This window comes from Acidisoma silvae, from assembly GCF_020618775.1.
Classification (GTDB): Bacteria; Pseudomonadota; Alphaproteobacteria; order Acetobacterales; family Acetobacteraceae; genus Acidisoma; species Acidisoma silvae.
Genome location: NZ_JAESVB010000008.1, coordinates 114,965 through 172,322 on the forward strand (window position 1 = coordinate 114,965; position 57,358 = coordinate 172,322).

Annotated in this window: 51 protein-coding genes and 1 pseudogene (2 of these 52 cut by a window edge); 27 read left to right on the forward strand and 25 right to left on the reverse strand. The window is 61.0% G+C overall.

Annotated features, from left to right (window positions below):
* Nucleotides 1–377 carry the beginning of an HpcH/HpaI aldolase family protein gene (locus tag ASILVAE211_RS16875; protein ID WP_227322519.1) on the reverse strand. It extends 421 nt beyond the left edge of the window, so the window shows 377 of its 798 coding nt (coding positions 1–377); its start codon is at nt 375–377; its stop codon lies beyond the left edge, outside the window.
* A gap of 186 nt (nt 378–563) precedes the next feature.
* Here ASILVAE211_RS16875 and ASILVAE211_RS16880 point away from each other — a divergent pair, with 186 nt between their 5' ends.
* From ASILVAE211_RS16880 to ASILVAE211_RS16895, 4 genes are read left to right on the forward strand one after another with little or no spacing between them, the layout of a single operon-like run.
* The gene (locus ASILVAE211_RS16880) at nt 564–1,571 is read left to right on the forward strand and encodes an ABC transporter substrate-binding protein (protein WP_227322520.1); all 1,008 of its coding nucleotides are present in this window, start codon (nt 564–566) and stop codon (nt 1,569–1,571) included.
* A 2-nt stretch (nt 1,572–1,573) separates the two neighbouring features.
* On the forward strand, nt 1,574–3,064 hold the full coding sequence (locus ASILVAE211_RS16885; protein WP_227322569.1) for a sugar ABC transporter ATP-binding protein: 1,491 nt from the start codon (nt 1,574–1,576) through the stop codon (nt 3,062–3,064).
* Complete coding sequence (locus ASILVAE211_RS16890; RefSeq protein ID WP_227322521.1) at nt 3,061–4,035, forward strand: ABC transporter permease; 975 nt, start codon at nt 3,061–3,063, stop codon at nt 4,033–4,035. Before ASILVAE211_RS16885 ends, ASILVAE211_RS16890 begins: the two co-directional genes overlap by 4 nt.
* Nucleotides 4,035–4,985, forward strand: coding sequence for an ABC transporter permease (locus ASILVAE211_RS16895; protein ID WP_227322522.1), 951 nt, complete (start codon nt 4,035–4,037; stop codon nt 4,983–4,985). Before ASILVAE211_RS16890 ends, ASILVAE211_RS16895 begins: the two co-directional genes overlap by 1 nt.
* Before the next feature lie 24 nt (nt 4,986–5,009).
* On the opposite strand, the pseudogene ASILVAE211_RS16900 reads toward ASILVAE211_RS16895, so the two are convergent.
* A pseudogene (locus ASILVAE211_RS16900) lies at nt 5,010–6,014 on the reverse strand (LacI family DNA-binding transcriptional regulator); the annotation flags it as partial.
* Nucleotides 6,015–6,252: 238 nt separating this feature from the next.
* Here ASILVAE211_RS16900 and ASILVAE211_RS16905 point away from each other — a divergent pair.
* The 3 genes from ASILVAE211_RS16905 to ASILVAE211_RS16915 all read left to right on the forward strand — a co-directional run bounded on the left by ASILVAE211_RS16905 (nt 6,253) and on the right by ASILVAE211_RS16915 (nt 8,739).
* Entirely contained in the window at nt 6,253–7,134 is an 882-nt protein-coding gene (locus ASILVAE211_RS16905) for a LysR family transcriptional regulator (protein ID WP_227322523.1), read from the forward strand.
* A 386-nt stretch (nt 7,135–7,520) separates the two neighbouring features.
* Complete coding sequence (locus tag ASILVAE211_RS16910) at nt 7,521–8,060, forward strand: chalcone isomerase family protein (RefSeq protein ID WP_227322524.1); 540 nt, start codon at nt 7,521–7,523, stop codon at nt 8,058–8,060.
* 13 nt (nt 8,061–8,073) lie between these two features.
* Nucleotides 8,074–8,739, forward strand: a complete 666-nt coding sequence (locus tag ASILVAE211_RS16915) for an endonuclease/exonuclease/phosphatase family protein (protein ID WP_227322525.1) — start codon at nt 8,074–8,076, stop codon at nt 8,737–8,739.
* On the opposite strand, the gene ASILVAE211_RS16920 is transcribed toward ASILVAE211_RS16915, so the two are convergent.
* The 6 genes from ASILVAE211_RS16920 to ASILVAE211_RS16940 all read right to left on the reverse strand — a co-directional run bounded on the left by ASILVAE211_RS16920 (nt 8,729) and on the right by ASILVAE211_RS16940 (nt 14,444).
* A complete protein-coding gene (locus ASILVAE211_RS16920; protein ID WP_227322526.1) occupies nt 8,729–9,691 on the reverse strand; it encodes a Csu type fimbrial protein in 963 nt (320 codons plus the stop codon). The two genes, ASILVAE211_RS16915 and ASILVAE211_RS16920, sit on opposite strands and share 11 nt — an antisense overlap.
* An 11-nt stretch (nt 9,692–9,702) precedes the next feature.
* On the reverse strand, nt 9,703–12,108 hold the full coding sequence (locus ASILVAE211_RS16925) for a fimbria/pilus outer membrane usher protein (protein WP_227322527.1): 2,406 nt from the start codon (nt 12,106–12,108) through the stop codon (nt 9,703–9,705).
* Nucleotides 12,059–12,790, reverse strand: a complete 732-nt coding sequence (locus ASILVAE211_RS16930) for a fimbrial biogenesis chaperone (protein WP_227322528.1) — start codon at nt 12,788–12,790, stop codon at nt 12,059–12,061. Before ASILVAE211_RS16930 ends, ASILVAE211_RS16925 begins: the two co-directional genes overlap by 50 nt.
* A gap of 7 nt (nt 12,791–12,797) precedes the next feature.
* The gene (locus ASILVAE211_RS16935; RefSeq protein WP_227322529.1) at nt 12,798–13,328 is read right to left on the reverse strand and encodes a Csu type fimbrial protein; all 531 of its coding nucleotides are present in this window, start codon (nt 13,326–13,328) and stop codon (nt 12,798–12,800) included.
* Nucleotides 13,329–13,894: 566 nt separating this feature from the next.
* Nucleotides 13,895–14,080: an EAL domain-containing protein gene (locus ASILVAE211_RS26485; protein ID WP_406566076.1), complete on the reverse strand. Its 186-nt coding sequence runs from the start codon at nt 14,078–14,080 to the stop codon at nt 13,895–13,897.
* A complete protein-coding gene (locus tag ASILVAE211_RS16940) occupies nt 14,055–14,444 on the reverse strand; it encodes an EAL domain-containing protein (RefSeq protein ID WP_264478929.1) in 390 nt (129 codons plus the stop codon). Before ASILVAE211_RS16940 ends, ASILVAE211_RS26485 begins: the two co-directional genes overlap by 26 nt.
* Before the next feature lie 106 nt (nt 14,445–14,550).
* Between ASILVAE211_RS16940 and ASILVAE211_RS16945 the strand changes: the two genes are divergently transcribed.
* Complete coding sequence (locus ASILVAE211_RS16945; RefSeq protein WP_227322530.1) at nt 14,551–15,231, forward strand: GntR family transcriptional regulator; 681 nt, start codon at nt 14,551–14,553, stop codon at nt 15,229–15,231.
* 39 nt (nt 15,232–15,270) lie between these two features.
* Nucleotides 15,271–16,614: an LLM class flavin-dependent oxidoreductase gene (locus ASILVAE211_RS16950; protein ID WP_227322531.1), complete on the forward strand. Its 1,344-nt coding sequence runs from the start codon at nt 15,271–15,273 to the stop codon at nt 16,612–16,614.
* Between the two features lie 22 nt (nt 16,615–16,636).
* Here ASILVAE211_RS16950 and ASILVAE211_RS16955 read toward each other — a convergent pair whose 3' ends face one another.
* The 5 genes from ASILVAE211_RS16955 to ASILVAE211_RS16975 are packed head-to-tail and all read right to left on the reverse strand — an operon-like array spanning nt 16,637 to nt 21,561.
* Nucleotides 16,637–17,365 carry an SDR family oxidoreductase gene (locus ASILVAE211_RS16955; RefSeq protein WP_227322532.1) on the reverse strand — a complete coding sequence of 243 codons (729 nt, stop codon included), beginning with the start codon at nt 17,363–17,365 and terminating at the stop codon, nt 16,637–16,639.
* Between the two features lie 32 nt (nt 17,366–17,397).
* Nucleotides 17,398–18,633: a sugar ABC transporter permease gene (locus ASILVAE211_RS16960; protein WP_227322533.1), complete on the reverse strand. Its 1,236-nt coding sequence runs from the start codon at nt 18,631–18,633 to the stop codon at nt 17,398–17,400.
* Complete coding sequence (locus ASILVAE211_RS16965; RefSeq protein WP_227322534.1) at nt 18,633–19,430, reverse strand: ATP-binding cassette domain-containing protein; 798 nt, start codon at nt 19,428–19,430, stop codon at nt 18,633–18,635. The genes ASILVAE211_RS16960 and ASILVAE211_RS16965 overlap by 1 nt, the downstream gene beginning before the upstream one ends.
* A gap of 58 nt (nt 19,431–19,488) precedes the next feature.
* Nucleotides 19,489–20,580 (reverse strand): ABC transporter substrate-binding protein, encoded by a 1,092-nt coding sequence (locus tag ASILVAE211_RS16970; RefSeq protein ID WP_227322535.1) that lies wholly within the window; start codon nt 20,578–20,580, stop codon nt 19,489–19,491.
* A 48-nt stretch (nt 20,581–20,628) separates the two neighbouring features.
* Nucleotides 20,629–21,561, reverse strand: a complete 933-nt coding sequence (locus ASILVAE211_RS16975; RefSeq protein WP_227322536.1) for an AraC family transcriptional regulator — start codon at nt 21,559–21,561, stop codon at nt 20,629–20,631.
* Between the two features lie 415 nt (nt 21,562–21,976).
* Here ASILVAE211_RS16975 and ASILVAE211_RS16980 point away from each other — a divergent pair, with 415 nt between their 5' ends.
* Nucleotides 21,977–22,369: a VOC family protein gene (locus ASILVAE211_RS16980; RefSeq protein ID WP_227322537.1), complete on the forward strand. Its 393-nt coding sequence runs from the start codon at nt 21,977–21,979 to the stop codon at nt 22,367–22,369.
* Here the strand turns inward: ASILVAE211_RS16980 and ASILVAE211_RS16985 are convergent.
* From ASILVAE211_RS16985 to ASILVAE211_RS17030, 10 genes are all read right to left on the reverse strand, one after another.
* A complete protein-coding gene (locus ASILVAE211_RS16985) occupies nt 22,363–24,318 on the reverse strand; it encodes a sigma-54-dependent Fis family transcriptional regulator (RefSeq protein ID WP_227322538.1) in 1,956 nt (651 codons plus the stop codon). The genes ASILVAE211_RS16980 and ASILVAE211_RS16985 overlap by 7 nt on opposite strands.
* A gap of 112 nt (nt 24,319–24,430) precedes the next feature.
* Nucleotides 24,431–26,068, reverse strand: coding sequence for a molecular chaperone GroEL (gene groEL / locus ASILVAE211_RS16990; protein WP_227322539.1), 1,638 nt, complete (start codon nt 26,066–26,068; stop codon nt 24,431–24,433).
* Nucleotides 26,056–26,835: a metal-sulfur cluster assembly factor gene (locus ASILVAE211_RS16995; protein ID WP_227322540.1), complete on the reverse strand. Its 780-nt coding sequence runs from the start codon at nt 26,833–26,835 to the stop codon at nt 26,056–26,058. The genes groEL and ASILVAE211_RS16995 overlap by 13 nt, the downstream gene beginning before the upstream one ends.
* Nucleotides 26,832–27,851, reverse strand: a complete 1,020-nt coding sequence (locus ASILVAE211_RS17000; protein ID WP_227322541.1) for an amidohydrolase family protein — start codon at nt 27,849–27,851, stop codon at nt 26,832–26,834. The genes ASILVAE211_RS16995 and ASILVAE211_RS17000 overlap by 4 nt, the downstream gene beginning before the upstream one ends.
* 42 nt (nt 27,852–27,893) lie before the next feature.
* A complete protein-coding gene (locus tag ASILVAE211_RS17005; protein WP_227322542.1) occupies nt 27,894–28,244 on the reverse strand; it encodes an MmoB/DmpM family protein in 351 nt (116 codons plus the stop codon).
* Between the two features lie 30 nt (nt 28,245–28,274).
* On the reverse strand, nt 28,275–29,363 hold the full coding sequence (locus ASILVAE211_RS17010; RefSeq protein ID WP_227322543.1) for an aromatic/alkene monooxygenase hydroxylase subunit beta: 1,089 nt from the start codon (nt 29,361–29,363) through the stop codon (nt 28,275–28,277).
* Nucleotides 29,364–29,404: 41 nt separating this feature from the next.
* Nucleotides 29,405–30,484: an NADH:ubiquinone reductase (Na(+)-transporting) subunit F gene (locus ASILVAE211_RS17015; RefSeq protein WP_227322544.1), complete on the reverse strand. Its 1,080-nt coding sequence runs from the start codon at nt 30,482–30,484 to the stop codon at nt 29,405–29,407.
* Between the two features lie 67 nt (nt 30,485–30,551).
* Nucleotides 30,552–32,222, reverse strand: coding sequence for an aromatic/alkene/methane monooxygenase hydroxylase/oxygenase subunit alpha (locus tag ASILVAE211_RS17020; protein ID WP_227322545.1), 1,671 nt, complete (start codon nt 32,220–32,222; stop codon nt 30,552–30,554).
* A 252-nt stretch (nt 32,223–32,474) separates the two neighbouring features.
* Nucleotides 32,475–32,651 (reverse strand): hypothetical protein, encoded by a 177-nt coding sequence (locus ASILVAE211_RS17025; protein ID WP_227322546.1) that lies wholly within the window; start codon nt 32,649–32,651, stop codon nt 32,475–32,477.
* Between the two features lie 20 nt (nt 32,652–32,671).
* The gene (locus ASILVAE211_RS17030) at nt 32,672–33,715 is read right to left on the reverse strand and encodes an NAD(P)-dependent alcohol dehydrogenase (RefSeq protein WP_227322547.1); all 1,044 of its coding nucleotides are present in this window, start codon (nt 33,713–33,715) and stop codon (nt 32,672–32,674) included.
* 240 nt (nt 33,716–33,955) lie between these two features.
* Here ASILVAE211_RS17030 and ASILVAE211_RS17035 point away from each other — a divergent pair, with 240 nt between their 5' ends.
* Together ASILVAE211_RS17035 and katG are read left to right on the forward strand one after the other, a co-directional pair.
* Nucleotides 33,956–35,797 carry a sigma-54-dependent Fis family transcriptional regulator gene (locus tag ASILVAE211_RS17035; RefSeq protein ID WP_227322548.1) on the forward strand — a complete coding sequence of 614 codons (1,842 nt, stop codon included), beginning with the start codon at nt 33,956–33,958 and terminating at the stop codon, nt 35,795–35,797.
* Nucleotides 35,798–35,960: 163 nt separating this feature from the next.
* Nucleotides 35,961–38,156, forward strand: a complete 2,196-nt coding sequence (katG, locus tag ASILVAE211_RS17040) for a catalase/peroxidase HPI (protein ID WP_406566077.1) — start codon at nt 35,961–35,963, stop codon at nt 38,154–38,156.
* Nucleotides 38,157–38,207: 51 nt separating this feature from the next.
* On the opposite strand, the gene otnC is transcribed toward katG, so the two are convergent.
* Nucleotides 38,208–38,891 carry a 3-oxo-tetronate 4-phosphate decarboxylase gene (gene otnC, locus ASILVAE211_RS17045; protein WP_227322550.1) on the reverse strand — a complete coding sequence of 228 codons (684 nt, stop codon included), beginning with the start codon at nt 38,889–38,891 and terminating at the stop codon, nt 38,208–38,210.
* A 28-nt stretch (nt 38,892–38,919) separates the two neighbouring features.
* Nucleotides 38,920–39,945: a LacI family DNA-binding transcriptional regulator gene (locus ASILVAE211_RS17050; protein ID WP_227322551.1), complete on the reverse strand. Its 1,026-nt coding sequence runs from the start codon at nt 39,943–39,945 to the stop codon at nt 38,920–38,922.
* A 155-nt stretch (nt 39,946–40,100) separates the two neighbouring features.
* Between ASILVAE211_RS17050 and ASILVAE211_RS17055 the strand changes: the two genes are divergently transcribed.
* From ASILVAE211_RS17055 to ASILVAE211_RS17125, 15 genes are all read left to right on the forward strand, one after another.
* Entirely contained in the window at nt 40,101–41,204 is a 1,104-nt protein-coding gene (locus ASILVAE211_RS17055; RefSeq protein WP_227322552.1) for a substrate-binding domain-containing protein, read from the forward strand.
* Between the two features lie 5 nt (nt 41,205–41,209).
* The gene (locus tag ASILVAE211_RS17060) at nt 41,210–42,733 is read left to right on the forward strand and encodes a sugar ABC transporter ATP-binding protein (protein WP_227322553.1); all 1,524 of its coding nucleotides are present in this window, start codon (nt 41,210–41,212) and stop codon (nt 42,731–42,733) included.
* Entirely contained in the window at nt 42,730–43,713 is a 984-nt protein-coding gene (locus tag ASILVAE211_RS17065) for an ABC transporter permease (RefSeq protein WP_227322554.1), read from the forward strand. The genes ASILVAE211_RS17060 and ASILVAE211_RS17065 overlap by 4 nt, the downstream gene beginning before the upstream one ends.
* Complete coding sequence (locus ASILVAE211_RS17070; protein ID WP_227322555.1) at nt 43,710–44,684, forward strand: ABC transporter permease; 975 nt, start codon at nt 43,710–43,712, stop codon at nt 44,682–44,684. Before ASILVAE211_RS17065 ends, ASILVAE211_RS17070 begins: the two co-directional genes overlap by 4 nt.
* Nucleotides 44,685–44,726: 42 nt before the next feature.
* On the forward strand, nt 44,727–45,638 hold the full coding sequence (gene ltnD, locus ASILVAE211_RS17075; RefSeq protein ID WP_227322556.1) for an L-threonate dehydrogenase: 912 nt from the start codon (nt 44,727–44,729) through the stop codon (nt 45,636–45,638).
* Between the two features lie 15 nt (nt 45,639–45,653).
* On the forward strand, nt 45,654–46,436 hold the full coding sequence (otnI, locus tag ASILVAE211_RS17080; RefSeq protein ID WP_227322557.1) for a 2-oxo-tetronate isomerase: 783 nt from the start codon (nt 45,654–45,656) through the stop codon (nt 46,434–46,436).
* Nucleotides 46,433–47,713, forward strand: a complete 1,281-nt coding sequence (gene otnK / locus ASILVAE211_RS17085) for a 3-oxo-tetronate kinase (RefSeq protein WP_227322558.1) — start codon at nt 46,433–46,435, stop codon at nt 47,711–47,713. The genes otnI and otnK overlap by 4 nt, the downstream gene beginning before the upstream one ends.
* Nucleotides 47,714–47,837: 124 nt before the next feature.
* On the forward strand, nt 47,838–49,091 hold the full coding sequence (locus ASILVAE211_RS17090) for a four-carbon acid sugar kinase family protein (RefSeq protein ID WP_227322559.1): 1,254 nt from the start codon (nt 47,838–47,840) through the stop codon (nt 49,089–49,091).
* Nucleotides 49,088–50,098: a 4-hydroxythreonine-4-phosphate dehydrogenase PdxA gene (pdxA, locus tag ASILVAE211_RS17095; RefSeq protein WP_227322560.1), complete on the forward strand. Its 1,011-nt coding sequence runs from the start codon at nt 49,088–49,090 to the stop codon at nt 50,096–50,098. The genes ASILVAE211_RS17090 and pdxA overlap by 4 nt, the downstream gene beginning before the upstream one ends.
* 6 nt (nt 50,099–50,104) lie before the next feature.
* Nucleotides 50,105–50,872 (forward strand): DeoR/GlpR family DNA-binding transcription regulator, encoded by a 768-nt coding sequence (locus ASILVAE211_RS17100; protein WP_227322561.1) that lies wholly within the window; start codon nt 50,105–50,107, stop codon nt 50,870–50,872.
* 150 nt (nt 50,873–51,022) lie between these two features.
* On the forward strand, nt 51,023–52,312 hold the full coding sequence (locus ASILVAE211_RS17105; RefSeq protein ID WP_227322562.1) for a replication-associated recombination protein A: 1,290 nt from the start codon (nt 51,023–51,025) through the stop codon (nt 52,310–52,312).
* 60 nt (nt 52,313–52,372) lie between these two features.
* The gene (locus tag ASILVAE211_RS17110; protein ID WP_227322563.1) at nt 52,373–53,146 is read left to right on the forward strand and encodes a cyclase family protein; all 774 of its coding nucleotides are present in this window, start codon (nt 52,373–52,375) and stop codon (nt 53,144–53,146) included.
* Between the two features lie 186 nt (nt 53,147–53,332).
* Nucleotides 53,333–53,728, forward strand: a complete 396-nt coding sequence (locus tag ASILVAE211_RS17115) for a (R)-mandelonitrile lyase (RefSeq protein WP_227322564.1) — start codon at nt 53,333–53,335, stop codon at nt 53,726–53,728.
* Between the two features lie 124 nt (nt 53,729–53,852).
* A complete protein-coding gene (locus tag ASILVAE211_RS17120; protein ID WP_227322565.1) occupies nt 53,853–54,680 on the forward strand; it encodes a sulfotransferase family protein in 828 nt (275 codons plus the stop codon).
* A gap of 453 nt (nt 54,681–55,133) precedes the next feature.
* The coding region annotated (locus tag ASILVAE211_RS17125; RefSeq protein ID WP_227322566.1) for a beta strand repeat-containing protein crosses the window boundary (this coding region is incomplete at its 3' end): on the forward strand, nt 55,134–57,358 show 2,225 of its 9,725 nt. The annotated region continues 7,500 nt past the right edge of the window.

A 57,358-nucleotide genomic window follows, 5' to 3' on the forward strand; every position in this document is an offset into this window, starting at 1 on the left:
CGGACGATGCCGGCGGCGTAGCCGCGCCGGCCGGCGGGCGGGTAGCGGCAGGCGGCGACGACCATTTCGGCCTCCTCCACGCTTTCGACCGAGGGAACCATGATGGAATTGAACCCGGAATCCAGAATGCGCTTGAGGAAGACGGGATCGGTTGACGGCACGCGGACGATGCAGGGCGTCTGCATCAACTGTGCCGCGCGCAATACTGCGATCGCGTCCTGCAAATCGCCTTGGCCGTGTTCCAGATCGAGGATCATGAAGTCAAACCCAAGATGGCCGATGATTTCCGCCACTACGGCGCTGCCGGTTTCCAGCCAGACGCCAAATAAAGGCCTGTCTTCGGCCAGCTTCCGTTTCAGACTATTGGTGGAGAACATGCGACTAATCCCTCGTCCTCTATCTGCCGCTTTATTCTCTGCCCGCGCTTATATTGCGGTGCAGCGGCATCGTTATTCGTTTTCTCGGATCACCCTTTTATCCCCTTGTGATGGGCAATGAAAGCGCTTACTTTCGTGTTTCTAATCCGGCGATGAGACCGGTTGACCATAAGCACTGGAGGAACCATGCGTACAGCACTTTTGGCGAGCCTGTTCGTCGCCTCTCTGGCGTCGACCGCCCTCGCGGATTCATCGGGCAAGAAGATCGCCCTCTCGAATAACTATGCCGGTAATTCCTGGCGCCAGGCCATGCTGGGCAGCTGGAAGAAGGTCGGGCAGCAGGCGGTTGCCGACAAGATCGTCGCTGCGGCTGATGCTTTCACGACAGCCGACAAGGACGCGCCAAGCCAGGCAGCCCAGGTACAGAACCTGATCCTGCAAGGCTATGACGCCATCGTGATTGATGCAGCATCGCCGGATGCGTTGAACGGGTCGATTAAACAGGCTTGCGACGCCGGCATTGTCGTCGTTGCCTTCGACGGTCTGGTGACGGAACCTTGCGCCTATAAGGTGACGATCGACCTTGCGAATGTCTATGGCGCTGAGGAAATCCGCCAGATCGCCAAGCGCCTGCCGAATGGCGGCAATCTTCTCTATGTACGCGGCCTCGCCGGTACCAGCATCGATGCCGATATCACCAAGGGCGTCGAAGCCGAGATCGCGAAACACCCGAATCTGAAAATCGTCGCTTCCGTCAACGGCGATTGGGATGAGACGACGGCGCAGAAGGCGGTCGCGACCGTGCTGCCCTCTCTTCCCACGATCGCCGGCGTGGTCGATCAGGGCGGCGACGGTTATGGCACGGCGCAGGCCTTCAAGGCTGCCGGCAAGCCGATGCCGCTGATCATGCTCGGCAATCGCCAGGATGAACTGGCCTGGTGGAAGAGCATGATTCCGAGCGGCTATAATACATGGTCGGGCTCGGAAGCGCCGGGCATGTCGACCTTTGCCTTCTGGGTGGCGCAGCAGATTCTGGACGGCAAGAAGGTGCCCAAGGAAGTGCCGATGAATATCCTGACCATCGAGCAGCCGGACCTCGACAAATACCTGGCCTCGACACCGGTCGGTGGCGTTGCCAATGCCGAATACACGCAGGACGAGGTGGTGAAAGCCATCGCGGCTGCGAGCAAGTGACGATGCTGCCTGAAGCGCAGCCGATGGCCATGCCATTGGACGAGACTATTATTCGGCTTGTTCAGGTTGGCAAAAGCTTCGGCAGCGTGCGGGCCTTGGCCGGTGTCGACCTTGTGGTCGGCGCCGGCGAAGTGCTTGGGCTGGTCGGGCATAATGGCGCCGGCAAATCGACCCTTATGCGTATCCTGTCAGGCACGATATCGGCCAACCAGGGCAGCGTGACCGTGCGTGGCGCGGCGCAGGCGGACTATTCCATCACGATCGCGCAAAGGCTCGGCATTCGCTGCGTGTTTCAGGAATTGTCGCTCTGCCCCAATCTGACGGTCGCCGAAAACACGCGCATCGCCCATGGTAGCCTGACGGGTTTTGGCTGGCGGCGGCGGGCCGCGCGGCTGATCTCTTCCAAGCTGGACGAGATCTTTCCGGGCCATGGCATTTCAGCGCAGGATCTGGTCGGGGATCTGGCAATCGGCCAGCGGCAGATGGTTGAAATCGCGCGCGCCTATTGCGTCACGCGCGATCCGCTGCATCTCATCATTCTCGATGAGCCCACATCCTCGCTCGATTCCCAGACATCGGGGCAGCTGCTCTCTCATATGCGCCGGACGGCGGCGAGGGGGCTCAGCACCATCCTGATTTCCCATATGCTGGGCGAAATTCTGGACAATGCTGATCGCATCGTCGTCATGCGGGACGGTACGGTCGTCCTGTCGGATAACGCCGCCGCTTTCAACCGTGAAACGCTCGTGCTCGCGATGGGCAATACCCATCGCGATAGCCGGGAGGCAGGGGCCGCACGGCAAAGCCTGCGCGACCGCATGACCGTCATTGAAGCGCGCCCGCCTAAGGCGAGCCAGGTATCACTGGTGGCGAAGAAGGGTGAAATCATCGGCCTCGCCGGCCTTGCCGGGCATGGCCAGACACGCATGCTGCTGCGCATCTTCCGCGCCGGGGCCGCGCGGCAGCCGGGTGTGCGCGTCCAGGGGCGCATGGCGCTGGTGGCGGGAGACCGGCAGACCGATGGCATTTTTCCGCTGTGGTCGATTACCGATAATATCGTTATACGCTCCATGCGCCGAATGACGCGCTACAGTCTTATCGTGTCGCAAAAAGAAGATAGGCTGGCGACCGAATGGCGGCGGCGCATCGGCATCCGCACGCCCGATATGCGCGACAATATCCTGACACTCTCTGGCGGCAATCAGCAGAAGGCGCTTTTCGCGCGTGCGCTCGCCTCCGACGCCGAGATCGTGCTGATGGATGATCCGATGCGCGGCGTCGATATCGGCACCAAGCTCGACGTCTATGACATCATTCGTAAGGAGGCCGAGGCTGGCCGCACTTTCATCTGGTATACGACGGAATTCGAAGAACTGGACAATTGCGATCGTGTCTATGTTTTTCGCAATGATGTCATAACGGCGGAACTCGACCATGACGCCGTGACCGAGGAACGCGTGATATCCTCCTCCTTCGCGGAAGGCATGGCATGAGCCAGACCGTGATGCCGAACCGGGTTCTCGTCACCCGCTATCTCGCGCCACGGCGGCTGTTGCGCACGCTGCTGCCCAGCCTGTCGCTCGTCCTGGTGTTGATTGCCATCGGCTGGCTGAACCCGCGTGCCATCAGCTATTTCGGCTTCAACCTGATGCTGAATCTGGCAATCCCCATCGCGCTCGCGACGATTGCCCAGATGTTCGTCATCACGGTCAACGATCTTGACCTGTCCATCGGTTTCTTCGTCAGCTTCATCGGCTGCGTGGGGGCAACCTGGCTGCCGAAGCACCCGTTGATCGGCATCGCCATGATCCTGGGCGGCATTCTGGTCTATGCGCTGGTCGGCGCGCTGATCCGTCTGCGCAACCTGCCGTCCATCGTGGTCACCCTCGGCATGAGCTTCGTCTGGCAGGGAGCGGCAATCATCCTGCTGCCGCAGCCCGGTGGCGCCGTGCCGAACTGGCTGCATGGGCTGATGAGCTATCACACGCCCTATCTGCCTTTTCCGATCGTCGCGGCCATCGTCATCGGTCTGGTGACGCATTTCGGCCTCATGCGCACCTCCTTCGGCACCGTGCTGCGCGGCGCCGGGGGCAATCCCCAAGCCATCGAAAGTGCAGGCTGGTCCATCCTTGCCATCAAGATGATTGCTTTCGCGCTGGCGGGTGTCTTTGGTGTGCTGTCGGGATTGTCCTTGATCGGCATCGCGACGGCGGCGGACCCTAATGTCGGCAGCGGCTATACGCTGCTGTCCATCGCCGGCGTCATCCTGGGCGGCGGTGAATTCGTGGGTGGCCGCGTCTCGCCTATTGGCGCCGTCATCGGCGCGCTGACGCTGGCGCTGGCGTCCAATTCGCTGCTGTCCTTCCTGCGTGTGTCGCCGGATTGGCAGATCGGCGCCAATGGGCTGATCCTGATCGTCATCCTGGCGGCGCGTGCACTCATCAATCGGCGGGAGACGGCATAATGAACGCCATACGCCGTGCCGCCGCGCAGCCCTGGATGCTGTCTTTCGTCGGCGCCGTTCTGGTCTTCGTGGCCGCCATCATCATTGCCGGCGGTCATGGTGCCGGCGGCATGGCGAGTGCAGCGGCAAGCCTCGCCGTCTTTACGGTTATCGTGGGCCTCGGCCAGATGTTCGTGGTCACGCTCGGGCCCGGTAATGTCGATCTGTCGCTGCCCGCCAATATCGGCCTGGCGAGTGCGGTCGCGATGAAGATCATGGCCGGCCATAATGGCATGATCCTGCCGGGTATTCTGGCGGCTATCGGCAGCGGCATGGTCATCGGTCTGGTCAATTATCTGCTGATCGCGGCTTTGCGCATTCCGCCGATCATCGCGACCCTGTCGGCCAGTTTCATCATCCAGACGGTGGATATCAGCTACGGGCGCGGGTTGCAGGTTAAGCCACCGCCGGCCTTCGAGGCCATGAGCGATGCGCGCATCCTGGGTGTGCCTTTGCTGGTGCTGATTGCGCTGATCGTCAGCGCTTTGCTGGCTGTCGTCCTGCACAAGCAGGTCTTCGGCCGTTCGGTGATGGCCATCGGCCAGAACCAGCGCGCGGCCTGGCTGGCGGGCATTGCTGTCGGCCGTATCCGTTGCCTGACCTATATCCTGTGCGGGGCCTTGGGTGGCTTGGACGGCGTGCTGCTGGCCGGCTATTTCCGTGGGTCTTCCGTCGATATCGGGGACGAATATCTGCTGGCTTCAATCGCCGTCGTCGTGATCGGCGGCACCTCGGTCGGTGGCGGGCAGGCAACGGTCCTCGGCCTATGGGGTGCGGCGCTGTTTCTTGTCTTCCTGCAAATCATGCTGAACACGCTGGGGGCGGATGCCGGCATGCGGCTGCTGATTACGGGCCTGGTGATCATTGGCGTTATCACTGTCGCGGGCGGCGGCCGGCGCGCGCGCCGCTGATCGCGGCGGACTGGTGGTGGCGCGCATGCAAAGGTCCGCCCGCAACTCGATCGAGTGAAGCATGCCGCGGCCGCCGGCAGCGCCGATGAGCATCTCGCCCGCCAATCGGCCGATTTCCAAATTGTCGACCCGCATGGTCGTCAGTCGCGGGGCGATGCGGGAGACGATGGCAAGATCGTCGAAGCCGGTAATGGAGAGGTCATGCGGAATGGCGATGCCAAGATCGAGGGCCGCGCCGACGGCGCCAAGCGCCAGATTGTCATTGCCGCAGATGATGGCGGTCGGGCGGGTTTTGCCGGCCATGATGCGGCGCAGGCTTTCGGCTCCGAAATCCATGTTTGACGGCCCGATATGCAGGTCCGCGGCGCGCAGCGTTACACCGGCCGCAGCGAGGCCATCCCGCAGGCCGTCCAGCCTTGCCGCAACACGGTCATTGGCGTCCATCGGCTGAAAGATGGCGGCGATCCGCCGATGGCCAAGTGACAGGACGTAGTCGGCAAGCTGTCGGAAGGCTGCGCGATTGTCGAAACCGATGCAGGGATGCGGGCTGTCATGGCGGTAACCGTAGGTCAGCACGTAGGGAAGGCTGCGTTGGCGCAGCAGGTCAAAGGTTTGTGGCGGATAGTTCTCTCCCACCATGGCCAGAACTTCGATGCCTTGCGCCAGCATGGCTTGCACTTGGGCAAGACCTTCGGCGGGATCGTAATTGCTGCAACCGATCAGCAGCGTGAAGCCGTTTTCGGCAAAGATGGCCTGCATGCCGCTGACTTGCCGGGCGAAGATCTCGTTATCGAGCGTCGGAATAATCACGCCCGCAATATGGCTGCGGCGGGAAGCCAAGGCCCGTCCCGCAGCATTGGGAATCCAATGCAGTGCCGCGGCGGCCTCCCGGACGCGAGCCTGCACTTCGGCCGAAACTTTCGTCGGCGTATTGAAGACGCGGGATACGGTGGCGGTGGAAACCTGGGCAAGCTGGGCCACTTCCGCCAGCCGTGTGCGGCCTGTGCCCCCGCGTGCGCGGCGCGCCACCTTGTCATCGGCCAATGCAGGATCGTCCTGAAGTTAAAAAAGCCATGTTTTTAAGTAAGGGCAGATTTTAGCATGAATTCTTGTTTGGAATAAAAGCACGTAACCGCTTACATTTCAAGTAGATCTATGATTTTATTGATAGGTTACTGAGCGCGCGACGGTTGGATCGTCTAAAAGGATGCTTGCGGTGCGCAGCATGATTCCTGCATGACCGGGGCGTGCAAAGGTAAGACAGGCTATGCAGCATTTTGATCTGGACGAGTTGGCGGCCGTCGTCGCCATTGCCAATCGCGAAAGCTTTTCGGCGGCGGCGCGGGATTTGAACAAGACCCAGGCCGCTGTCAGCCTCGTCGTCGGCCGGTTGGAGCAGCGCCTTAGCCACAAACTGTTCGAGCGTTCGCCCCGTGGCGTCCGCCCGACCGTTCCGGGAGAGACGCTCATTTCCTACGCACGGCGCCTGCTGGCGTTGGAGAGTGAGGCGCTGGAGGCTTTGAACGGTGCGGCGCCACGCGGCCGCGTGCGCATCGGCATGCCGGATGATTATCTGGAAGCGCTCGGCACGCCGGCGATCGAACAATTCGCGCTTGCTTGCCCCGGCGTGCAGGTCGACATCATTTGCGACTTTTCCCGAAAGCTGGAGACGCTGGTCGGTTCCGGCGATCTCGATCTGGCCATTGTCACGCGCGGCGCCACCCAGCAGGGTGGCCTGACATTGGGGCGCGAGCGGCAGGTCTGGTGCGCGGCGCCGAGCGCACGGCCGGAACTATTGAAGCCGCTGCCGCTGGCGCTGTTCTCTGACCAGTGCCGGGCCAAGCCGACCATTCTGAATGCTTTGGAGGCAGCCGGTCGGTCCTATCGCATTGCCTATTCTTTCTCCCATCTGGCTGGCATCCTCACAGCGGTGGAGAAAGGGCGTGCGGTGACCGTGCTGCCCGAATCCTGCGTGCCCGCGCATTTCCGCAAGCTGGGCATTGAGAGCGGCCTGCCTGCCTTGCCGACGCTGGAACTGGCCTTGCTGCTGCCGGAAGGGGCGAAGGCGCCGGCCCGTATTCTGGGCCAGCTTCTGCTCCCTCACGATAAGGCGCCGGTTGGTCCGCTGACGGCGGCCAATGCCGCATAAAGCCATTCGCTCCGCGCGATGATGGCGGCTTTTACGGCCTATAAAATCCATAAAGAATTTTAAAATCAGAGATTTATAGTAAAAATCTCAGGAAAAACTTGAATGAAATCGCGGTTCGTCTGAAATTTAAGTGACGCATGTGGTCCCGGCACGATTTGCCTGACTTGACCGGCCTGACAATGGCCCCATCCTTTAGTCATGCTTTGCTTCCTTGAGACGCCTCTCAACCCCGATATCTGTAAATCTGGCCCAGCCATGGGCGAGGAGAGAGCGGTATCAATCGCATTTCGGCATTCAATGCCTATGACGCGGAGGCGGGCAGGGCAACGGAGCCCAGGGAGCAAAACATGAAACTGTCCGTGTTAAGATATCTGATAATCCCGAGCGTGATCGGCTTGTCCTGGACGGCAGTGCCAGCGTGTGCGGCGCAGCTGAATGGCGTAACATTTCCCGACCGGGTCAGTGCCGGCTCGGCTGAACTGACCCTCAATGGTGTGGCTTTGCGCACGGCCTCGGTTCTGCGTGTCCCGGTTTACGTCGCCGGACTGTATCTGGAGCATCCGAGCCATGATGCTGATTTTGTGGTAACATCTTCTCAGGTCAAACTGCTCCGCTTTGTGTTCCTCCGGGATGTCGGGCAGCCGAAAGTCCGCAAAACCTGGCAGCGGTCACTGGCGGAAAGCTGCGTGTCGCCCTGTTATTTGTCGCCGAACGACGTGGCGCAGTTTCTGGGCCGGGTTCCGGCCATGCACAAAGGGGACGTGGCCGATGTACTTTTTACCCCGCATGGCGCTGATTTTACGGTTAATTCGCGGGATCTCGGATGGGTGACTGATCCGAATTTCGCGCGCGTTATTCTGCTGAGCTATATCGGCCCGGCTGCGTCATCCCCCGCCGTCCGCAAGGGCATCCTCGGATCGCCATGAGCGGGGTGAAGGCGTGAGGATCCTCAGCTGGAACCTGCTGCATACCGGGGGCGCGACACTCGGCGATGTGCTGGGCCTGATCGAGCGCCAGCGGCCTGACCTTCTGCTGCTACAGGAAGCGACAGCCGCGATCGACGGACTTGCCAAGATCGGCGGCACCTATCACCGTAGCCTTATGCCCGGCCGGGCGAATGGGCTTGCGGCCTGGAGCGCACAAGGCTTCCGGCTTCTTGATACCCTAAACCTGCCGCCTGGATTGGCATGGGATCTGCGCCCGCTGCGATCTCGGCCGGGACGCTCCCGCATAGCGCTTGTCTTGGAATTCCAGGCCATCCAGATCGCCAATGTGCATCTGGACCACGGCCAGCGCAGCAATAGACGGCAACTGCGGCATATCGCGGAAACCTATCCCGGCATCGGTCTGATCATGGGGGATTTCAATGCTGTCGGGGCCGCACGGCCGCATGGGTTTTCAGATATCGGCCCGCGCCGCATTACCCACATGGCAAGAGGCGTTGTGCCTTTTCGGCTCGACCGCTGCCTGAGCCGCACTCTGGTTCCCATGACAGCCACGGCGCTTCCCTACGGACCGTCAGACCATCGGCCTATCGTGATCGATTTTCCGCCCTGTGCGGATCCTGCGATCGTCAAAGATCTGGCCCTGGGCGTCAGTAGTTGAGGTCTACCGTCACGGTATCGGTATAGGTGTCCGGCGTGTAGTCTGCACTGGCCGCCGAGGCATAGACGGTGATGCTTTGCGAAGTACCGGTGCCATTGCCGGCAACGCCATTGCCGACTTTCGTGGACGTGGCCGTATTGCCCCAGACAGCGCCCGACGCACTGCCCGAACGTAGTTGATACGGAACCTTATCCGTATTGCTGCCGGTGCCGGCCATGACGCCGGCACCGGTGGTGCTGCCGTTGGAGGGTGCCAATCCGATGTAATAGGGGGTGCCTGACGGGCAGCTAACGACGAGGGTATTGCTGCCCGTGACATTTTTGGCTGTGGCGCTGACGCTGCCGAAACTGAGGTCGGAGGAGGCACCGACAACGCAATTATTGGTCACCACGGCGGTAACGGGCAGGGTGAAGTCAAGACCAGAATAGCCGTTTAATGAACCGCATTGCGTTCCTGTCATAAACCCAAGCAGGACATTATAGAAATAGGCGCTGTAATTCCCAGCAGCAGCCGTTTGGGAGCCTGGAATATAACCATAAAAAGTGAAGGTGCCGCTGACCGATTTGCCGATCCCTGCGGCTATCGAAACCGGAACGCTGATGGGCGTCGTGGTCGTCCAAATCGTTCCGTCAGGTGCATTTGTGTAGAGATTAAACTTCAAAGTGCCACTGCCCTGCATTTCCGGCTGGCTGGCTGTTCCAGGATAGCTCGGTGTGCCCATGCCAAGGCACAGATCAAAGCTGACAGCCGTGTTATTGTAGTTCGTGCAAGTATAGCCAACACTACCGGTTGCAGAAGCACCCGTGCTGGTCGTGACGTTCACACTGCCGAAATTGATGCTCGGTGAGCTGTCGCTGCAAACCACACTCGCATGCGCTGATACAGACACCAGCACATTTCCAACCACAAGACTCAGAAGAATAAGGCAGCCGCGCAAAACGCTTCTGATCACCGTGTCAATCCTCATGGCTGTGCAATGGGCGCGCAGGTCAGCGGACCGATCTGCGGGATGGTGCTGGTTTTGTTGTGGTAGTCGAAACTGACCTGGCAAAGTCCGGCTGGGGTCGTGACATCCAAAACATTGTGTGATGTCAGGTCATCCAAATAGGTCATGCCATCAAAACCGACGAGCGTGGGTTGCGCGTCAGCGCCCTTCAGCCTTACCAAACTGCCTAAAGGCAGAGCTTTACCGGCATGGTCGACGAGAATGATCGATGCGGCACGGATATGCGTAATTCCAAATTGCACCATCGTGCCGGCGCGATCCGACGGAATGGCAACCGCATCAACACGGCTGACGTCCATATCGGCGGGCAAGTTCATGGGATCGATGCTGATTTGATTTTTCTGGTAGGCATTTAAAGGCGTTACAAGCAGCATGCCGCTTGCGTCCGTGGTGCCGACGACATTGTTCTGCAATTTCACGGGAATATTGGCGATTCCATCTGTGGAGACCACGGCAAAGCCGCCATTGATGTTGCGCGCGGCAAAGCTATGACCGCCGATGAGCACCAGGGAGCCCGTGGCACCGACATAGCCCGTTTCCTGCCCATCGACGTCGCTCGCGCCGGCGTCTATCTCACCATAGCGGCCGAGGTAATCCAATTCGCCCAAAGCGCTTGTTCCGGTGCTGTTATGCTCCTGTTCAACCTGCCAGCCCAGGCCGCCTTGGGTTGGCACGCTTTTTCCCGCATTGATGCCAAAGGAATTAGCGCCTTGGTCGTTGGCGACATCGGCACTGGCATAGGTGCTGTTGCTCAGGGATATATTGAGACTCAGGAAAATGCTGCGATCGCTTTGCTGCGCAAGATTCTGACTGGCATTGACGTTGACCGATACCTTGGACGTCAGTGACTTTGACCAGTATAGGCCGGCATAGCTATCAGCCGGCTCCGGCTGCTGTCGAAGATTGACATAGTTGACACCGACATTCCCAATGCGCCCGAGGTTGACGCCAGCCGTAGCCGTCGCGGTCAGGGTCGGTGGGGGCGCGCCATATAGCGTCGCGACATCACTGTAATGATCCGTCGAATACAGGCCATTGAAGCTGACGTCGAAACGCCTGCCGCTCCAGCTATACCCAGCCCCGACCTGCAGGCCTGATGCACCATGGTTGCTGCTGCCGGCGGCGGATGCGGTTAGAATGCCGTCTGATTTGCCGAGCAGAAGGTCACCGCCGAAGCCAGCATCAATCAGGCCTGTCGCGGCCTCGGCATGGCTTTCCGCTGTGACGTTGTTATTGATGCCATAGCGCCAAGTCTCGCTGGCGACGGGTTCTTTGCCATAGTCGAAGGAGTCCAGGCCATAATTCTCGCGAACAGCGCCGAGTTCCACTGACCAGTCCGACAGTCCGCTTCGCAGCATTTCCGGTGCGCTGTAGAGAGAAAATTGATCCTCGCTGACCTGACCCAACGCATTTGTTAAAACAATTTGCGCATTGCCGGCACCGCTGATATCCGGCACGGAATTGAGCTGAAATTGTCCGGCTGCCACGTTCCCCGTATAGCGCTGTATGCCGTCGATATAGAGCTGGACCGTCGACGGCAGTGTGGCCGAGCCGACAAACTGGGCCAAGGGCGTGGTGACCATATAAGGTTGCAGATTGAAATTGGTGCCGAATTGAATGCCGCCGATGCGGGTTGCGCGTGACCAGGAGGTCGCCGCCGTAAGCGTATCGCCGAGGCGCAAGGTCAACAGGCTTTTGGGGAAGGATGAGCTCCAACTGGTGTCGAGCTGCACCGACTGGTCTGTTTCGGTGGGGCTGCCATAACCGAATTGCGAAAGCGCCGTCGATTCGAGCACACCCCAATGATTGAAGGCTCGCAGATCCGTATAGGTACTGAACTGGCTATAGCCGAGAGAGCTGCGGCTGCCATACAGCGTGTAGTCCAGTACCACGCCAGGTGACGTCGTCGCTGTCGTCGTATCGGAGTTCTGCGCATCCAGAACCTGGGTTTGCAGATCAAGCAATGCGAGAGGTGCGGTGATATCGACAGTCTGCATTTGGCGATTGAAATTGACCTTGATACCCTTAAGGCTGGTCAACCGTGTCGGGTCGGGTGTGTCGCCCTTCACCGTAAAGCCGAGCGCGGCCATATCTTCATGGCTGATCCAGAGGGCGTTGCCCCTAAGACTGAAATGTACAATTCCCCGGTCCGTGCCGTTGAGGGTCACATCCAGATAAAGATCAGCTGGCTTGGCGGAGGATAGGGAAGCCAAGGCCGCCGCGGGTACTTGATCGGCGATCTGGATGATGGATGGTGAAGTGACGACAGCAGCGCTTGCGCTTGATACGACAAAGCCTGGCAGGATCACGACCTCAACGAGCGCTGTCGGCCAGCGATACATCTTGTGCCATGGACGAGCCATTCACCACAGCCGTGAAGGTAACGCGTCCAACGAAGGAAGACGGAGCCTGTCTCAGCGCAAACTGCATCATGGCGCCGGGAAGGACATAGCCTAGCAAACCATCCGTCACTGTCCCAGCATGCCCGCCACTGACGAAATGCACCGCCGAAAGCTGGGCATGCCCAGTTCCGTCGTTGCTGACTTGCAACAGAACCTGGTTATTGTGTCGCACGAGATCCCAGTGCAGCCGGGGCGCCGGCGCGGCGATACCGGCGGGTTCCAGGAAAATCGGTATCGAATAATGAAGCACAAAGCGCAGGCCATGATTTTTGCCGTCGCTTGCTACTGGAAGCTCGTCGATTGCCAGGCGATAGGCGTCTTCCACGGCGCCCGGCCCTGCGGGCGGTCCGCTGAGCCGAATGACGCGGACGAGTTGCCTGTCACCCGGGGCGATCTGCAGCAGCGGCGGGCTGATTATCAATCCTTGCGACGGAATAAGCTGCTGCTGGCCATTTTGCTGTACCCAGTGATAGACGCGCACCTGCGCATAAAGAGACTGGTCTGCAACATTGCTGAGCCAAATCCCGTCAGCCATTTGCCTGGGTTGCAGGTTGAGCGTGACGGGAGAGACCTGCAATCCGCTCGCGGCGGCACTTCCGCTGATAAGGCAGAGCGCTAAAAGCAGAAGGCACCGCTTAAGCATCGGACGATCAGAAGTTCACGTTGACGGTGACGGTATCTGCGTAGGCGTCGGGCGTGTAATCGGCACTCGGCGCTTCAGCATAGACCGTCAGGCTGGATGTGTTGGCGATGCCAGTGCCGGTGCCGGACACGCCATTGCCGACGGTGGTGCTGGTGGCCGTGTTGCCCCAGACCACGCTATAGGACGAGTCGGAGTAAAGCTGATAAGGAACCTTGTCAGTATTGCCGGCCAAAGCGTCGCTTGTCGTCATCGTGCCGGCGCCGGTCGTGCTGGCGTTAGACGGTGCCAGGCCGATGTAATAAGGTGTGGTTTTTGAGCAGGCGACGGTAATCGCGTTGCTGCCTTTTGTGTTAACGGCCGTCGCGGTCACCGAGCCGAGGGCGATTTTCGATCCGGTGCCTGCCGTCACGACACAGGCTTTGGTGATCGTCATCGTTACCTGGAACGTCGCCGTGGCGGGGCTGGCCGCCTCTGCTTTGACCGCGAAGCCCGCGCCAGCGAGCAGGACCAAAGCCAGACCTGTAGTTTTCAGATACATGACGATACTCCATTGTATAGATGTATGAGTGATGGCAGTGGTGCCAGATGAGACGCTGCGGAACCTAAACACGCGCTCTGAACTCTCGCGTGCCGTTCGAGAGCGCTTTGTCATTCGGTGTGATGTGGTGCAAAATATGCTTGATCGGGTAACGATCATGCGGGGCACCGCGCGATTGCTGTCATCCCATGATCCCGCCTTGCGGAATGCGCTTCAGTCAGAATAAAAACCTCGCCGCTGCATCGGATGCGCGGCTGTCGTGCAATCTGCGTGCTGAAGCGCCATGGCTGTCGAGATTCCCAAATCCAATGCAGGCGCGAGGAACGTTCTGCCTGGAGAGCCAAGTATCACGGGCTCTTTGCCTGTTCTTGGCATTAGCGCTCAAAAATCATTGGCCCATCATATTTGCTTGGGCATGGGCTGAGGGTTGCGACCGGACTTAGGGCCGCGTTTGGCTAGGCGTGGTTTTAATATTCTGGGAAAGCAGCGGCTTAGTGAATGTCACTGGCCTCCCGCGATCTGGCACTTTGGGCCTAATATTTTTGGCCTAGACGCACGCATCATGGTCAGTCGGTCGCGATCTCAGCGGACGGGCGGGCGACCTGAAAGGGCCGCGCGCACAGGAGGAGCCGCTCGAAATCGGCCGGCGGCAGAGGTTTGGCGAATAGGTAGCCCTGGGCAAAATCGCCCCCGAGGCGCTCTAGAAAATCGAGCTGGCTGACTGTTTCAACGCCTTCGGCGACTGTCAGAATACCAAGGCTTCTGCCCCGGGGCCAGGATAGCGGCCACGATCTTCTGGCTTTCGAGGTTGGAGCGGAGGTCGGTGACGAATGAACGGTCGATCTTGAGCTTGTCGATTGGAAACCGATGCAGATAGCTGAGGGGGGAATAGCCGGTTCCAAAATCGTCGACGCTTAACGTGACGCCGGCGGACTTCAGCATTTGCAGAATGCGGATCGCACGTTCGGGATCGCCCATCGTGCAGCTTTCGGTAATCTCGACCGTGACGGTTATGGGGCGATACCCGAATGCCGAACGCTGTCCCTGACCGGCAAGGTCAATGCCGCCTGATTGAACTGCCAGGCGGCGTGCGATTCCAGCATTGACCCGGTCCATAAATTATTGCATTGTTCAACAATCCAACTGATGGATGATGCTGCGTGTCATTGCCAGATTATGTGAGTCCGGCTGTCTGGACGGTAGATGCCATGCGGCGCCTGGCATGAGCGGTCTCGGCAAATTGCGGCCTGGACCCGGCATAGTCCCCTTGGAGCGCGAGACGACGGCGGTGCGGATCGCGGCGGCATTGCGGGCGGAAATCGCCAAGGGCGCATTGCCGCCCGGAACCCGCATTCACGAAGTGGACTTCACGGTAGCCTTCGACGTGTCCCGCCACACGCTGCGAGAGGCGATCAGCCTCCTGGTCGCGGAAGGCGTGCTGACCCGCATGTCGTTTAAGGGTGTGGCGGTCGCCAAACTCAGTGCCGAGGATGTCAGCGACATCTACGCAACCCGCAGGCTCATTGAATTGGCGGCTATTGATGCCCTGCGCGACGCGCCGGCCGCCGCCTTGGATGCCGTGCTTGCGGCGATCGATGCGCTCACCGGTCTGTCGCCGCAGACCGACAGCGAGGCAATGAATGACGCCGATATGCGCATCCACAAACAGCTTGTTGCGGCTCTTGCCTCCAAACGCATCAAGGCAGCCTATGGTGCCGCCGTGCGGGAAAGCCAGATTCTCCTGTTCCATGCCTATCGGCCCAAGGATGTCGCATCGGCCCAGGCCAATCATGCGGCTTTCGCGGCCATGCTGCGTCAGCGTGATTTTGCGGGCGCTCGCGCGCAGTTGGAACTACGGCTAAGGCAATCGGAGCGGGACCTCATCGCGGCACTTGGCACCTAGTGGTGCTTCAATGAGCCGCCTCCTCGGAAAGAAGCTTTCATGACCAAACGAATGATGAAACTGGGCATGTCGATGCGGGGGCTCGGCTATCATGTCTCAGCCTGGCGGCATCCTGATACACCGGCCGATGGCACGCTGAGCTTCGAGCATTACAAGCGTAATGCGCAGATGGCGGAGCAAGGTCTGTTCGACATGATCTTTTTCGCCGATGGCATCGGCATCCGCGAGAAGGATGAACCGAAAGGCTCTCTCGCGCGATCAGGTTTCGAGATCGTCGAGATGGAGCCCATGACATTGCTGCCGGCGCTCGCCGCCGTCACCAAGCATATCGGATTGGTTTCGACCGCATCGACGACTTATAACGAGCCCTATCACGTCGCGCGCAAATTCGCGACGCTGGACCTGATCAGCGGCGGCCGTGCCGGCTGGAATATCGTGACCTCCTGGTCGGATGCGGAAGCGCAGAATTTCAACCGCGCCAAGCATCTGGACTATGACACGCGCTACGAGCGGGCCCAGGAATTTGTCGAGGTGGTGAAGGGCCTGTGGGATACCTGGGAGCCGGGTGCTTTCATCTATGATCGCGCCAGCAGCATCTTCTACGACGAGGGCAAGATGCATTTGCTCAATCATCTTGGCAAGCATTTCCAGGTGAAGGGGCCGCTCAATGTCGCCCGCATGCCGCAGGGCCGGCCGGTTCTGGTGCAGGCCGGGGCGAGTGAACCGGGGCGGGAGATTGCGGCCGAATCCGCCGATGTGGTCTATGCCTCCCAGGACGATATTCCTGCGATGCGCGCCTATTATGATGACGTGAAGGGCAGGCTGGCCAAATACGGCCGTGATTGGGACGATCTCAAGATTATGCCCGCACTCTGCCCCATTGTCGGGGCCACGCGCGCCGAGGCCCAGGCCAAGCATGATGCGCTACAGGAACTGGTGGATCCTCTGGTCGCCATGGCGCGCGCCTATAATGCGCTCGGCGATCTTTCGGCCTTCCCCCTGGACGGGCCAGTGCCTGAGCCGCAGGCAGAGGCGCAGGTGCGCAGTCATCAGGAACGGCTCATGAAACTGGTGCGCGACAATGGCTGGACCATCCGCGACTTGTGCCGTTATCTGGCCGGTGAGGGCGGCAGCCCTGTCATCGGAACCGCCTCCGACATCTGCGACTATATGGAAGAGTGGATGGATGCCGATTGCTGCGATGGCTTCAACATCACGCCCAATCAGCTTCCCGGCGGCTGCGAGGATTTTGTGCAGTTTGTCACGCCGGAATTGCAGCGCCGGGGTCGTTTTCGCAAGGCCTATGAGGGCAAGACCTTGCGCGAAAATCTCGGCTTGAAACCTCACGTCAATCGCTATGTGAGGCAACGCGCCGCCGAATAAGGAATTTGGCCGCAGGGCAGGTTTATAGGTCAAGATTGGTCGGCAGAATCACCAGATCCCGTATCGTGACGTTGCGTGGTCTACTGAGCATGAAGAGGATGCCGGCGGCGACTTCCTTTGGCTCCATCAAGCTGCCGGCGGCCAGCGCCTCGTCCATCTTGGCCTGAGGCCAGTCCTTCAACAGCGCCGTCACCACGGGGCCGGGCAGCACAGCGCCGACACGAACACCATGTTTTGAAACCTGCCGCCGCACCGTATGCACGAAGGCCTGTACGGCGTGTTTGGATGCGGTATAGATCGGCTCCCAGACCACGGGGATGACGCCGGCAACCGAACTGGTGACGATGATATCGCCCTGCTGGCGGCCGATCATATGCGGAAGCACGGCGTGAACGGTTCGGAACACTGCATTGACATTCAGAGCCAGCATCCGATCCCAGGCATCGGGATCGCCTTCCACAATCTTACCGCCGATATAGGAACCCGCATTGGCGTGAAAGATATCGAGCTGCCCGAACTGTGCCAGAATCTGCGGCATCATCGTAGCGACGCTTGCCGGGTCCGTGAGATTGACGGCCAGTGGGAAAGCGTTTGGCCCGAGGCCGTGCGTTATGTCGCGCAGGCGCTCTTCGGCCATATCGACGAAGACCACGCGGGCGCCGGCTTCAAGCATGGCGCGCGCGCAGTCCAGGCCGATGCCGGAAGCAGCCCCGGTAACAGCGGCGACCTTGCCGGTAAGAATGTCGGTCATTGTAACCTCGGATGATGTTGCGCGGGTCGGTATCAGGCGCGGCCATGGGAAACGCGGGAGCGTCGAGCAAGGCTATCGACGATCACGGCAATGGCGAGAACGGCGCCGGTGATCATGTAGCGAAGGGACGATGACAGATCGAGCAAGGTCAGCCCGCTCGAAATCGCCTGAATGACGATGATGCCGAGCAGCGCCGAATAGGCATTGCCGCGACCGCCAAACAGGCTGGTGCCACCGATGACGGCAGCGGCGATGGCATCGAGATTGACGTCACCTGTCCCGGCCTGCTGGCTGGCCGAAGCCAGGCGAGCCGAAGACAAGACGCCGCCGATTGCGGCGAAAACAGCGCAGAGAACAAATGCGCTGGTATAGATGCGGCGAACATTGATGCCGGCGCGCCGCGCCGCTTCGCGGTTGCCGCCGACGGCTTTGACGGCCCGGCCCCATTGGGTGCGGGTCAGTGCATAATCCAGCAGCACAACCAGCGCCAGAAACACGACCAGCATCAAAGGCACGCCACGGCCGCGATTGAGATAGAAAACAGCGGCTTCCAGGACGACCGTGATCACGATGGCGCGGCCGACGAGGATATGCAGGCTTTGGGCGGAGAGGTTGGCATTTCTGCGGCGCGCGGCTGTTCGCCAACTGCGCCAGAACAGGGCAAGCCCCGCCAGCGCGCCCAGCAGATAGGCGAGGGCGGGCGGCACGAATAATGATTGACCCAAGTTTACGAGCGGAGACCCGTAGGGAAGATTGATCGACCCACTTTCGCCAAGAAGGTAGAGTTGCAGACCTAGAACCGCAAGCAGGCCGGCGAGGGTGGAGACGAAGCTTGGCATGCCGAAGCGGTTGAAAAGAAAAGCGTAGAACAGACCGATGACGGCACCAGCCAGGATCGCAGCGATGATGGCGAGAAAAACGGGAATGCCGGTATTGACCCATAAGACGCCGAGCAGCGCCGAGGCGAAGCCGCTGACCGAGCCGACCGAGAGGTCGATCTCCCCCACCATCAAAATGCAGACGATGCCGAGCGAAATGACGCCGATTGTCGATGAATCATAGAGCAGATTGACGATATTGCTGGGTGAGAGGAAGACCGTGTTCAGACTCTGAAAAACGGAACAGATAATGATGAGTCCGATGATGACGGGCAGGGATCCAAGGTCGCCGGACCGCACACGATCGAGGAAGGCGAGAATGGCGCCGCCGATGCCAGCCGCCGATTTCAAACGTTCATCGGCGCGGTCGACAAGTTTGGCGTCACCCATCACGCGGTCTCCCCAAGGCTGCTATCGCGTGTGCTGCGCCGCGCCGCGCGACGAGAGACCGCGTTTTCGCCGGCGCCCGTAATGGCGCTGACCAGTTCATGGTTCGAGGCATCGGGATAGAAGATGCCGTTATTGCGGCCGAGCCGAAGCACGACGATACGGTCCGCAACCGCCCGCACATCCTCCATATTGTGGCTGATCATGAGGACGCCCAACCCCCGATCCCGCACGCGCTCGATAAGATCGAGAACTTCTGCCGTCTGCGCGACACCGAGTGCGGCCGTTGGCTCGTCGAGCAGGATGAGTTTGGGCTCCAGAAGCAGCGACCGGGCGATTGCGACCGTCTGCCGCTGGCCGCCGGATAGCGAGGCGACGGTTTCCCGCAGGCTTGGGATGCGCGCCGACAATTCCTGTAACAAGGTCCAGGCCTTGATTTCCATGGCGACCTCGTCAAGCGCATAGGGTGACAATTCACGCCCGAGGAATATATTGGCGACCACGTCAAGATTTTCGCAGAGTGCCAGGTCTTGAAAGACGGTAGCTATGCCGAGCGACAATGCCGCTGCCGGGTCGGGCAAGGTAACCTCCCTGCCTTGGAAGGCGATACGCCCCGCACTCGGCGCATGCACGCCCGCCAGGATTTTGACAAGGGTCGACTTGCCTGCGCCATTGTCGCCGACGAGTGCGACCACTTCACCCGCATGCACATCTAGCTCGATATCGGTCAGTGCCGAGACTGCCCCGAAATGTTTTGAAATGCCGTGCAGACTGAGTACGGGCGTTCCTTGTGCGGTCACGTTATCCTCATGTGTTACGTCGTAAAGGCCGGGGCTTTGCCCCGGCCTGCTGTGCCAGTCAGGGCGTGATGCCAAGTTTCTTGCAGCCATCCGCATAGCGGCCCGTGCAAAGGACGGCTGCGGATTCAATCGGTTTGCCGTTGACATCCTTGTCGACGATCTCAGCCTTGAGGTTGTCCGCCGTCACCAGGGTCGGCGTGAAAAGTTCGGTCGGTGTCCCGAAAAGCGTTGTATTTTGCTTAGGCGTTTCGCCTTTCAGCAGTGCAATGGCGGCATCCGCCGCAGCGCCGCCGACGATCTCGCTCGGCTTGGAAATCGTATTATACTGGTCGCCGGCAATGATCAGCTGCAGACCGGCGATGGTTGCATCATTGCCGGTCACGGGCGGAACCGGATCGACGCCGGCCGCCTTGAAGGCTGCGACGGCCGCCCCGCCGGTGCCGTCATTGGCGGCGGCTAGGCCTGCGATTTTTTTGCCGAAACGCAGGATCTGACCGGAAACCCATTGCTGCGCCTTGGGCGGCAGCCAGTCCGGCGTGTCATATTCAGCCAGGGTCTTGTAAGGCCCGGTGGCCAGCCCTTCGTGAATGCCTTTTTTGATCAGCCCGGCGGCGGCGTCGGTCGGCGAGCCATTGACCTCAAGCACGCCTTCGCTGTCCGGCACGTTTTCGGCTTTCAGGTGCTGCACCAGGGAGGCGGCAATCACCCGCCCGATGGCCTCGTTATCAAAGGAGATGTAGAAATCGGCCTTGGCGGAGGGGATCGGCCGGTCATAGGCGATAACCTTCACGCCCTGGCTCTGCGCGCTATGCACAAGCGCGGCTGCTGCGGTGGAATCGACCGGATCGAGCACGATGGCCTTGGCACCCTGGGAAATGACAGAATTGAATTGCTGCTGCTGCCGGGATGCATCTCCGTCGGCATTTTGATACAGCACCTGGCAGTCCGGGCAGAGTTTCTTGATTTGCATCACGAAGCCGGGCCGGTCGTGCTCTTCGTATCGGGTGGATCCCTCATCCGGCATCAGAAACGCGATTTTGGCGCCGGAGACATCGGCCGCGCGCGCCGGGTGCGTAACGCCCATCAGTGGCGTCAATAAAAGGGCAGCAATACTAATTGTGCCCATCGCCATGGTCTTAAGATAGGTCATGCGCTCTTTTCCTTTGAGCTTGTTTATTATTGGCAGTTGCCGCCAGGTTTATGCGTCACTGCCCCGGACGACCCGCAAATGGCCAGGCTTGTCCGCCTCGTCTCTCTGATGCGGAAGCCGGTCATTCTCTCGATGGCGATTCCGATAATCCCGCGGCGTCATGCCGGTGACGGTCTGAAAGCGCCTGTTGAAATTGGAGACATTGTTGAACCCGACATCATAGCAAATGTCGGTTACCAGCCTGTTTGTTGTCGTCAAAAACATGCAGGCACGATTGATGCGCAGCCCGTTCACATAGGCGGTGAAAGTCATGCCGGTTTGACGATGAAACGCGCGCGAAAAAGCGCCCGGGGAATAGCCGGACAATGCCGCGAGTTCCGTCTCATGCAGATCGCTGTCCAGGTTGCGGGCGATATGATCCAGAACGGGATTCAGCGGCTGCGTCATATAGCTGTGGGGTTGGACAAGATAGCCGACGCTTGCGAGCATGCGCCGGCCTTTGTCCCGCAGCAGCCCTTCCAGAATTTGCAGAAACAAAGCTGGCCGGCTCAGGCGATCTGTTGTGAGCATGCGTTGCAGGAGGGGGCCGACATGGTCACTTGCATCCCCCGAAAATTCCAGGCCTCGGCCGCATTCTTCAATCAGGCGGCTGAGGTCAAGACCCGGGAATATATCCGCGCAGGCCCGGATGAAAGCCGCGCCGAATTGCAGCACGATGCAGCGTTCCGGGATGGTGACATCAGGCGCCACGTCGCTTAGCCAGTTATGGGGCAGGTTAGGTCCGGTCATGATGAGATTGCCGGGAAGGAAACTGCCGATATAATCGCCGACAAAGACCCGGCCGCTTGTCGCCGTAATCAGGTGAATTTCGAATTCCGGATGGAAATGCCAGCGCACGGTACGAAACGGGTAGCCGTGCGCCCAAATCTTGAAGGGCTCACCTTCGTCAACCATGATGATCTCAAGTTCCGGCTGGGACATAGGCGTTACACTCCGCTCGTTCTATGACGCGGATCGCGGAGGCTTTTTGTCCTGCCGAGGCGGATTATCATCGCACCCTCTTCCCTGCCGGCTTTACCTGACGGTCGCCGGTTTTTCTTATGAGGGACTCAGTATAGCCACCTGCGCCAGGGCGCACATCGTCTGTATCGCGCGCGAAGTGATACTTTTTTCACATTTGCAGCTAGTTTGGCATAGCGTGCTATAAGTGAACTTAGGCGGGCTGCTGGAGTTTGTCAGGTTTAGATTGAAGCGATCCTATAGTCGTCACCGCCGGGCGGCCCCGCCCGCGGCATGACTGCTTTTTGGGATGGTTCGATTTAGCTCCGACAGACGCTAGGATAAAACAAAGTCACCTCATCTGCTTTTATCTTCCGTCGGCAAGAAGGCCAGGGTCATGAAACTTATCCACAGCATGATACGCGTTCGCGATGAAGCCCGGTCGCTCGCATTTTATGCCGAGGCCTTCGGGCTGATGGTCAAGGATCGGTACGATTTTGCAGACTTTTCTCTAATTTATCTGGCAAATAGTGAAAGTGCATTTGAACTGGAATTGACGGTCAATAAGGGACGAGAGACTAATTATGTGATTGGTGACGGTTATGGACATCTGGCGATCCTGGTCGAGGATATAGATCATCTTCATGGGCGTTTATCGGCGAATAGCTTCGGGCCGACGCCACTCAAATCGCTGGACCATGAAGGCAGGCCCCTCGCGCGCTTCTTCTTTCTGACCGATCCGGATGGATACAGGATCGAGGTTCTTCAGAGAGGCGGCCGCTTTCAGTAATCGGCACCGTGCGGTGACAGTCTGTAGCGCTCCATCTTGCGATACAGCGTGCTGCGTGAAATACGCAACGCGCGCGCGGCCTCTGCCAGATTGCCATGACAGTGCTGCGTGGCCAGGACGATAGCGGCGCGCTCCGCCTCCTCAAGGCTGGCGCCGCTCGATGGACCCTGTGTCGGTTTCGACGCATGCGCTACCGCGTGTTCCAGTAGCGCCATGACCTCGTCTTTCGTGACGACAGGGTCGTCCGACATCAGCAGCAGGCTTTCGACGAGATTGCGCAGCTCACGCACATTGCCGGGCCAGTCATAGTCGCGCAGCAGGGCAAGGACTGGTTCACCGAATAGACGCTCAGCGATGCCGTGGCGCGTCGCCAGATGCCGATTGAAATGGGCGATCAACATATCAACGTCACCAACGCGATCTCGCAAAGCCGGCGGCTGAATACGTGTCACGCTCAGCCGGTGATAGAGATCACGACGGAAGCGGCCGGCAGCGACCTCTTCCAGCAAGGCACGGTTGGTCATGGCGACCAGACGCACATCGACGCGATGCGGCTGTCCGCTGCCAAGCCGATAGATGACGCCGTCCTCCAGAACCCGCAGCAGAATGGATTGCAGATCGAGCGGCATTTCGCCGATCTCGTCCAGACAGAGCGTGCCTCCATGCGCCTGCTCGAACCGGCCGATGGCGCCCGTCGTGGTCGCACCGGTGAAAGCGCCGCGCGCATAGCCGAACAATTCGCTCGCCAGAAGGTCTTTCACCACCGCGCCGCAATTGAAAACGACGAAAGGATGGTTGTCCTGTATCTCGCCATGCAGCGCGCGCGCAAAAAGCTCCTTGCCGACACCCGTCTCTCCCTCGATCAGCACAGGGACGCGCTTGTCGCGCAACTGACGAACGCGCGTCAGCGCTTGGGCCAATTGTGGGCTTTGACCGATGATGGCACCGAAACCCGTCTCGGCGGTCTGGGCCGGAATGGCGCGCCTGAGCGGCTTTTCGGGGATGATCAGCATGGCGCCTATGGCACGCCCGTTCAGACGAATGACGTCAAGCCGGTCGGTGCGGAGTGTCGCGGGCAGGGAAACCACCCAGTCATCAGCGGTTCCCTGCATGTCAAACCCCGGCAGCCTTTGGCCCAAAGGCACCAGATCAGGCAGGCAACCGCTGTTATGCACCAGCCGCCCCTCCCGATCGATGACCACCAGCCCCGCGACGTCACGGGCCGACAGCCGTTGCAGGCAGATTTCCAGCAATTGCAGCCGCTCCCGGCTGGCTTTTTCGCTCAAGGTCATTTCGATCTGGCGGGCGATCGATATGGCGAGGCTGAGATTGTTGCGCTGATAGGTATTGGTTGGGCCGGAGATATCGAGGATGCCAAGAACCCGGCCAGTTCCGCGTTCGAAAATCGGCGCGGCGGCGCAGGTCCAGGCTTTGATGCCCTCGCAGAAATGCTCTGACGCGTGAACCTGGGCCGGACGCCGGGTGGCCAGCGCCGTGCCGATGCCATTGGTGCCGACCGTATCCTCCCGCCAGTCGCCGCCTTGCATGAGATGAATGCTCTGCCCGGCGTCGAGCGTCTGATTGTCGCCGATGGCGTCGAGCACGATGCCGTCCGGGTTGGTCAACAGCATGAGCGAGCGAGAGCCGCTGAAAAGCTGGGTCGATGTCGCGAAGACATCGGCCGCGGCACCAAGAAGATCGCCATGGCGTTCGCGCAGATGCGTCATGGCATCGCCGAGCGCGGCCAAGGGGGCGGCCTTGCCGCGCGGATTGATGCCCAATTCCCGGCTGCGCAGCCAGGACGACACGACGAAACTGCCCACGGCGCCGGTGCCCTGCGGGTCGTCCGTCAGAAACCTTTCCCAGGCGCACATGGTCTGCCGACTGGCACTGTCGTGCTGAATATTGAACGGTCGCAAGCCCTGCGGGTCAGGCTGTCGGCCTGGCATGGCTGTTCCTTCCCTGGCGCCCGCTGTCATCGCGGGCGGTTCGACGCCTGAGCGGCGCATTCTTTTGCCGACAGGATAGCGCCGATGAGATGGGAACTACCAGCCTGACGTGTCAGGCGCGGCCTAATCGTTCCGCACCGCCTCCCAAAGCGGGGCCTGCGGTCGGGTCATGTCCATCAGGAATGCTCGCGACAAGGGTTTGGGTGGTCAGGATCAGCCCGGCGACGGAGGCCGCGTTGCGCAAAGCCGTGGCGCTCACCTTCACCGGGTCGATGATGCCGGCCGGCATCAGGGCCAGGATATCGCCACTGCGCGCGTCCAGGCCGTAGCCACGCGGCGCCTGGGCTACGCGCGGCAGAATATCCCCGGCATTCAGCCCACAATTGGTGGCGATAGAGGATAGAGGCTGGGCCAGGGCGCCTTGCAGCAGGCTGGCGCCTAAACGTTTGCCGCCGTGCAATCGATCCAGGACGGGCGTGAGATCGGTCGCGATCTGCGCCAGGGCGGTGCCGCCACCCGCCACGACCCCATCCTGTACCGCCGCCCGGGTTGCGTTGATTGCATCCTCGATCATCTGCACCCGGCGCTTCTGCTCGACGGGTGTGGCCCCGCCAGCGAGGATGATGGCCGATCCTCCGGACAGTTTCGCAAGCCTCTCCAGAAGCTTATCACGCTCGATATTCTGCGGCGCGGCATCCAACTGGCGCATGACCTGCGTCCGTCTTGCCGCAACGGTGGAGGGATCGCCGCCGCCGGCTGTGATGATGGTCTGGTTGGCCGCAATGCGGACCTGGCGGGCCTGTCCCAGGTCGCGCCGCGTCAGCCCGGCCAGGGTGCCGCCCAGTTCCCGCGCGATGACCCTGCCGCCGGTGACGATGGCGATATCCTCCAGCATCGCCTTGCGCCAATGGCCGTATTCGGGCGGATGAATGGCCGCGACCGGCGGCAGGCCGCGCTCCCGCCGGCTCAGCAAAGCCATGATGCAATTCGGTGCCACCTCCTCGGCCAAAATCAGCAACGGCCGGCGCGTGCCTTCCAGCAGCGCTTCGATGGCAGCGGCGTCATCCGCGCCCGACAGTTTGAGATCGGTCATCAGGATCAACGGATCATCCAGCACGACCTGCATGCGTTCGATATCGGTGACCATGTGATGGGACAGATAGCCCCGGTCGAAGGACATGCCGTCCACGACCTCCAACAGCGTTTCCACCGTCGTCCCGAATTCGACGGTCACGATGCCGTCGGCGCCGACGCGCGCGATCGCCTCGGCCACCATCGCGCCCAGATCGGCGTCATTCGCCGCAATGGTCGCGACGGCGCGGGTTTCCTCCGGCCCCGACAAAGGCCGGGCGCTGCGCTGCAAGGCGGTCAGCGCTTCGGCCACGGCCAGTTCCAGCCCGGCGACGAGATCGACGGGGTTCGCGCCATCCGCCAGAAAGGCCAGACCCTGCTGAACCATCGCATCTGCCAGCACGGTGGCGGTGGTGGTGCCGTCTCCCGCGATGTCATTGGTCTGTTTGGAGACTTCGCGCAGCACCTGCGCGCCCATATTCTCAAAAGGGCAGGGCAGTTCGATCTCCTGGGCGATGCTGACCCCGTCGCGCGAGACCAGGGGCGTGCCGATCGGCCGGTCTATGATGGCGTTCATGCCCTTGGGGCCGAGCGTGCCGCGCACCGCCCGCGCCAGCTTGGCGACACCGCGCCCAAGCGCCTGGCGGGCTTCGTCATCATGCAGCATCATTTTGGCCATGGCGTCTCTCCGCTGCGTTTGTCGGCCGGCAAGGCGTGGATGAAGTGGAGCAGGCCAGGCTCACCCGGCTCGCTTTCCGCTTCGTTGAAGCGCGCGGCCAATAGTCCCCGGCACAAAGCGCCGTTGAATTCCACATTCACCGCCACGCGGCGGAGCGCGCGGATATGGGGTCGGAAAGCCTCCGGCGGGACAGCCTGGCCCTTGTCGTCGACAAAGGCGGGCGCCGTCGCGGTCATCGGCCCCACAATCGCGCGCCGGTCCAGGTAGCGGGCGACGAGGCTTGTCAGCGCATCGTCCTGCCCAAGGTTCTGCAGGCTGGCGATCGAGAGCAAGGCCAGGCCCTCCGCCGTGTGACCAGTCGCCAGAAGACGCTCCACCAGCGTTACCTGTCGGCGCTGGAAGGCTTTGACGAGGAAGGTGCGGCGCACCGTTTCCAGATCGCCGTCGGAAGCTTCGCCGAAAGACGACTGAAAGGAGCGCTTCGCGGCGATGCCGGTATTGATGGTCTCGGCATACATATGCTCGCCCAGCACGACCTGAACATCCGTGACCCAGGGCAGGGCAGCGACCGCCAGCCGCATATCCTCGGCCATCAGAAAGGCAAAATTGGCCGCGCACCAATAGGTCGGCAGGCGGAACGTCACATGCACCGCGCCGGTGGCATTGATCGACACTGCCGTGACGAAGCGCAGCTCCGTCACGGATTCGTCCAGCTCGGGGTCATTGACCGTCCCGAGCTGGCGCCAGACCTCACTCTCGCGGCTCATTCGGCGGCCACACTTTGGCGATAGCCCAAAGCAGCCTTCTTGGCTTCGATATCGATATTATAGATGCGCGCGGCATTGAGGCCGAGGATCTTCTTCTTCGCCGTCAACGACAGATCGACACCCGTTTCCTTGCGCACGTCATCGGGCAGTTCGAAATCCATGAAGGAATCGACCAGCCATTTCGGCGTCCAGATGCCGTAATCGCTGCCGAAAAGAATACGATCCTCGCCGAGCCAGAACAGCAGTTCCGAGATGATATGAGCGAAATAGGCCGGACGGCTGTGGATGAAGGGCAGGGCGACCGCGAGACCCGCATAGACATTGGGCTCCTGCACCGCAATCCAGCAGAAATCATCCAGTCGCGGCAGGCCGCAATGCTCGACGATGAAGTTCAGATTGGGGAAGCAGGTCGCGGCATCGTCGATATCCGCGACGTCAAAAGCGTCCCGGTTGAGCGGCAGGATGGTTGGTCCCTTATGGACATGGATATTCTTGATGCCGAGTTTTTCAGCCCGTTCCAGATAGCGCTTGGCATGGTCATCCGACAGTTTGTAGCCCTTGCTGTCGCCGATCCACTCGGCGGTATAAAGCTTCACGCCCTTGAGGCCGTATTGTTCGACATCCGCGTGCAACTGCTCCAGGCCGGCTTCGCCGTGACGCGGGTCGAAAGCACCGTTGATGACAAAACGGTCAGGATAGCGCGTGCCGAGGCTGGCATTCTGCTCCAGTGTATTAAAGCCGTTGGTGTAGAATTCCTTCAAATAGGTCGGCTGGAAGATGGCCATATCGTCATAGCCTTTGACGAAGAGATCGTCATACATCGTCTCGGCGCCGTATTTCTCGAACTTCTCTCGTGACCAGACTTCGGTCTTGGGGCTCAACGCGGTGTGATAGCCGTAAAAGCAGTTGATGAACTCGGCGCCGTGAATATTGCGCTGATTGGCCGGGCTCGCATCCCAAAGATGGACATGCCCGTCGATGATGAAAATATCTTCGCCGTCTTTTGTCTTATACATCGTTCTTCCCCAATCCTGGCCGTTTGTTTTGGCCTTTAGGTCTCAGATGAATTCGGCGACATCGTCCATATTGCCGAATAGCACCACGGTATTATCGTCCACCATGACCATCCGGCCGTAATGGGTAGAGGTGCAGATTTCAAAAAGATGCGGAGTCATGTCGCGGCCCAGCCGCTCGGTGATCTCATCCATCTTGAATTCCATGCGGCCTTCGCCGTCGATCCGAATCATTGCCGGCATATAGGTGACGGTAATGCCCGGCTTCTCGCCCATGACCTCGGCGATGACCCGCGATTCCACGCTGTCATTCATGGTGACGCCGCATTGATCGGAAATGGTCGCTTCGAACTGCATGTCCTTCATGGACTTGAAGATATTGTCTGTATGGGACATCGGTTATTCCTTCGGTTTCAAGCCAGGAGATCAGACGTCGACGATCGACCGCACATCGATATTGGTTTCGGCCCCGATGGCGCGCAGGCGGTTTTTGGCCAGTTCCAAGGCTTCCGGAAACTGAGCGACCTTCACGCGCGGCTGCGACCAAATCGGCTGCAGGCCTTGTGCGGCGGCGATAGCCAGCGTGCCATGCTTGTGCAGCCAGGTGCCGAACAGACGCCGGTTATGGTCGCCATGCGCTTCATCCAGCATCAGCATGCGGAACAGTTCGACCGCATTGGCAAGGTTGCGTTCGTAATCGCCTTCGGCCGCAGAGACCACGGCAGGCGTGATGAAGTCGTTCTGCGAAGCGGCCGCCTGCATGACGAAGCCGCTGCGGAACAATTCACCCACCAGCGGTTCAAAAATCAGATTGACGGCGAAATACTGTTCCAGGAAATCGGTGGCGCCGCCGATCGTCTCGACCGCGCGACGAGTCTCCTGCCAGATCGGGTCATCCACCCAATGCTGCTTCCCGGCATCGGTATTGAAGCCGTCGATATCCATGCCGATTTCAGACAGATACAACGTCAGATCCTGCGAGAAGCGAATTTTATAGGAGGAATTGGTGAGGATCGCGTTATTGATCATCTGCGTATAGCCGTAGCGCTGCGCCTGCATCGTCGCGGTGCCAAGGCCGAATTCGGCATGCTTATAGGCGCCGAAGTGATCTTGCAGAATTTTGACCCAGGCGGGGTCGAAGCGCTTCGGCGCGCCGGCGCGCCGCCCGTTTTCGACAACATTCTGGATCATGCCGCAGATGGTGGATTGCCGCTGATAATGCGTGCGTTCCCATTCCTGGTCGATGCTGCGATAGGCATGCCAGTCTGACGATTTGGCCTCCGTCCAGTTCTCCGAATAGGTGGGCGTGCCGTCGGCAAAAGAGATGATCCAATCCTGGAGCAGGTAGCGTTTGGGGTCCGGCTGCACATCGACAGTCATATCCTCGTAATGCGTCGCGCGCCGGCCCTTCGGATCGAAGTAATTGTATTTCCGGCTGTCGGACCCGGAAAAGGTCGCGGCCCCGGCTGCACCCGATTTCGCCGGGCTGACCGGCGGTTGCACTGCTGCACTCATGGCTTTGTTCTTCCCTCTATTTTTATTTTATTTTGGGATCGTCAGCGTGTTGCGGTGGTGAACTTGTCGAAATAGATCCGCTCGGGTTCGACCCCGGCCATTTGCAGAACCGGCAGAACCGCGTCGATCATCGGCGGCGGTCCACAGGAATAGGCGTCGATCTCGCCGTCCAATCCTTGCGCGCGCAGAACGCGCGCGACCACGTCATGAATGAAGCCGGTTTCGCCACTCCACTCATCACCCGGCTCGGCGTGGGACAAGGCCGGTATGAACTGGAAGTCCGCAAGCTGTGACGCAATGCGGCCGAATTCGGCGACATGAAACAGGTCGGCCTTGGTGCGCGCACCATAGAAGAAACGCACCGGCCGATCATCACCCTGCGCGATATGATCCTGCAGGATCGACCAGAGCGGCGACATGCCAGACCCGCCGCCAATGAGCACGAGCGGCCCTGATCGGCCTTCCCGGTGAAAGCAGGTGCCGTAAGGGCCTTTGATTGTCAGCGCATCGCCTTCATGCAATCCGTCATCCAGACGCGAGGAAAACGCGCCATTCGGGTAAAGCTTGATGATGAATTGCAGATCGCGCACGCCGCCGGCCGATACCGGACCGGGCGCATTCGCCATCGAGAAGGCGCGGGTGATGCCGCTGCCGGGAATGGTGATATCGACATATTGCCCGGCCCAGAACCGCAAGGGTGCCTGCAACTGCACTGTCAGCAGACGGATATCCCGCGTCAGCGGGGTGACGGACACAACCTTGGCTGAAATCTCCTTCACCGCGATGGAGCGGCTGAGCAGATCCTCGTCATAATTGAGCAGTTCGACCGTAATGTCGCTATAGGCGAGCGTGCGGCAGAGCAGGATATGGTCGGTGTCGCGTTCCGATTCCGGAAGAGCGAAGGTCGAATACTTCAGAAGTTCAATATCGCCGTCCAGAAGCTTTGATTTGCAGCTGGCGCATTGCCCCTCCTTGCAGCCATGCATGACGGAAATGCCCTGGCGAAAGGCGGCATCTAAGACGGTTTCACCCTCATCCACGGCCATTTCGATGCCCATCGGCTCGAAACGAACGGTGTGCGTGATGACCTCGGACTCGGTCTTGCTGATGATATCGTTCATGTCAGCCCTTTTCGGGATGCGGTGAGACGGGGTGGCCGATGCCATACCCCGTCTCAGCCTCACCCAATCAGTGGATCGGATTGATCTTGAAGCCCTTGCGGTAATCGGCCAGATGCGCCTCTCGCGCCTCGGGCGTCATGCCGCGGATCGTCAGCAGCGGGCTGCCGAGCGTATGGCCGCGGACATGATCCAGCGTCCACATGTCCCGGTCATCGAAGCGCAGATGCGGCTGCGGTACCAAGGTCTTGCCGTCACCACGGACAAAGCCCAGATCCTGGATGGCATCCGCCAGATCCCAGCCATGGTAGCATTCCTCCCACTCGCGCCGGCCGCTGAAACGGCCCATGGCGGGTGTCGGGCGCCCTTCATAGGTGGGGGCGAAGGCTGTCTTATGCGTCCAGTGGCAGAGCTTGGAACAATAGGTGTGGATCTTGCCGTCGACTTCGTCACAGATAATTTCGTCACGGATCAGGCAAGGGACCATGCAGCTCCAGCAGCGATGCGGATAGACATAGCCCGTATCGGTGTTGAAGGTCATGACCGTTTCGCCGGGCTTGCTCAGCTTGCCATACCATTTCCAGTAATCGCCGAATTCGGCGTACCAGCCTGGGTATTTATGCTCGAACCATTCGAAGTCGCGGTCGGTCTGCGCTTCGATGCGCCAGAAATTGAGCGGCCAGCCGACCGAGAAGAACTGCGCCACCTTATGGTGGTAATGGTTCTTGACCATGCGTTCCCAGGCCGCATTCACGTCATCATGGTGGATCTTGATGCCGTATTTCTCCAGCGGCAGCATATAGGTGCGATAGTAATCCTCGTAGATCCAGCGATGCCAAAGCTCGGTATAGCTTTCCTTGTTCTTGTCGCGATCCGTGGTGCCATATTCTATGAATGTGCCGATGGCGGCATCGACGATGGCGTGATTCTGCCAGAAAGCATAACGTAAATCACGTTCGATCAACTGATGGTTGTCGGGGTCGTTGATGATCGACATCAGCATGGAATGGCCATTGCCGATATGCCGGCTTTCGTCGGACTGCACCGATAGAAAAACGGTCGGCAGCGCATAGTCGCCGTTGCGGGCGGCTTCTGACGGCATGGCGACGAAAAGCGTGTTGGTAAAGGCGGTTTCAGCCACAACCGTCAGATAGATATTGGCCGAGGTGACGGCATCGCCGGTCACGAAACCTTCCGCGAATTGACGGCCGATTGTGGTTGCATAGCAACGCCCGAAAGCGGCTTCGGTTATATCGAACCCGGCCGGGTCGATATAATTTTCCATATACCACTTCTTGAGATTCATCTGGATGGTGGAATGCCGGAATTCATCGACCATCTGCATGGTGAAGCCCGTGCGCAATTCCTCACCCGGCGCCAGCCGCGCGACCATGGCCATGGAGCGCGCCGCCGAAATTTCGGGGAAGGGGATGATCGCCAGGAATAACTTCATCCATTCGACCCAGCGCGGCTCGACATTGCGGAACATGTCTCCGCGCAGCGCCGCATCCAAGGCGCCATAGACGCGATTGTCCTTCTCTTCCTGCATGGGAAAATAGGAGCGCAGCACCTGCTTCATCGGGTCGCGCGGCGCTTTCTTGATCTTGTAGTCTGTTGGAAAGGTCATGGCTTCCTGGACATAGCTTGGCGTCCAGCCCAGATCGGCGACGCGCTTCGCAGCCTCGCCGATGCTGATTCCCTTTTGGGCCGTAATTTTGGTTAAGGACAGGCTGTCAGGCATTTGAACATCTCCTGAGATCTTATGTGATCTTCTGATCCGTTTTGCGGCGGCGCGATTCATCTGAGTCTGCGCTATGAAGACTGCGGGTGTAATCGGCGCCGGCGTAATTTAGATAGCAAGTGTTATGCCAGAGAAAGATTTAGTGTTCCAGATAAAAATTCCATCAATATTCTGAAAAAGAAGACAAATACTGCATTGCATCATGTCCTATAATGAAACGCATTATCGTATTACTGTAGCAAATTGAGACATTCACGCATTCGGCTCTGCACTGCCCGGCCGCCCGATAGGCTTGTCGTCGGCGATGAAGCGCGCCGCCAGGATCAAAGTGCCCATCGTAAAATCCTTGCCATGCGCGTCGATCATCTCCTGCGCCAACAGGCCAAGGCGCTTAAAGAACGCGTCCTTGGAAGCGTCTTCCTCTGTCATGCTGGGGTCTTTCGTCGCCATCATGGGATGAGAACCGCGCGGCCGCGAATGCGGCCGTGATGCAGGTCATGCAGCGCCTGATTGGCATCCTTGAGCCGGTATTCACGCGTCGCGAGATGAACCAGCCCGCGATCGGCGAGCGCCATCAATTCCACGAGTTCCGGATAGGTGCCGACGAGATTGCCGACGATCGTCTTTTCCGAGGTGATCATGTCGAGCGTGGGCATTTCGATACGCCCGCCATAGCCGACGATGTAATAGAATCCGGCATTGGCCGTCATGGCCAGGCCCTTGGCGACGGCCTCGCCTTCCCCCACGAAATCGATGACGGCCTCGGCGCCACGGCCGCCCGTCAGTGCCATGACGTTCTCGACCTCCTCCCCATCCGCGCGAATTTGATGATGCGCGCCGCATTCCTTGGCCAGCGCCAGTCCGGTGTCGGATCGGTCAACCGCAATGATCTCGGCCGCACACAGCGCCGCCAATACCTGAATGCCGATATGGCCGAGGCCACCCGCGCCGATGACGGTGACGAATTGTCCTGGCAGGAGATGGCGTGAGGCCTTTTTAGCGGCGCGATAGGCCGTCAGCCCCGCATCCGTATAGGGCGCGACATCTTTCGGTGCCAGGCCGGCGGGGAGCTTGATGAGCGAGCGCTGGCCGGTGCGCAGATAATCGGCATAGCCGCCATTGGCGTTGACGCCGGGAAATTGGCTGTCCGTCGCGTGCATATCGTCGCCACGGCGGCAGGCAAGGCAATGGCCGCTTGTCACCAGCGGATGACAGATCACGGCGTCGCCGACAGCGAAACCCTCGACGGCAGGGCCCACTTCCTCAACCCAGCCGGCATTTTCATGCCCCATGATATAGGGTAGCTGCACATCGACCTTGCTGCGCCAGATACCTTCGACGATATGCAGGTCCGTGCGGCAGACCCCGGCGCCACCGACGCGCAGGATGACATCGGTCGGCTTTTCGATCCTCGGATCCGGAACATCCTCGTAATGCACAAATGTGTCTGATGAGAGCGTCTCATCATAGCGATGCAACACAGCGGCCTTCATGATTCTCTCCCTCCGGCCCATGTCGTTGCATGGGCCTTAGAGGCAATTTCTGTGCATCAGCCGTGCCATTGGTATGTGCCACATGAAAACAATGACTTGCGGGCTTCGCGATCATGCGGCGCTGTTCCACTCAGAACAGGTTGGGCAAGGCACCTGTTCCGTTTCGGAACAGTTGCTCTGTGCTGCAAGGCTTTGATAGTCTCGCGTCAAAGCCACGCTAAGTGGGCTGTCAGGAAAGACATGCTGATTTCAGCAGAAGATCGTCTGGTCCGCGCGCGCGCTGTATTGGAACGCCGCCACGCGATACCCACGGATCTGCTCGCGCCGGATATTTCCGCGAGCTGGTCGCGCTGTCTCGCCTATGGGCTCGACCCTGAAAAGCCGCCAGCGCTGAAACATGCTGCACCTGCGGCTTTGCGTCTTGCGCGAGAGGCGGCTGGCGCCATGCGTCCCCTGGTATTGGCGGAAATGGAAAACCTGTATCACCAGATCGCGGGCAGCAACTTCATGATTGCTTTCGCGCGTGCGGATGGGCTGCTGCTGGATACTATTGCCGACAGCAGTTTCAATGCCACTGCCCATGTGACGCGTATTCAACCCGGGTGCTTCTGGTCCGAACAGGGTTGCGGTACCAATGCACTCGGCAGCGTTGCGGCGACCGGACGCGGCATGACGATCCACGGCGGCGAGCATTTCTTCAATCGCTACGATCAATTGACCTGTACGGCGGCACCGGTTTACGGCCCCAGCGGCGTTCTGGCCGGCGTGCTGGATGCCTCCTCCGATTGCCGGTCGCGACAACAGCATACGCGCGCCCTGGTCGGCATGGCCGCAACCCAGATCGAGAACGGGTTGTTTCGTGATCTGTATCGCAATGCCATTGTCATGGCTTTTCACAGTCGCGCGGAATTCCTCCATACCCTCAGCGCCGGCCTGATGGCCTTTGATTCCTCGGGTGTCCTTATGGGTGCCAATCCTCGCGCCAAGCTGTTTCTACAAGGTTTGCCGACAGAGGCCGGCATGCGGTTTGAGACGCTGTTTCGTGGCACGTTCGGTGCCTTCCTGGATGCCGGGCGGCACGCGCCGCAGACCCGCCTGCAGGACGGCGTCGGCAGTGTTTTTGCCGCACATGTGGAACATTGGCCGCCACCACCGGCGACAGTCGCCGCCAAACGGGTACCGGCGGCACAGGGTTTCGTTGCGCTGGACCCTGCCGTCGTCACCGCCATGCGCCAGGTGGAGGCGGCGGCGCAGCGGTCCCTGCCGATCCTGATCCGAGGCGAGACCGGAACGGGGAAGGAGCAGCTTGCGCGCCACGCGCATGAAGCCAGCGGGCGGAAGGGGGCTTTCATCCCGATCAATTGCGCGGCATTGCCGGAAAATCTGATCGAGGCGGAGCTGTTCGGTCATGCGGACGGCGCCTTTACCGGTGCCCGGCGCGGTGGCGCTGCGGGCCTTGTGGCGCAGGCCCATGGCGGCACGGTGTTTCTCGACGAGATCGGTGACATGCCAATGACTTTGCAGGCCGTGCTGCTGCGCCTGCTGGATGATTGGACGATACGGCCCGTCGGCGGCGGGGCCGCTCGTAAAGTGGATGTCCTGCTGGTCGCGGCCACCCATGTGGATCTGGCGGACCAGGTGGAAAAGGGACGCTTTCGCGCCGATCTCTATTACCGGCTCGACGCGGTCGAGGCCATCTTGCCGCCGCTGCGCGCGAGAACGGATTTCGCAGAGATTGCCAAGCATAGTCTGGCGTCGCTTGGGATGAATACGGATATCGACGCACAGGTGTTGGCGCTGCTGGCGCGTCATGCCTGGCCGGGCAATATCCGTGAACTTCGCAACGTATTGACCAGGCTGACATTGATAAATCCACAATGCCGGATTGATTGTGCTTCGGTCGAAGCCTTGTTCAAAACGCCGGAAACGCCGTGTGCGGGCCTGCGGGGCCAGACGGTGGCCCGCATCACGGCGGTACATCGTGAGCTTGGCGGCAATCTCAGTGCCGCGGCACGGCGTCTCGGCGTGTCACGCAATACGGTCTATCGCGCGATCCGCAGCCAAAGGCGCGAGAACGCCTAAATCGCGCGGTGGGCCGTCCGAGGCTTCTATTTGCAGTGGCCGGCTGACCGGTTAGACTGCCGGGTGTGGAGCCTATCAAGCCGAAGTCCCGCATCGTTCACGATAATAATTGGCCGCCGTCTGCGCAGAAAAGCCACGTGACAGGAGAGACGACATGGATGAGATGAGCAACGACAATACGCCGAGCCAATGCCCGGTCGCCCATGGCGGGGGCCAAACGGCACGCAAGGGCGGGCGCAGGGGCAATCGGGACTGGTGGCCCAATCAGCTCAGCCTGCATACGCTAAGTCAGCACTCGCCACGGGCGAACCCGATGGGCCCGGCTTTCGATTACGCGGAAGCCTTCAAGACCCTGGATCTCAATGCCGTGATCCAGGATCTGCACGCTTTGATGACGGATTCCCAGGACTGGTGGCCGGCGGATTTCGGCCATTACGGTGGGCTGTTCATCCGCATGGCCTGGCATAGTGCGGGCACCTATCGCACCATCGACGGGCGCGGCGGCGCCGGCGGCGGCCAGCAGCGCTTCGCGCCGCTCAATAGCTGGCCGGATAATGCAAGCCTCGACAAGGCGCGGCGGCTGCTATGGCCGATCAAGCAGAAATACGGCGACACGCTGTCCTGGGCGGATCTTTACGTTCTCACTGGCAATGTCGCGCTCGAATCCATGGGGTTCAAAACGTTCGGCTTCGCCGGCGGCCGCGCGGATACCTGGGAGCCGGAAGAGCTCTATTGGGGGCCGGAGGGAACCTGGCTGGGCGATGAGCGCTATAGCGGCGAGCGTCAGCTCGCCAACCCGCTTGGCGCCGTGCAGATGGGGCTGATCTACGTGAACCCTGAAGGGCCGAACAGCAAGCCGGACCCGCTCGCTTCCGCCCGCGATATTCGTGAGACTTTCGCACGCATGGCGATGAATGATGAGGAGACGGTCGCCCTTATCGCTGGTGGCCACACCTTCGGGAAGACGCATGGGGCCGGCGATCCGTCCCTGGTATCGGCGGAACCGGAAGGCGCGGTCATCGAGGATCAGGGCCTGGGCTGGCGCAGCAAATTCGGCACCGGCCTTGGCGCGGATGCCATTACCTCCGGCCTTGAGGTCATCTGGTCGCAGACGCCGACCAAATGGAGCAACCACTTCTTCGACAATCTGTTCAAGTTCGAATGGGAATTGGTGAAAAGCCCGGCCGGCGCCTGGCAGTGGCAGGCACAGAATGCACCAGCCGATATTCCGGACCCGTTCGATCCGGCCAAGAAGCGCGTTCCGACCATGCTGACCTCCGACCTCGCTTTGCGTCAGGATCCGGTCTATGGCCCGATCTCCCGGCGGTTTTATGAAAATCCCGATCAGTTCGCGGATGCCTTCGCCCGCGCCTGGTTCAAGCTGACGCATCGCGATATGGGGCCCATCCAGCGCTATCTTGGGCCGCTGGTGCCGAAAGAGATTTTGATCTGGCAGGATCCGATTCCGGCTCTGGATCATCCTGTTATCGATGCGCAGGAGATTGAGCAGCTCAAGGCGCAGATCCTGGCGTCCGGCCTGTCGGTGCAGCAGCTTGTCTCGACGGCCTGGGCTTCCGCTTCGACGTTCCGCTTCTCGGATAAGCGGGGCGGGGCGAATGGCGCGCGCATCCGGCTGGCGCCGCAGAAGGATTGGCCGGTCAATAATCCGCCTGAACTCGCGAAAGTGCTGCGGCAGCTGGAATCTGTTCAGGCAAGCTTCAGTGCTGCGGCAACCGGCGGCAAAAAAGTCTCGATCGCCGATCTGATCGTTATCGGCGGTGCCGCTGCCATCGAAAAGGCCGCCAAGGATGCCGGGGTCGCTGTCAAAGTGCCTGTCACCCCGGGCCGGATGGATGCAACGCAGGAGCAGACCGACGCCCATTCCTTCGCGCCGCTGGAGCCCACGGCCGATGGTTTCCGCAATCACTATGAAGGCGTGCAGTTCATGGCGCCCGAAGAGGCGCTGGTAGACCGGGCAGAGCTGCTGCGGCTGTCAGGGCCTGAGACGACGGCCCTGATCGGCGGCCTGCGGGTTCTGGGCGCCAATTCTCAAGCGTCCAAGCATGGCGTCTTCACGCATCGGCCAGGGACGCTCACCACGGACTTCTTCGTCAATCTGCTCGACATGGGCACGGAATGGCAGCCGACGGCATCCGAGAACGCCTATGAGGGCCGGGACCGCAAGACCAAGGCCGTGAAATGGACAGCCTCGCGGGTTGACCTGATCTTCGGCTCGCATTCCCAGTTGCGGGCCTTGGCCGAAGTTTATGCCTGCGCGGGCGCGGAACAGAAGTTCACGACAGACTTCGTGGCCGCCTGGAACAAGGTCATGAACGCCGACCGCTACGACCTTATCTAGCCGCCAGGGATGAGCGGCACGCGGCTGCCGCTCATCTCCCTCTAAGCTTGGTCAGTGCGCGTGGTCGTGTGTCGCGTCATGGTCGTCATCCGGATGCAGATCGAGCTTGAACGTCTGCGCCAGATCCTGGATTTGCGCGGGTGATAAGGCACGCGGGTTAAGACCGCGCAGCATCAGGTAAAGTTTGGCGGTCTCCTCCAATTCCTCCATCGCATAGACGGCGGCTTCCAGGCTTTTGCCGGCGACGACCGGGCCGTGATTGGCGAGCAGCACCGCGCTGTATTTTCCGGCGAGGCCACGAATGGCGCCGGCGACCTGCGGATCGCCCGGCCGGTGATAAGGCACCAGGGCGGTCTGCCCGACCCGCATGAGGTAATAGGGCGTCAGCGGCGGCAGCACCGCCCTGGGATCGATTTCGGGCAGCATGGAGACCGCGACCGAATGGGTGGAATGGAGATGCACCACCGCCCCGGCGCCGTGGCGCGTATCGTACAGAGCCGTATGCAAAGGAATTTCCTTGGTCGGCTTGTCACCCGAAATCCAGTCGGCATTGGCGTCAAGCTTGGAGATGCGCGCGGGATCGAGAAAACCCATCGAGGCATCGGTCGGTGTCATCAGCCAGCCGCCTTCCGGCAGCCGGGCGCTGATATTGCCGGAAGAGCCGGGCGTCAACCCGCGCTCGAAAAGAGAGCGCGCAAAGACGCAGATTTGCTCGCGCAGCTTGGATTCGGTCATGCGAGGCTCCGATCATGGCGGTGAAAGATCATGCGGTCGCACCCTCGATCAGCTCAATACCGACATCGACCGTCTGCGGCGGTGCATCGCCGCAGACGAGTTTGGCGCCGATTTCACCGATCTTCAGACGAGGCGTGCGGACGGTGGAAAGGGGCTGCGGGGCGACTTGCCCGACGTCCAGCGCATTATGACCGAACAAAGCCAGTTGGCCGGGAATGGAAATTCCCTGTGACAGGCAGTGAAAATACCCGCCCAATGCCATGTCATCATTCGAGAGATAGACGGCATCGAGGCCAGGGGAGCGCGCCAGAAGTTCGGCCAGGCCATAACGGCCGGCGGCGACCGAAGACGGCGCGTCGACAATTTCCTTGTCCGAAACGGCGTAGCCAGCTTCCTTCAGCGTCATTGCAAAGCCGGACCAGCGCTTTTCAGCGCGAAGGTCTTTGCCGATCGTGGCGCCGCCGCCATGGCCGACATAGCCGAAACGACGATAGCCGCGTGAGAGAAGATGACGCGCGGCGATGCGTCCTGCATCGACATTTGAAAAGCCGACAATGATGTCGATGCCGGCGCCGTCACTATCCATTAGCTCGGCGACGCGGATGCCGGCATTGCGCAGCATGGCCTCGGCGCGGGGCGTATGTTCCAGACCGGTCACCATCAAGCCGGCAGGCCGCCAGGCCAGAAGGGATTCGATCAGGGCTTCTTCGCGTGCCGGGTCGTATTCCGTCACGGCAATGACAGGCTGGTAGCCCATCTTGGCCAACGGGCCGGCCGCGCCGCGCAGCACTTCCGGAAAAACGATATTGGCCAGCGACGGCAGAACGATGCCGACAAGATTGGAACCGGAGGAGGCCAGCGTGCCGGCGACGCGGTTCGGCACATAGCCCAGGGCGCGAACGGCTTCCATGACGCGTTCGCGCGTGGCTGGCGCGATCGGGCCGCTGTTGCGAAGCACACGGGACACGGTGATTTCACTGACGCCGGCCTGCTGGGCGACTTCAGTAAGTGTTGTGCGCCGCGTCATGCCGCGCCCTGTGGTCGGTTGGTCCATAAGCGCTGTCATGCTCCGGAAAGTCTTTTTCGTCCACAGCGGGCATGCGCATCTTGACCGCTCCGTAAGAGTTTGTCATGTGTTGAATGACAGCGCTGTCATGGCTGCCGCGGATGGTTCGGGGCAGTTAAAAAAGAACGGCGCAGGGGAAAGACATGTCCAACAGAAATGGTCTTCTGGGCCTGAGTGCCTGTGCCCTGATGGTGGCGGCCGGTTTTTTGACTGCCAGTGCCGCTTATGCGCAGAGCCTGACGGATCCGGCGAGCCTCGAAAAATGCTTTGTCAAGGCAAGCGCCGATACGCCGATGATGCCGGCGAAGCACAAAACCGGACCCTATAAAATCGCCTTCAGCAACTCGCTTTACGGCAATAACTGGCGCACCGAAATGCTCAATATCGCCAGCGCCTATGTCAAACAGCCGGATGTCGCTGCGCATATTGCCAGCTTCAAGATATTCAATTCCGGCAATGATGTGTCACAGCAGATATCGCAGATCCGCAGCATGATCCTGTCCGGCTATGACGCCATCGTCGTGGATGCCGCGTCACCGACCGGGCTGGACAGCGTGATCAATCAGGCGGTGAAGCAAGGCATCGTTGTAGTTGCTTTCGACAATACGGTCGGCACCACGAAGGCCATCAATGTCAATGAAGACCAGACGGAAATGGGCCGCCAATGGGCGCAGTTCCTGGTCAAGCAGGTGCCCGCCAATAAAACGATCCTGATGGTGCGCGGCCTTGCCGGCGCCACTGTCGACAATGATCAGGTCGATGGCGCCAAGTCGGTTTTCAAGGACCATCCCGATCTGAAGCTTGTCGAGGTCTATGGCGGCTGGGATGTCGGCACCAACCAGAAGGTGACGGCGGATGCGCTTGCGACCAATCATGATATCGGCGGTGTCTGGGGAACCGAGGGAGCGACCGGCGCTTTGCAGGCCATTTTGCAGGTGCATGCGCCGCTGGTGCCGATGACGGGCGAGTCCGACAATGGCTTCATGATGCTGGCCACGGAAAACAAGATTCCGGCGATGGTCATCGGCCAGTCGCCGGCTTTGGTGGCGGTGGCGATCCGCGCGGCCATCGCGACATTGTCCGGCCAGTCCTTGCCGCAGAGCGCGAATGTGCCGCTGACAGCGCTGACGACCGATGAGATGAAGCCGGATGTGGATTTCTTTCCCAAGCTGCCGGGCAGTTTCGTGACGAATATCAGCATTCCGCAATGCGAAGTGCATATCCCCGTCACTGAAGTTGTGAAGTAATCAAAATGCCGGACGCCGTTTTGCGGGCGGAGGGTCTCACCAAGCGCTATGGTGGGATCACTGCGCTGGAGGATGTCAGTCTCAGTCTGGCTGCGGGTGAGGTGCTGGCGCTTCTGGGTGCGAACGGCGCCGGGAAAAGTACGCTGGTGAAGATGCTGTCGGGTAATGTAACGCCCGACAGCGGCAGCATCGCGATCGGCGGTGCAGAGCGCCACCTGACATCGCCGCGCGTGGCGTTCGAGGCCGGTGTCGCGACGGTGCACCAAGAACTGTCTCTCTTCGGCAGTCTGACGGTGGCACAGAATATTCTGATCGGTCGGGAGGCATTGGGTCGTCTCGGCCATATAAAAGAAGAGACCAGCCTAAGACGAGCGACGGCGCTATTGGCGGAAATCGGCGTGCCGGATATCGCGGCGGATGCAAGGCTGGGTACGCTGTCCCTCGCACAGCGGCAATTGGTGGAAATCGCGAAGGCGATATCCTTCGATCCGCGCGTTCTTATTCTCGATGAACCGACATCCGCGCTCGGCCTGACGGATGTGCATCGCCTGCTGTCCGTGGTGCGCGGCTTGCGTGCCAAGGGCCGCGCGATCATTTTTATTTCACACCGTATGGAAGAGATTGAAACTATCGCCGATAGCGTCACGATCCTGCGCAGCGGGCGCAAGGTTGGCGCCTTTCCGCGCCAAAGCTTTACGCGCGACCGTGCGCTGGAACTGATGCTGGGGGAGACGCAGCAGCAATTGCACGCGGTGCCGCCCCCGCCGCCTGCCGTGCAAACGACACCGCCGATCCTACAGGTGGCCGACCTGCGGCTCGATGGCCGGCTGAACGGCGTTTCCTTCGATTTGCGACCAGGGGAAGTGCTGGGGTTGGCGGGCCTGGAAGGGCAGGGCCAGAAGGACATGCTTTTCGCGCTATTCGGTCTTTTCCGTCGGGGATTGCGTGGCGATGTCATCATCCGTGGGCAGGCCCGCCGCGCCTCGCGGCCCTTGCAGGCAATCGCAGCCGGATTGGCCTTTATTCCGGATGACCGCAAGAACATGGGTGGCTTCATGTTCCTGCCTATCGCGCATAATATCGCCGTCACCATTCTCGATCGGCTGCGCCGTTTTCTGTTCCTGAATGCGCGGCGGGAGACTGCGATCGTCGCCGAGCTTATTCAGCGCCTGGCGATCAAATGCGCTTCGGCCGATGCGCCGCTCGGCAGCCTCAGCGGCGGCAATCAGCAGAAAGTCATCGCCGCCAAATGGCTGGCCTTCGAGCGTGACATCTATCTGTTTTGCGATCCGACTCGCGGTGTCGATGCCGGCGCGCGCGAGACGATCTATGCAACCATCCGTGACCTTGCGGCGGCAGGTAAAGGCATCATTTTGTATTCAACGGATATGGTCGAATTTCCGATCCTGTGTTCGCGCGTTCTGGTGTTTCGCGGCGGCAAGATCGCCGGTTCTGTTTCCGGTGCGGAGGTCAGCGAGGAATCCATTCTGGCTCTGTCCTTCCAGGATACCGGAGCTGTGGCGGCATGAGGAGATTCCGGGAACGGTTAGGGGACCATATCGGCCCGCTATGTTGCGCCATCGGGGTTGTTGCGGTGGTCATCGTCTATGCCGTCTATCAGCCGGCTGTTTTGTCCGCTTTCGGCATTGCCAGCTTGGCCAATGCGTCCGTGACGCTGGCGCTCGCCGGGCTTGGGCAGACCGTCGTTCTGATGACCGGGGCGCTTGATTTGTCGATCGGATCGGAAATCAGCCTGGTCAATTGCTTTGCCGCAACCTTCATGGGTGGAAGCACGACAAGTATTGTTCTTGTCGTCGTCGCGTCACTTCTGATCGGTCTGGCGGTAGGCGCCATCAATGGTCTGGTCGTCGCCTATGGCCGCGTCGCGCCGCTGATCGCAACCTTCTGCACATCCTTCGTCTATGCCGGTATTTCGCTGACGCTGCGTCCGCAACCGGGCGGGTCGATACCGGACAGCTTTGCCAATCTGCTGACCGGCAATTGGGGCCTATTGCCGTTTTCGGCGCTGTTGCTGCTGCTTGCTGTTCTTGTGATCTGGTTGCCGGTGTTTCGCAGCCGGCTTGGGCGCTTCATTCTGGCCTATGGCGACAATCCTGAAAGCGCCTTCGCCTCGGGCATTCCGGTTCGCAAGGTCGGCATGGCCGCCTATATGCTTGCCGGCCTGTTTGCGGCCATCGCCGGGCTGTTCCTGGCCGCCGAGACGACCTCGGGCGATCCCAGCATCGGGAATGTCTATACGCTGAATTCGCTGGCGGCAGCCGTACTCGGGGGTGTCGCGCTGACCGGCGGGCGGGGCGGCATGCTTGGCCCGATCCTGGGCGCCATTCTGCTGTCGATTATCCTGAATGTCTTGAGCATCGTCGGCATCTCCGCTTTCTGGCAGGACTTTATCGAAGGCGGGATTCTGATGCTCGTCCTCGGCCTTGCCGGTATTCGCTTGCTGAGAGCGCAAAGTTGGATGACCCTTCTGGGCAGGAGCCAGTCATGAGCGCCGCGACAGAGGCCCAGCCGGGCCGGGCCGGGCCACGGCTTTCCGCGTCCATCAAGCGGGCCGCGCTGCCCTGGCTGATCCTGGCGGTGGTCTATGCGCTTTGCGTCATTGCCAGTGCGGACTTCCTGACCTGGCATACGATCCGGCTGCAATTGATCCAGGCGGCGTTCATCGGTCTCGTCGCGATCGGCGAAACGCTGGCCATCCTGATCGGCCATATCGATCTGTCCATTCCCTGGACGATTACACTGACGGGCATGTTCGCGACCAACCTCTATGCGGCCCATCCGCATGAATGGGTCGCCTTTGGCGCGGCGATCGGCATCGGTGTCGCGGTCGGTCTTGTGAATATGCTCGGCGTCTATGTACTGCGCGTCAATTCCTTGATCTGGACGCTCAGCATCAACCTGATGCTACAGGGCATAACCCTCATCTACACCAATGCGGCGGCACCAACCACGGTCGTGCCGCCGGCGGCGAAATTCCTGGCGCTCGGCATGGTGGGTGACATCCCCATGGCCGCCGTGCTCTGGGCGGTTTGCGCCATCATCGTGATCGGTGCCTTGCGCTTCACCCCGTTCGGTAGAGCGGTCTATGCGCTTGGCAGCAACGAACTCGTGGCACTGCTGTCCGGTGTCAGGCTGGCGCGTACCTATGCGGCGGTGTTCATTACCAGTGGTGTCATGGCCGCGCTCGTCGGCTTGCTGCTGAGCGGCTATTCCTCCCAAGCCTATCTCGGCATGGGCGATGACTATCTTTTGCCGCCGGTCGCGGCGGTTGTGATCGGCGGCAGCCGGCTTGCCGGGGGCGAGGGCGGCTATGGTGGCAGTATCGCCGGCGCGATGACGGTGATCCTGCTGGAGGCCATGCTCATCACGCTGAACGTGTCGCAAGGCGAGCGCGAGATCGTCTTCGGTGCCATTCTTTTGGCGCTGGCCTTTCTTTTCCTCGGGCGTCGCCGGCGCTAATGCTGCTGCGTTCGTATGACTTCCACTAAGGACGACGGATTCATGAATTCCACTGCGCAGCCGCAAATCACCGTCATCGGACTTGGCTCCATGGGTTTTGGCATGGCGCTATCCTTGAAACGCGCGGGTTTCGATGTTGTGGGCTGCGATGTCTCCGCGGCTGGGCGAGACCGGTTTCTGGCTGAAGGCGGCCGCGTGGCGGCCACGCCTGCGGAAGCGGCCGTGGGTTCGGTCATTGTCATCTCGGTCGTCGTCAATGCGGCGCAGACCGAGGCCGTGCTGTTCGGCGCGGATGGCTGTGCGGAAACCTGGCCGGCTGATGCGGTTTTCGTCTCCTCGGCGACCATGGCGCCCGATATCGCGCGCAGTCTGGCGGCAAGGGTGGAAGCGACCGGCCGCCATTATCTCGACGCACCCATCAGCGGTGGCGCGCAGCGCGCGGCGGATGGTGCCTTGACCATTCTGGCCTCGGGATCGGAGACAGCTTTCGCCAAAGCGCGGCCCGCGCTGGATGCCATGGCGGCCACGCTGTATGAACTGGGTTCCGACGCTGGCACCGGCGCCGCCTTCAAGATGATCAATCAGCTTCTGGCCGGCGTTCATATCGCTGCGGCCTGCGAGGCGATCACCTTTGCCGCCAAGCAGGGTCTGGATATTCGTCGCGTGTATGAGGTCATTACCGCATCCGCAGGCAATTCCTGGATGTTCGAGAACCGGATTCCCCATGTGCTGGATGGAGATTATGCGCCACGCAGCGCTGTGGAGATCTTCACCAAGGATCTGGGGATCATCATGGATATGGCGCGAACCGAGAAATTTCCGGTGCCGATCGCGAGCAGCGCCTTGCAGATGTTCTTGATGACCGCTGCCAGCGGCATGGGGCGCGATGACGATGCCTCGGTCGCGCGGCTATACGGGCAGGTCACCGGCACGCCGCTGCCGGGCGACGCATAGACAGGAGGCCATCCCATGCCGAAATTCGCCGCCAATCTTTCGATGATGTTTACGGAATGGTCGTTTCTCGATCGCTTCGCGGCTGCCGCCGATGCGGGCTTTGCAGCGGTCGAGTTCCTGTTTCCGTATGAGTATTCGGCTGACGCGATAGCGGCGCAGTTGCAGCGCCATGGGCTGACCCAGGCTTTGTTCAATCTTCCGCCCGGAGACTGGGGCAAGGGCGAGCGTGGCATGGCCGCGCTGCCGTCGCGCTTAAGCGAATTGCAGGCGGGGGTTGAGACGGCGCTGATCTATGCCGAGGCGACAGGCTGCCGCCGGCTGCATTTGATGGCCGGGATCGCGCCGGCGGATGATGCCAAGGCACGCGCCGCCTATCGGGAGGCGGTGGCCTGGACGGCGGGGCGGGTTGGCGAGGCCGGTCGGACCCTTGTCCTGGAACCCATCAATGGCCGCGACATGCCGGGCTATTTCCTCAATGATTTCGCTTACGCGGAAGCGTTGATCACAGAACTCGCTTTGCCCAATCTCAGGCTGCAATTTGACATCTATCATCGCGCGATCATGCATGGCGACGTGACCATGGCGCTGCGGCGCCTGATGCCGATGATCGGACATATTCAGATCGCGAGCGTGCCGTCACGGCACGAACCGGACGCCGAGGAAGTCAATTATCCCTTCCTTTTGGCCGAGCTTGATCGCCTGGGTTATGATGGCTTCGTCGGATGCGAATATCGCCCGGCGGGCCATACGGTGGACGGGCTGGGCTGGTTCAAACCCCATCGCGGCATCCTGGCATGACCCTCGCTCTGGGCTGTATCGCCGATGACTATACGGGTGCCTCTGACCTCGCGAATACGCTCGCGCGCCAGGGATTGCGCACGGTGCAAACCATCGGCCTGCCGGCAACCGCCTTCGATCTCTCGGGTGTCGATGCCGTGGTCGTCGCGCTGAAAAGCCGTTCTATTCCGGCAGCGGACGCGGTTGCATCCTCTCAGGCAGCCGCGATCTGGCTGCGCGCACAGGGGGCCGGTCATGTTCTGTTCAAGATCTGCTCGACCTTCGATTCCACCGACGCCGGCAATATCGGGCCGGTGACGGATGCGCTGCGGGCCAGCAGCGCTTGCCCGATGGTGGTGGTGACGCCGGCCTTTCCCGCGACCGGCCGCACCGTTTTTCAGGGCAATCTCTTCGTCTGGTCGGTGCCGCTGGATGAAAGCCCGCTGAAGGACCATCCGCTGAACCCGATGCATGACGCCAACCTTGTGCGCGTCCTGTCGCGTCAAACAGCGACGGGTGTCGGCCTTGTGCCGTTGCAGGTGGTGGAGGCCGGGGTTGATGCCTTGCGGGCCAGGCTGGCGCAGGTGCAGGCCGAAGGCTGTGGCATGGCGATTGTGGATGCGGTCTTCGACCGTCATCTGCTGACCATCGGCGCCGTGGCACTTGGCTATGCGGTATCGACCGGTGCATCCGGCCTGGGTCTTGGTCTGGCCGCAGCCCTGATCGAAAGCGGTCGGGTGACGAAGGCGGATCCGGCGGCTGAGACCGAGGCACCGATGGGAGGCCATGCGGCTATCCTCGCCGGCAGTTGCTCGGCGGCGACCCTCGCGCAGATTGATGTCTTCGCCGGCCAGGGGCCGGTTCTGCGCCTGGATGCGGAACGGCTGCTGGCCGACAGCGAGGGGCAAGTGGCTGAAGCGCTGGCCTGGGCCAGGCCGCGTCTGGGGGCTGGTCCGCTGCTCATTGCCAGCAGCGCCGCGCCGGATCAGGTAGCGGCCCTGCGCGGCCGGCCTGATGCCGGCAGCACGGGGCATAAAATCGAGCAGGCGCTGGCCGCCATCGCCGAAGGGCTGGTTCAGGCCGGCACGCGCCGTCTGATCGTGGCTGGCGGTGAAACCTCGGGCGCCGTTGTCGATCGCCTGGGTATTTCGGGCTTTCGCATCGGCCCGGAGATTGCAGCCGGCGTGCCGGTGCTGAGGGCGCTCTCGGGTCAGGGTCCGGATATGCTGATGGCTTTGAAATCAGGCAATTTCGGCGGGACGGATTTTTTCAGGGATGCCTTGAAGCTCATGCCATAACGGCAGCAAGGCAAAATTTGCGTAAAGCGCGCAAATTTAACTGGCTATGCCGGCGCTGAATCCCTAATTTTGCGCGAATTACGCAAAATAATCGGTATCGTCCATCAGATGCCGGGGAAATGATGTGCCACCAGATACCCCAAGACCGTCCTGGCTGATCCTGGCCGATGACCTGACCGGTGCCGCCGACAGCGCCATCGCCTTTGTCAGGCACGGCTGGCCTGCGGCCGTCAGCTGGGGCGTCAATGCAGGGCCTGAGCCCGTGCAGGCGATCGACGCTGATAGCCGTCGCCTGACCGCTTTGGCGGCCGCCGAGCGGCACCGCAGCTTGCTCCAGGCCCATTACGCGCCGGGGCTGCGCCTGTTCAAAAAAATCGACTCCACCTTCCGTGGCCAGCCTGTGGCGGAACTGGCGGCGACCATCCGGTTGCTGCGGGACATGGGCCAGGGCGCCCTTGCCATCGTGGCACCAGCCTTCCCGGAAACGGGCCGCACCATGGAGGGCGGCGCCATCCATCTTCACGGCCAGCCTTTGGGAAGCACGGCGCTTTGGGCGCGGGATCACAGCTATCCGACCGCCAACCTCGTCTCGGTTCTCCCTTCGGCTGGGTTATCGGTCATGCATCTCAGTCTGGATGCGCTGCGTGACGGTGCTCTGGCGCGGCAATTGTCTGACGCTATCGGTACCGGTTTGGATGCCCTGGTCTGTGATGCCGAAACCTCGGCGGATATGGACCTCATCGCGCAAGCGACTCTGCCGCAGGCGCGGCAGGTCTTCTGGACCGGATCGGGCGGTCTGGCCCTCGCGCTGGCACGCGCGGATAGCAGAACGGCCATACCCGACCGCATCGACCTCACGGGCGGGATTCTGTTCGTCGTGGGCAGCATAGCCGAGGCATCCCGTGTTGCGGCATCCGTGTTGGCGGCCGATCCGGCGGTTGTCCCGGTCGAGATCGCGCCCACAAGCTTGCGCGCGGGTTGTGATGATCCGGGCTGGCAGTCGGCCGCTATGCGGATCGCCGCGGGCCTACAGGCCGGTCAGGACGTTCTGGTGATGATCGCGCCGGAGGATGACGCCGACCTGTCGCGAGGCGCGGACCTTGCCCATCGGCTCGGAGAGATGCTGCGACCGGCAGCCCCCCATATCGGGGCGCTGTTCGCAACCGGCGGTGAGACGGCGTTGGCATTGCTGGATGCGCTGTCGGTGACCGGTATCCGGCTCAGTGACGAGATCGAGCCCGGGGTTCCGCTTGGCCTGACGCGTGGGGCTTTGACGATCCCGGTTATCACCAAGGCGGGGGCTTTCGGCGATGCCGGCACCCTGCATCGGTGTCTTTTGCATCTGCGCCGGCTAAGAGCATGGGAGAACGGATTATGAGCGGTTCAGCTGAGACCCGGCCTATCGTGGCGATCACCATGGGGGACGCGTCCGGCGTCGGCCCGGAAGTCATCATGAAGGCGCTGGCGCGCCCCGAAGTGACCGCGATCTGCCGGCCTTTGGTGATCGGTGATGCGGTGCGGCTGCGGGAGGCCGGTGCGATTGTCCATAGCCATTTGGCAGTGACCGCGCTCGCATCTCCGGCTGCGGCGCGCTACGCGCCCGGCGCGGTCGATTGCATCGACCTTGGCCTTATCCCGGCCGGCCATCCCTTCGGAAAACTGTCCGCCATCTCGGGCGAGGGCGCCTATCGCTATATCGAGCGGGCGACGCGATTGGTGGAGGCCGGAGAGGCCGATGCCATCTGCACCGCGCCGCTCAGCAAGGAAGCGCTGCATGCCGCAGGCCACAAATACCCTGGCCATACCGAATTGCTGGCGGCGCTGACGCAGACGCCGGAAGTGTCGATGATGCTGGTATCGCCCAAGCTGCGCGTGATCCATGTCACCACCCATATCGGCCTGATCGACGCGATCCGCATGATAGAGCCCGGTCTGGTGGAGCGTACCATCGCACGCGGCCATGCCACCATGGTGAAAGCCGGAATTGCCGATCCGCGTATCGGCGTTTGCGGTATCAATCCGCATGCCGGTGAAAATGGACTGTTCGGCCAGGGTGAGGAGGCTGACAAGATTATCCCGGCCGTGCTCGCCTGCCAGGCGAAAGGCTGGAAGGTTGTCGGGCCTTTGCCGGCCGATACCTTGTTCTACCTTGCGGCGCGCGGAGATTATGATCTTGTCGTCGCCATGTATCACGACCAGGGCCATGGCCCGATCAAGGTTCTGGGGCTTGAATCGGGCGTGAATGTCACGATCGGCCTGCCGGTCGTGCGCACTTCGGTGGACCACGGCACGGCCTTCGATATCGCGGGCAAGGGATTGGCCGATGAAGGATCAATGATCGAGGCGCTGCGGCAGGCGGTGGACCTCGCCCCTAAGCGGCACTGACGGGCGATGCGGCGCAGCCGAAGCCGGCGTGAGGCTATTCTTGCCGAAGTGGCCCGGGGGCAGGCCGATGTCGACCAATTGGCAGTCCAGTTCGGCGTCTCCGCCTCCACCATCCGTCGCGATCTGCAGGCGCTTTCGGCCCAGCATGGGGTGACGCGTACCTATGGCGGGGCATTGCTGGGGCCGGCCTTTGTCCAGGACATTGAAACCAGCCTTGTCGCGCGACGCATGATCAATCGCGCGGCAAAAGCGGCCATCGCGACAGCGGCGCTGGCTGTGCTGCGAGACGGCGAGCGCTTGATTTTGGATGGCGGGTCGACGGTTGGTGCCTTCGGGCAGGTTTTGGGCGAAACGCGCCATCTCATCATCACGAATAACATGCCCATGGTGCCCGTACTGGCAGCCAAGCCCAAGATTGAGGTCATGGTCTTGGGCGGGGCCGTACGCGCGATCAGCATGGCGACCTGTGGTTCGATGGCCGAACAGGCTTTGCGGCAGGTCACGGCGGATCGTTGCTTTATCAGCGCAGATGGTGTTTTGGCCGGGCGTGGTCTGTGCGAAGCCTCGGCAGAGCAGGCGGCTCTGAAATCCCTGATGATGGAACAGGCAAACGAGATCGTCGTTCTAGCGGACAGTAGCAAGCTGGGCCGGGCCAGCCAGCCATTCTGGGCGACTTTGGACCGTCCCTGGACCTTGATCACGGATGCAGGCGCGGACGTGGCGCAATGCCGGCTCATGGCGAGCAAGGGTGCAAAGGTAATCCGCGCGGAATAGAACGATGCCGGCGGTCTGGTTTCAGTCGATCCCGGGTGAGTTTTTAACCTGCCAAAACCTGCCAATGCTTCGGCCAGATTGCAAAAATGGCCCAGGCTTGCTAGCTCTGAAGGCGTCATTCTTCAGACTAAACATCGCGGCGTCGCTCCCATGGCCGAATTATTTGAGTCAATCACGCCGGCGGGCGCGCCGCCTCTCGCGGTACAATTGCGTCCCAGGACTCTCGATGAGATCATCGGCCAGGATGCGATCGTCGGGCAAGGATCGATCCTGAGGCGGCGCATCGCGGCTGGCCGTTTGGGAAGCATCATCCTGTATGGGCCGCCCGGCCTCGGCAAGACGTCCATCGCCAGGGCTATCGGCACGATGCTGGGCAAGTCCTTCAGGCCGCTCAATGCAACCCGCGCAGGGGTCGCGGATCTGCGAAAGCTTGCCGACGAAGCAAAGATGCGTCCGACGATTATCTTTGTCGACGAGGTACAGAGATTTTCCGCGACCCAGGCGGACGATCTTCTGGCACTTTGCGAAGATGGTGTCGTTGATTTCATAGGCGCGACGACGGGCAATCCCTATCATGTGCTGACGCCGGCTTTGGTATCGCGGTCAACCATTCTCAAACTCGAGCCTCTTTCTCTGGACGATATGACGCGGGTTGTTCAGCGGGGTATCGACCATTTGTCGGCAAGCGGGATCGATGTCGAAATCGCAGCCGAGAAAATTCGCCGCATTGCGGGCCGGTCCGGTGGTGATGCCCGGCGCGCGCTGACGACCTTGGAAAGCCTTGCCTTGGGTCATCCCGCCGGTCAGTCAGCCCAGATCACGGATGCGATGATCGACGAGGCCTATGCGGCGGCGCCCGTCAATCATGATCGGTCGGGCGACGCCCATTATGACGTCGTTTCCGCATTTGTGAAATCAATGCGCGGGTCGGACCCGGATGCCACGCTCTATTGGCTGGCGCGTCTGATCCATGGCGGCGAAGATCCGCGCTATATCGCCAGACGCATCATGATCCATGCGTCGGAAGACGTCGGTCTGGCCGATAACACGGCGCTGCAAACGGCAGTTGCCGCCTCGCAGGCCGTCGAAAAAATCGGCTACCCGGAAGCGAGGATCATCCTGGCCCATGCCGCTTTGCATGTCGCGCGCGCGCCCAAATCGAATTCCGCCTGCCGCGGAATTTCATTGGCCCTGGACTTCGTCACCAAGCAGCCACCGGCAGCGGTTCCCCTTTATCTTCGCGACGCACATTACAGTGGCGCGAGCAAGTTGGGGCATGTCGGATACCAGTTTCCGCATGACGATCCGCGAGGATGGGTTGATCAGGACTATGCGCCGAACGTCAGCTCCGGCAGCTTCTATCAGAGTGACGCCCGCGACGCCGCGACATTTGAAAAGCGCGCGGACGAGTATTGGCGGCGTATAACCCAAAAACCCTAAAATGCTTCCCTAGGCGAAAGTCATCGTCCAAGATAAGGGCGACTATAAAAAGAGCGCACAATGCCACGAACGATCATCGATATTTCCATACCGATCGAGAATGACGTTCTGGCCGACCCGCCGACGCAGAAGGTTTCGGTGACCTATCATGGGCATGATGAGACGGTCGGCACGATCACGTCTTTTTTTCCGGGTCTGCAACCGCGCGATCTGCCGGACGGCAAGGGCTGGGCGGTCGAGACCCTTCATATTTCAACCCATAACGGAACGCATGTGGATGCGCCGTGGCACTATCATCCGACCATGGATAATGGGCAGGAGGCGGCAAAAATCGATGAATTGCCGCTGGAATGGTTTTATCAGCCTGGCGTCAAGCTCGACTTCCGCACTTTCCCGGATGGCTATCTGGTGCAGCCCGCCGACATTGACGTGGAACTTGCGCGGATAGGGCATGTTCTTCAGCCCCTGGAGATTGTTCTGATGAATACGCGCGCCGGCAGGCGCTATGGGCAGGACGACTACGTGCACAGCGGATGCGGCTTCGGCCGTGCGGCAACCCTTCATCTTGTGAGGCAAGGGATAAAGGTCGTCGGAACGGATGGATGGAGTTGGGACGCCCCTTTCATCCATACGGCACGGCGCTTCGAGGAAACGGGGGACGCTTCGCTGATCTGGGAAGGACACAAGGCCGGAAGAGAGGCGGGCTATTGCCAGATTGAGAAGCTCCACAATCTGGAGCAGCTCCCAAATGACGGCTTCATGGTCTCCTGCTTTCCGGTAAAGATACGGGCTGCTTCCGCCGGATGGACGCGTGCGGTCGCCATTCTGCCTTGATCCCGGGAAATTCCGGCACCCTTTTATATGGGCCATTAAGTGGTGCAGCTTATAAGTTTAAGTGGATAATACAGCCTAAAAACTTCGCTCCGATGCTTTTATATGCCATGGCTGAGGCGTTCCGGATCTGCGCAATACAGCAAGGATTTGGAATGTCATCGACCATGCCAATAACGGAGCAGGATCATGGATATCGTACGAGCGGGCTCAACGCCCTCAGCCAAAGGCCCTGCCGACTGGTTTACCGGGACCGTCCGGATTGATCGCCTTTTTACCGTGCCGGAGCCGGGACGGACGAGTGGGGCGCTTGTCACCTTCGAGCCCGGTGCGCGGACGGCCTGGCACACGCATCCCTTCGGTCAGACCCTGATTGTGACGGTCGGCTGCGGCCGCGCGCAGCGGGAAGGCGGCCCGATCAAAGAAATCCGTCCCGGTGACGTCGTCTTTTTTCCGGCGGGAGAGAAGCATTGGCACGGTGCGGGCCCCGAGACAGCCATGAGCCATATCGCGATCCAGGAAAGCCTCAATGGCTCACCGGTCGCGTGGATGGACCATGTGACTGACGATCAGTATCAAGGCTGATAGCGCCGCCACAGGCACGAGGGGGGAACTGCGCCTGTCGTTCCGCCCTCTGCTCGGGCAGATTGGATTGCGGCATAATGTGGCGGTGACCTAGTATTCGCTGACATTATGCAAAGACCGAGCGATGGACAACGGCATTCATTTTATTTCCGGCTTGCCACGCTCAGGCAGCACATTGCTGGCGGGGATTTTGCGGCAGAATCCGCGTTATCATGCCGGCATGACCAGCCCTGTCGGCTCGATCTACACGGCGATGGAAAGCGCCATGAGCCGGCGTAATGAAACGGCTGTTTTCATTACAGAAGAGCAGCGCCGTGCCGTGCTGCGGGGCCTGTTTTCCAATTTTTATGGCGATCTGCACCAGACGAAGCTGATATTCGATACCAACCGGCTGTGGTGTACGAAACTGCCAGCGCTGGTGCAGCTATTTCCAGAGGCACGTTTTATATGTTGTGTTCGTGACATTGCCTGGATCATGGACTCGGTCGAACGCCTGATTCGCCGGAATGCCTTTGAACTTTCGGGCATGTTCGGTTTTGAGGCTGTGGGTACCGTCTATACGCGTGTCAATCGTCTTGCGGCCAGTGATGGACTCGTGGGTTTTGCACTGGATGCTTTGCGTGAGGCTTATTACAGCGAGCAGGCATCGAGGTTGATCCTGGTGGAATACAGCGCTCTTACCCAGGCGCCGGCCGACACAATGCGGCTGCTTTACGAGATGCTGGGCGAGGCACCGTTCGAGCATGACTTCGAAACTGTCGAATATGACGCCGAGGATTTCGACACTGCTCTGGGCACGCGCGGGTTACATACCGTTCGGCGGCGCGTGGAATGGGTTGATCGTGAGACCGTCTTGCCGCCCGGGCTATTCGCACGTTTTGAGAATGACGCCTTCTGGCGCTTGCCGGATGCCAATTCTCGCGGCGTTTCAATAATCCGGCTCGCCGGCTAAACCCGCTATCACCTTTAAGGCGTAATCCCAGCGCCGCGCTGCGTCTTGATGGCAATGTCTGCATCAGATCGGAACATCGAAGGGCAATCCTGACGGATTCGATGCCAAATGGTTTTCGCATTCATGCGAGGCCAGCGATGGCTGGCGAGAAAAAACCGTAAATACAATGGGCTTATTGGAAAAATGACCGGCCGCCCAGCATGAATGAGAAATATGACAGATGACTGACTGCTGTTGAGGCACCGTTTTCATTGCACCAGCGCTGCCGGGCAGTCTTAGCCTTTCTCAGCCGCATTCATTTCATTGAGATAGGACGATGATTTTAGGCGGGTCATCGCATCAACATTTCGTTTTACATGCTCGTAACGGTCCGTTACGTGTTCTGAAAGCGGAACGGATCCATCCGTCACCTAACAAAATGTAAGCCCGCAACTCCTCTCGGGAGCGAACGCCTTGGATGTCAATCAGACAGGTTCGCCAGGTGGTGCGGGCGCCAGCGGGACGACCGCTGGCGAAGCAGGAAAAGTCGGCCAGCCCGGCGGCGCAGAAACGCTGACAAATACTGGCAACGCGACCGATACGTCGGATTCGACGGAGGCAACGGGCGGTGTCGGCGGCGCAGGCGGCAATGGCGGCAGCGGTGCTGGTACCGGCGGCGCTGCCGGTGCCGGCGGCCAGGGTGGAGCGGCGTCTGCGTCGACGGTCGCGACCCTTGCTGGCAGCCTTAACGTGTCGGCGACGGCCAATGGCGGCACCGGCGGCAGTTCAGGCACGCCTGGAAACTCCGGCACGGCCAATGCAGGTGCCGGAGCGCAGGCTGGGGTCGGCGGTACCGCGACCGCGACGGCGACGGGCAATGCCACGGGCGCGAACAGTTCCTTATATAGCACCGCGAATGCGACCGGCGGTGCTGGTGGCGCGGGCTCTGGCGCCGGCCAGACGGGCGGAGCGGGGGGTAGCGCGAGTGGCAGCAGCGCGACCGGGACGGGATTCAGCGCCACCGTAAGGGTCTCGCAATCCGGCGGCTCAGGTGGCCGAGGCTATAATAGCGCGGCCGGCGGCGCAGGTGCGGCCAGCGCATTGACCAATGCCGTCACAGGGTCGACCACGGGTGGCAGCCTCCGTTTGTTTCAGACCGCCACTGGCGGGTCTGGCGGCTACGGCGATGCAACTGGCGGGGCTGGCGGAACGGCTAGTTCCAATCTGACCTTCGACGATACCGCCAATGCCACGCATGCCAGTTTTCTGTATGGCAGCAGCGCTGCCGATGGCGGAAATAGCGGACAGAGCCACATCGGGGCCGGGTCGGCCGGTGGCGCGGCGACGGCGGCAATTGCCCTGACCGGTGCCAATGCCGTCACGGGTGTGACTTATGCCCGAGGTGGCAACGGTGGCAGCGGTTCGACCAATGGCGGCGCCGGCGGAACGGCAACGGCCAGTGGCACGACCAAGACGACGTCGACGACCCAGGCCGCGCAGAGTACCGTCAATGTGGTCGGTGGCGCCGGTGGCGGCGGATCAGGCGCCGGCCATGCCGGAGGCGCGGGCGGAGTGGCCAGCGGCACGGCCTCTGCGACTGGGCACTCCGCCTATGTCACCTTGACGCAAACAGCCGGGTCCGGCGGCCGCGGCGATAATGGCGCTGCCGGCGGTGCCGGTGCGGACAGCAGCCTGAGCAATGCGGTGAGCGGATCCACCTCGGGTGGGACGCTTGACCTGACGCAGACGGCCAATGGCGGCACCGGCGGCTATGCCGGTGCAACAAGCACGGGTGGGGCTGGCGGCTCTGCGGTTTCCGATCTGACCTTCAGTGATACGACGGCTGCCTCGTTCTACGGGGCAAGCACGGCCAATGGCGGTGCGGGTGGCGCCGGTGGGACGCCCGGCAAGGCCGGCACGGCTAGCGCAGTCCTCGCCATAACGGGGGCCAGCGCGGTCAACGGCCATGGCTATGCCAGCGGCGGGGCTGGCGGCAACGGGGTCGGCGCCGCGACCGGAGCCGCCGGTGGGATGGCCGCCAGCACGGTCGCAAGCACAAGCACGACGACGGGCAGTGCCTCGGCCTATGCGCGCGCGACCACGCGCGGCGGGTCCGGCGGCAGCGGTGGCAGCACGGGCAATGGCGGGGCCGGCGGCACTGCGACCGGAACCTATGCGACTGCGACCAGCCTCAAAGCGACCGGCGGCACCGCCAATGCCAGCGCGGCGGCGACGGGTGGCTCCGGCGGCGGCGGCGTGGGAACCGGCATGGTCGGCGGTGCGGGCGCCGTCGCCAGTAAAACCGCCGCCACCGCCACCGGCTTCAATGCCAGTGCAACGGTCAACCAGACAGGCGGGTCAGGTGGGCGGGGTTATAGCGGCGCGGCCGGCGGTGCAGGCGCCGCCAGCACCTTGACCAATGCGGTGACCGGCTCGACGGCCGGGGGCAGCCTGAACCTGTCCCAGACCGCCACTGGCGGGGCGGGCGGCTATGGGGCCACGACCGGTGGAGCTGGCGGCATTGCCACGTCTCACTTGACCTTTGACGACACCACCAGCGCAACCCATGCCACGTCGCTGACCGGTGCCAGCGCGGCCAGTGCCGGTGCGGAGGGTCAAAGCCATATCGGGGCTGGTGGCGCCGGTGTCGCGGCGGCGTCGACGGTTGCGCTGACTGGCGCCAATGCGGTTAACGGATC

Excerpts from the sequence above, each read along its gene's own strand:
- ASILVAE211_RS16880 (WP_227322520.1), top strand. The coding sequence starts at position 564 with ATGCGTACAGCACTTTTGGCGAGCCTGTTCGTCGCCTCTCTGGCGTCG.
- ASILVAE211_RS16885 (WP_227322569.1), top strand. The coding sequence starts at position 1,574 with ATGCTGCCTGAAGCGCAGCCGATGGCCATGCCATTGGACGAGACTATT.
- ASILVAE211_RS16890 (WP_227322521.1), top strand. The coding sequence starts at position 3,061 with ATGAGCCAGACCGTGATGCCGAACCGGGTTCTCGTCACCCGCTATCTC.
- ASILVAE211_RS16895 (WP_227322522.1), top strand. The coding sequence starts at position 4,035 with ATGAACGCCATACGCCGTGCCGCCGCGCAGCCCTGGATGCTGTCTTTC.
- ASILVAE211_RS16905 (WP_227322523.1), top strand. The coding sequence starts at position 6,253 with ATGCAGCATTTTGATCTGGACGAGTTGGCGGCCGTCGTCGCCATTGCC.
- ASILVAE211_RS16925 (WP_227322527.1), bottom strand. The coding sequence starts at position 12,108 with ATGGCTCGTCCATGGCACAAGATGTATCGCTGGCCGACAGCGCTCGTT.
- ASILVAE211_RS16930 (WP_227322528.1), bottom strand. The coding sequence starts at position 12,790 with ATGCTTAAGCGGTGCCTTCTGCTTTTAGCGCTCTGCCTTATCAGCGGA.
- ASILVAE211_RS16935 (WP_227322529.1), bottom strand. The coding sequence starts at position 13,328 with ATGTATCTGAAAACTACAGGTCTGGCTTTGGTCCTGCTCGCTGGCGCG.
- ASILVAE211_RS16940 (WP_264478929.1), bottom strand. The coding sequence starts at position 14,444 with ATGGACCGGGTCAATGCTGGAATCGCACGCCGCCTGGCAGTTCAATCA.
- ASILVAE211_RS16945 (WP_227322530.1), top strand. The coding sequence starts at position 14,551 with ATGAGCGGTCTCGGCAAATTGCGGCCTGGACCCGGCATAGTCCCCTTG.
- ASILVAE211_RS16950 (WP_227322531.1), top strand. The coding sequence starts at position 15,271 with ATGACCAAACGAATGATGAAACTGGGCATGTCGATGCGGGGGCTCGGC.
- ASILVAE211_RS16955 (WP_227322532.1), bottom strand. The coding sequence starts at position 17,365 with ATGACCGACATTCTTACCGGCAAGGTCGCCGCTGTTACCGGGGCTGCT.
- ASILVAE211_RS16960 (WP_227322533.1), bottom strand. The coding sequence starts at position 18,633 with ATGGGTGACGCCAAACTTGTCGACCGCGCCGATGAACGTTTGAAATCG.
- ASILVAE211_RS16970 (WP_227322535.1), bottom strand. The coding sequence starts at position 20,580 with ATGACCTATCTTAAGACCATGGCGATGGGCACAATTAGTATTGCTGCC.
- ASILVAE211_RS16975 (WP_227322536.1), bottom strand. The coding sequence starts at position 21,561 with ATGTCCCAGCCGGAACTTGAGATCATCATGGTTGACGAAGGTGAGCCC.
- ASILVAE211_RS16980 (WP_227322537.1), top strand. The coding sequence starts at position 21,977 with ATGAAACTTATCCACAGCATGATACGCGTTCGCGATGAAGCCCGGTCG.
- ASILVAE211_RS16985 (WP_227322538.1), bottom strand. The coding sequence starts at position 24,318 with ATGCCAGGCCGACAGCCTGACCCGCAGGGCTTGCGACCGTTCAATATT.
- groEL (WP_227322539.1), bottom strand. The coding sequence starts at position 26,068 with ATGGCCAAAATGATGCTGCATGATGACGAAGCCCGCCAGGCGCTTGGG.
- ASILVAE211_RS16995 (WP_227322540.1), bottom strand. The coding sequence starts at position 26,835 with ATGAGCCGCGAGAGTGAGGTCTGGCGCCAGCTCGGGACGGTCAATGAC.
- ASILVAE211_RS17000 (WP_227322541.1), bottom strand. The coding sequence starts at position 27,851 with ATGTATAAGACAAAAGACGGCGAAGATATTTTCATCATCGACGGGCAT.
- ASILVAE211_RS17005 (WP_227322542.1), bottom strand. The coding sequence starts at position 28,244 with ATGTCCCATACAGACAATATCTTCAAGTCCATGAAGGACATGCAGTTC.
- ASILVAE211_RS17010 (WP_227322543.1), bottom strand. The coding sequence starts at position 29,363 with ATGAGTGCAGCAGTGCAACCGCCGGTCAGCCCGGCGAAATCGGGTGCA.
- ASILVAE211_RS17015 (WP_227322544.1), bottom strand. The coding sequence starts at position 30,484 with ATGAACGATATCATCAGCAAGACCGAGTCCGAGGTCATCACGCACACC.
- ASILVAE211_RS17020 (WP_227322545.1), bottom strand. The coding sequence starts at position 32,222 with ATGCCTGACAGCCTGTCCTTAACCAAAATTACGGCCCAAAAGGGAATC.
- ASILVAE211_RS17025 (WP_227322546.1), bottom strand. The coding sequence starts at position 32,651 with ATGACAGAGGAAGACGCTTCCAAGGACGCGTTCTTTAAGCGCCTTGGC.
- ASILVAE211_RS17030 (WP_227322547.1), bottom strand. The coding sequence starts at position 33,715 with ATGAAGGCCGCTGTGTTGCATCGCTATGATGAGACGCTCTCATCAGAC.
- ASILVAE211_RS17035 (WP_227322548.1), top strand. The coding sequence starts at position 33,956 with ATGCTGATTTCAGCAGAAGATCGTCTGGTCCGCGCGCGCGCTGTATTG.
- katG (WP_406566077.1), top strand. The coding sequence starts at position 35,961 with ATGAGCAACGACAATACGCCGAGCCAATGCCCGGTCGCCCATGGCGGG.
- otnC (WP_227322550.1), bottom strand. The coding sequence starts at position 38,891 with ATGACCGAATCCAAGCTGCGCGAGCAAATCTGCGTCTTTGCGCGCTCT.
- ASILVAE211_RS17050 (WP_227322551.1), bottom strand. The coding sequence starts at position 39,945 with ATGGACCAACCGACCACAGGGCGCGGCATGACGCGGCGCACAACACTT.
- ASILVAE211_RS17055 (WP_227322552.1), top strand. The coding sequence starts at position 40,101 with ATGTCCAACAGAAATGGTCTTCTGGGCCTGAGTGCCTGTGCCCTGATG.
- ASILVAE211_RS17060 (WP_227322553.1), top strand. The coding sequence starts at position 41,210 with ATGCCGGACGCCGTTTTGCGGGCGGAGGGTCTCACCAAGCGCTATGGT.
- ASILVAE211_RS17065 (WP_227322554.1), top strand. The coding sequence starts at position 42,730 with ATGAGGAGATTCCGGGAACGGTTAGGGGACCATATCGGCCCGCTATGT.
- ASILVAE211_RS17070 (WP_227322555.1), top strand. The coding sequence starts at position 43,710 with ATGAGCGCCGCGACAGAGGCCCAGCCGGGCCGGGCCGGGCCACGGCTT.
- ltnD (WP_227322556.1), top strand. The coding sequence starts at position 44,727 with ATGAATTCCACTGCGCAGCCGCAAATCACCGTCATCGGACTTGGCTCC.
- otnI (WP_227322557.1), top strand. The coding sequence starts at position 45,654 with ATGCCGAAATTCGCCGCCAATCTTTCGATGATGTTTACGGAATGGTCG.
- otnK (WP_227322558.1), top strand. The coding sequence starts at position 46,433 with ATGACCCTCGCTCTGGGCTGTATCGCCGATGACTATACGGGTGCCTCT.
- pdxA (WP_227322560.1), top strand. The coding sequence starts at position 49,088 with ATGAGCGGTTCAGCTGAGACCCGGCCTATCGTGGCGATCACCATGGGG.
- ASILVAE211_RS17100 (WP_227322561.1), top strand. The coding sequence starts at position 50,105 with ATGCGGCGCAGCCGAAGCCGGCGTGAGGCTATTCTTGCCGAAGTGGCC.
- ASILVAE211_RS17105 (WP_227322562.1), top strand. The coding sequence starts at position 51,023 with ATGGCCGAATTATTTGAGTCAATCACGCCGGCGGGCGCGCCGCCTCTC.
- ASILVAE211_RS17110 (WP_227322563.1), top strand. The coding sequence starts at position 52,373 with ATGCCACGAACGATCATCGATATTTCCATACCGATCGAGAATGACGTT.
- ASILVAE211_RS17115 (WP_227322564.1), top strand. The coding sequence starts at position 53,333 with ATGGATATCGTACGAGCGGGCTCAACGCCCTCAGCCAAAGGCCCTGCC.
- ASILVAE211_RS17120 (WP_227322565.1), top strand. The coding sequence starts at position 53,853 with ATGGACAACGGCATTCATTTTATTTCCGGCTTGCCACGCTCAGGCAGC.